We start from the raw sequence: 57,671 nt of genomic DNA, 5'->3' as shown, positions 1-57,671 counted from the left end.
GCCTCGCCGACCTTCAGTTCGGTGATCGCGGTGGCGACGTCGACACCGGGATTGGCGCGGAACGTCTCGGCGGCGGATCGCACCGCCGCCTGGTCGCGCGGCGTGAAGGCGCGCAACGCGTGCTGGACGCGATTGCCGAGCTGGCCGGCGACGGTGTCGGGGATGTCGATCGGGTTCTGCGTGATGAAATACACGCCGACCCCCTTCGACCGGATCAGCCGCACGACCTGTTCGATCTTGTCGAGCAGCGCCTTGGGCGCCTCGTCGAACAGCAGATGCGCCTCGTCGAAGAAAAAGACGAGGCGCGGTTTGTCGGGATCGCCCACTTCGGGCAGATGCTCGAACAACTCGCTCATCAGCCACAGCAGGAAGGTGCTGTACAGCTTGGGCGCGGCCATCAGCCGGTCGGCGGCAAGCACGTTGACGATGCCGCGGCCACGATCGTCGGTGTGGATGAAATCGTCCATCTCCAGCGCGGGTTCGCCGAAGAAATGCTCGCCGCCCTGCGTGCGCAGCTGCAGCAGCGACCGCTGGATCGCGCCGATCGACTGTTTCGACACGTTGCCGTAGGTCGTCGTCAGCTCGTCCGCCCGCGTCGCGCAATGCGCCAGCATCGCCTGCAGATCGTCCAGGTCGATCAGCAGCAACCCCTCCTTGTCGGCGACGTGGAAGGCGATCGTCATCACGCCTTCCTGCACCTCGTTGAGGTCCATCAGACGCGACAGCAGCAACGGCCCCATCTCGCTGACCGTGGTGCGGATCGGATGGCCCTGCTCGCCGTAGAGGTCCCAGAATTGCACGGGATTGTCGGCATAGACCCAATCGGTATTGCCGATCTCCGCGGCGCGCGCGGCGAAGGCGGTGTGCGTCTTGGCGGTCGGCGATCCGGCCATGGCGAGACCGGACAGGTCACCCTTCACATCGGCGACGAAGCTCGGCACGCCGGCCCGCGAAAAGCCTTCGATGATACCCTGCAACGTCACCGTCTTGCCGGTGCCGGTCGCGCCGGCGATCAGGCCGTGGCGGTTCGCGCGCTTGAGGTCGAGTATCTGCGGCCTGCCGCCATCGGCGCCCACGCTGGCGCCGATGAAGATGCCGCCGTCAACATTGGCGCCCATGTCCGCTCCTTCGTGATCGGTTGCGAAGCCTAGCGCGCGGACCCCGCAAAAGGAAAGGGCCGCCGCTCCGGGAAGCGACGACCCTTCGTGTCTGTCGTTCGGCGCCAGGCGCTTACTTGATCTTGACCGGAATGAACGCCGGATTGCCACGACCGCGCTGGACGAGCAGCAGCACCTGCGGACGCCCCGCCGCCTTCGCCTGCGCCACGGCGCGCGCATAGTCCGCGGCGGTCCGCACCGGCACACCGTTGACCGCGGTGATGACGTCGGCACGCTTTAGCTTGCCCGCCGCATCGCTCGATGAATCGACGGTCGCGATCACGACACCCTGCACCGCGCTGTCGACCCCGATCGCGCGGGCGATGCCCGGCGTCAGCGGCTGGACGGTCAGGCCCAGCGGCGCGCTGCTCGACTGCGGCACCGACGAAGTGTCGTCGTCGCCATCGTCGCCACCCTGGCCCGCATTCGGGCCGAAGCCGCCGCTGTCGTCCTGGCCCTGCAACTGCGCCTGCAGCGCCTCTTCGGTCGGACGGGTCGCGACGGCGATGTTCACCGTCGTCGGCTGGCCGCCGCGCAACACCTCGAACCGGGCGGTCGCACCCGGCTTCAGGTTCGACACCAGATAGGTCAGCGACTGTTCGCGCGTCACCTGCTGGCCGTCGATCTTGGTCACCACGTCACCGGGGCGCAGGCCGCCCTTCGCCGCGGGTCCCGCCGGTTCGACCCGGGCGATCAGCTCGCCTGCGTTCTTGGGGATGCCGAGCGCCGCCGCCGCATCGTCGTCCACCGCACCGCCGATCGTGACGCCGATGTAGCCGCGGCTGATCTTGCCGCCCTTCATGAACGTCTCGATGATCGGCTTGGCGGTGGCTGCCGGAATGGCGAAGCCGATGCCGATGTTGCCGCCCGACTGGCTGAAGATCTGGCTGTTGACGCCGATCACATTGCCGTTGAGGTCGAACATCGGGCCACCGGAATTGCCCTGGTTGATCGACGCGTCGGTCTGGATGAACCGGTCATAGGCACCGCCCTGGCCGGTGACGCGGTTGATCGCCGACACGATGCCCGCGGTGACGGTGCCGCCCAGGCCGAACGGCTCGCCGATCGCCACGACCCAGTCGCCGACGCGGGCCTTGGCGGAATCGCCCCACTTCACGAACGGCAGGCCCGCCGCATCGATCTTCAGCAGCGCCAGGTCGGATGCCGTGTCCTGCCCGATGACCTTGGCGGTATATTCCTTGTTGTTGGACAGCGTCACGGTGATCGAATTGACCGTCGCGCCGCGCGCGCCCGGGCTGATGACGTGCGCGTTGGTGACGACATAGCCGTCCGGCGAAATCAGGAATCCCGACCCCAGCGACGCGCCCTCGCGCTTCACCGGTGCACCGCCCTGCCCGCCGCCCATGCCGCCGAACAATTCGCCGAACGGCGTGCCGGAGAATGGATTTGCCGGCTGCTGCTGGACGATCGTCTGCTTGGTCGAGATGTTGACGACCGCCGGCTGCAGCTTCGCCACCATGTCGGCAAAGCTCATCGGCGCTCCGGAACGGGGAACGGCCGCCTGGATGGCACCTGGTTCGTTCTGCGCCTGCTGGGCGTTGCTCGGCTGGAGCGCCAGCGTGGCGGTCGCGCCGCCGAGGAGGAGCGCACTGGTGATGGCGTATGCGTAACGCACTAGGGGAGATTCCTCTCGTTTGGGTCGTTCAGAATTGGTGCCTTAGTGGACCCAAACGCCTGAACGCCGCTTGAATGTTCATGCGCGTGAAAGTTGGGGTGCGATCGTCGCCGATCAACGCCCCCGCCCTTCGAACTCGCGCAGGTAACTGTTGTTGGGCGACAGAATGATCGACGTCGCCCCCGAAGGTGCCGGGCCGCCATCCGCGCCGAAGGTATGGCGATAGGACTGCATGGCACGATAGAAATCGTAGAAGTCGGCATCCTTGGTGAAGCTTTGCGCATAGATGCGCGCCGATGCGGCATCCGCCTCGCCGCGGATGATCTGCGCGTCCTTCTGTCCCTGCGCCCGGATCGTAATCGCCTGCTGCTGCCGCGCCGTCGCCATCCGCGCGAGCGCGCGGTCGAGCGGGCTGCCGTCGGGCAGGTCGGCATGCTTGATCCGCACGTCGACGATCTGCACGCCATATTGGGTGGCGAGCCGCTGAAGGCGCGTCTGGATATTGTCCATCACCTCGTCCCGCTCCGGGCTGAGCAGCGTGGCGAAGGGCTGGTTGCCCAGCTCGTTGCGGATCGAACTGCCCAGCAGCGGGCGCAGCGCCTCGGTGATCGCCGTCTCGGTCTGCGACGTGCTGCCGGTGGCGTTCACCGCCTTCAGCGGATCGATGATGCGAAAGCGGGCATAGGCATCGACCTCTAGCCGCAACTGGTCGGACGACAGCACCTGCTGGTTGTCATAGTCGACGTCCAGCACGCGCTTGTTAAGCCACACCAGCCGATCGATGAACGGGATGCGCAGGATCGGCCCCGCGCCGGTGCGGCCGAACTGCTCGTTCGGTTTCCACGCGTTGACGGTGCGCACCGGCTGTTCGAACCGCAGGACCACCGCCTGCTGCGTCTCGGGGACGATGGTGACCGTCGCCGCCAGCAGGATGACGAAGATCAGCGCGGCGAGGCCGAGCGCGATCGGATGACGCCACAGGCCGCTCACTGGCCGCCTCCCGTCGTGGTCGTGGTGGTGGGTTGGGCGGGTTGCGCCGGTTCGGCCGCGGCGGCATCCGGGATGCGGCGCGCATTGCCCATCGGCAGGTACGGCACCACGCCGCTCGGTTCCACGATGGTCTTGTCGGACTTGGCCAGCACGGCCTCCATGGTCTCGTAATACATGCGGCGGCGCGTCACCTCGGGGGCTAGCCTGTACTGCTCGTACACCTTGTCGAACTGCGATGCCTCGCCCTCCGCCCGGGCGACGACCTGCTTGGCATAGGATTGCGCCTGGTTGCGTACGCCCTGCGCATCCTGCTGCGCGGCGGTGACGTCCTTGAACGCGTCGTTGACGCGGGCGGGCGGATCGGCCTGCTTGATGCCGACGCCGACGACGACGATGCCCGACTTGTAATCGTCCAGCACCTTCTGCATCCGCTCCTGCACCTGGTTCTCGATCGTCGCGCGCCCCGGCCCCAGCGCCGAATCGAGGCTGACGTTGGCGACGACCTCGCGCATCACGCTTTCCGCCGTCGCGCGTACCGTGTCGCGCGGCTTGTCGATCTGGAACACGTAGTTCTGCGGGCTCGAGATTTTCCAGCGCACCGCATAGGCGAGGTCGATGATGTTCTGGTCGCTGGTCAGCATCAGGTTTTCCGAACCGCTCTCCGGAAAATTCTCGATGCGGATATTCTGGACGTCGACCTTCACGACATTGGCGATCGGCGCGGGCATCGTCATCGCGATGCCGGGATCGAGCGTGCCCGAATACCGGCCCAGATAGGTGACGACGCCGCGTTCCTGCGGCGCGATCGGATGGATCGAGGTGTACAGCACCCAGACCAGCAGGATGATGCCCGCGCCGATCAGCCACAGCGCCCGCGCATTGGGCGCGCCGGGCAAGCCGTTCAGCGGTCCGCCCCCGCCGCCGTTGCCGCCGCCCCGCGCCTTCTTCAGGAACTCGTCGAGCGCCGTCGGCTTGGCACCGGGCTTGCGGCCGCCGGGCGGCAGCGACCACGGATTGCGCGGGCCGCCGCCATCGGGTTCGTCGCCCTGGCCCCAGGGGCCCTTCGGCGTTTCGGCGGCGAGAATGGGAGGGCGCCCTTTGCGGCCCGGCAGGATCGTCATCCCCCTCTTATAGGAAGGCGCTCGCGGAAAAACAGTGCCAAGCCGCCGCCCCGCGCCTATCTGGCCCTGCATGACACAAGACGTAACGATCGCGGCGGTCCGCGCCGTCGCCGGCGACCGCGCCACGCTCCGCTTCGAGGGCGCGCGCGCCGGCATCGTGCTGGATGCGACCGGCCTGTCCGGCCGCGACCGCGACGCGCTGGAGGATGCGGTCCGCACCGCCGCGACGAACGCATGGACGGGCGAGGTCCGCGTCGTCGTCACCGCCGAACGCATCGCCCGCCGGCTGATCGCGGTCGCCAGCGGCAAGGGCGGCGTCGGCAAGTCGACGCTCGCCGCCAACCTCGCCATCGCGCTCAAGGCCCGCGGCCGCCGTGTCGGCCTGGTCGACGCGGACATCTACGGCCCGTCGCAGCCGCGGCTGATGGCGGCGGAGGACCAGCGCCCGACCGCGAAGGACAAGGTGCTCGATCCCGTCCCCACCCCCTATGGCGTGCCGATGCTGTCGATGGGGCAGCTGATCGAGCCGGGCAAGGCGATCGCCTGGCGCGGGCCGATGGCGGCGGGCGCGCTGACGCAGCTGGTCGAGGCGGACTGGGGCGCCACGGATACGCTGGTGCTCGACCTGCCGCCGGGGACGGGCGATGTCCAGCTGACCATGATCCAGAAGCACAAGCCGGCGGGCGCCGTCATCGTCTCGACGCCGCAGGACCTGGCGCTGATCGATGCGACCCGCGCGATCGACCTGTTCGACAAGGCCGGCATCCCGGTGATCGGGCTGGTCGAGAACATGGCCGGCTACGTCTGTCCGCATTGCGGCGAGGTGTCCGACCCGTTCGGCAACGGCGGTGCGGAGGCGACGGCGGCGCGGCTCGGCCTGCCCTTCCTCGGCCGCGTGCCGCTCGCGATCGGCATCCGCACCGCGTCGGACGCGGGCGAGCCGCCGGCGGCGGGGAACGGGGCCGATGCCGCCGCGTTCCATGCCATCGCCGCCCGCATCGATGCCTGGCTGGAGCAACGCTGAAGGAGACGCCCGTGCCGCTGACCGCCGACGACGACATCAGGGCGCTGCTGGAGGGCGCGCGGACGATCGCGCTGGTCGGCGCCTCCGACCGGCCCGACCGCCCGTCCTACCGGGTGATGGCGACGTTGCAGCGCCACGGCTATCGCGTGATCCCGGTCAATCCGCAGATCACCGGCGAACACGTCCACGGCGAATTCGTCTTCCGCGATCTCGACCAGCTGGGCGATCCGATCGACATCGTCGACATCTTCCGCCGCTCCGATGCCGCCGGCGCGGTGGTCGATCAGGCGATCGCCATCGGGGCGAAAGCGGTGTGGATGCAATTGGGCGTGGTCGATCCCGCGGCGGCGGCGCGGGCCGAGGCGGCGGGGCTGCAGGTCGTGATGGACCGCTGCCCCGCGATCGAGATTCCCCGATTGGGCGTCGCGCCGATCGCCGCTTGATCTTCCGTCCGGTTCGGCGGACACTCCATCGGTCCGCCTTCGGGAGTGCCGCCTATGCTCGCGCTGCTGTTGTTGATGTCCCCCGCCGTCGGCGACGATGTCGCCCGCTTCCGCCTGCCCTCGCCGAAGCCGGCATTGCGCTGTATCACCGGGGCCTGCGCACCGAAACGGCGGCGGGAGGATTATCGCATCCCCGACGAGCCCGATCCGCTGGCGCAGACGTCCAAGGACCGCGCCTTCGCCGCCGACGGCACGAAATGTTCGGTGGTCGGCGACAAGCGCTGCCCGGTCCGCGGCCGGACGATCTTCACGACGGATTTCAGCGAATGATTGCGCTGGCGCTGCTGGTGCTCGCCGCGTCGGACGATGTGGCGACGCTGCTCAAGACGTCGGGCGCCATGATCGCGGGCGAACGCTGCACGATCAATCCCAACGCCACCGACATCACCGTCTGCGGGCGGCGCCAGGCCGATCGCTTCCGCGTCCCGTTCATCGTCCACGACGCCGGCGACCCCCGGCATGAGGCGGTCGCGGTGGAGCGCGACCGCCTGTTGCACCGGACCAATCCGGTGTCCGACCTCAGCCCCTTCCTGGTCGGCGGCGGCATGGCCGGCGTGACGGTCAGCAGCAGGACCGGCGTCGGCGGCATCGCCGACCGGAAGCTGGCACCGTGATCGGCCTCGTCCTGGCGCTGCAAGTCGCTGCCCTGCCCCTGCCCGCTGCCACCCCTTTGCCCGCCGCCCAGGACACACCCGCTCCGGTGGAGACGCGGACCGACGGCAGCCAGTCGTGGTCGATCCTGTCCTGTCCCTCGCGCGCGCAGGCCGGCGAGATCGTCGTGTGCGGGAAAAAGGACCAGAATGCGTTCGAAGGTCCGCCCGCAGGGCGCGGCGCCAATCGCGAGATGTCGGGCGCGACGGCGCTGGCGCTCCGGAGCACGCCCTGCGCCGCACGCGTCGGCGGCTGTCAGGTCGGCTTCAACGTCCTCGGGCCGCCGACGATGCTGGTCCGCGCCGTCCAGAAACTCGTCAACCCGAACGCGGATTGTTGCGAGGCCGGCGATGCCACCAACCCGCTGTCGCTGGTGCGTGATGCCGCCAGAGGCGTAAAGGGCGCGTTCGCCGGCAAGGTGGACAAATCGAACCGCATCCCGATCCCGCTGGACGATCCCGCCCCCGCCGGTTCGATCGTACCGGCCCCCGCCCCGTAGCCGATCCTGCCGCGCCTGCCGCCAAGGTTACGCCGGACGCATTCCCGCAGCTGCACAATTGCGGAGGAATAAAGGGAAGGCGCATCGCACCCCGTACGGCCGGTGCCTCTCGGTCCATGGGTCGAACGCCTCCGGCAAGCGCCGCACGCAAGTCCCGCGTCCCCCGGTTCCCCACGATCGATGCATCGCAGATGTCTCCGGCGCCTGCACGCCCACCGGTCCCCGGCGAAGGCCGGGCTCGGTTGGCACACCCGATCGCGCGCCATAACGACCGCCTTATCCGAAACCCACCGACGCGCGCGGGTGCGTCCACCCCGATCCGGTCACTCCAGGATGTGCATCCACAGCGGCTGGCCGGCGAGGCTTTGCGATCCGCGCAGCTTCTCCAGCGCCTGCGCCACCGCGCGTTCCGGCCCTTCGTGCGTCACGATCGCGACGATCACGCCGCCATCGGCAGCGACGCCGCGCTGGATCAGGCTTTCGATCGATACGCCCGCGTCCCGCATCGCTGCCGCGATTTCGGCGAGCACGCCGACCTTGTCCTGCACGGTGAAGCGCAGATACGCGCGCCCCCGCCGCTCGCCGCTGTCGGCCGTGGGCGCCGCCACCAGCGCCGCCGCCGGCATGGCATAGGGCGGCCCGAATTCGCCGCGTGCGATATCGATCAGGTCCGCGACCACCGCGCTCGCCGTCGGGCCATCGCCGGCGCCGGCGCCCTGAAAGAACAACCGGCCGACGAAATTGCCCTCGGCCACCACCGCGTTGAGCGATCCCGTCACATGTGCCAGCGGGTGGTCGATCGGCACCAGATGGGGGTGCACGCGCTGGAACAGCCCCCCTGCACCCTCTTCGGCCACGCCGACCAGTCGCACCTTGTACCCCAGCGCCGCCGCCTCGGCGATGTCCGCGGCGATGACGTGGCGCACGCCCGTGGCGGACACGTCGGCGAATGCCGGCCGCGTGCCGAACGCGATGCTGGCCAGGATCGACAATTTGTGCGCGGCATCGACGCCGTCGATATCGAAACTGGGATCGGCTTCGGCATAGCCCAGCGCCTGCGCCTCGGCGAGCACCTCGGCAAAGCCACGACCCTCCGCCTCCATCTTGGACAGGATGAAATTGCAGGTGCCGTTGAGAATGCCGTACACGCGGCTGATCGCATTGGCCGCGGCACCTTCGCGCAGGCCCTTGATGACCGGAATGCCGCCCGCGACCGCGGCCTCGAATTTCAGCGGCACGCGGGCCTCCTCCGCCGCCTGCGCCAGTTCCAGACCGTGATGCGCCAGCATCGCCTTGTTGGCGGTGACGAAACCCTTGCCCGCCGCCAGCGTGGCGCGGGCAAGCGTCAACGCCGGCCCGTCCGATCCGCCGATCAGTTCGACCACCACATCGGCACCGTCGTGCGTGGCGAGTTCGCGCGTATCGTCGACCCAGGCATAGCGCGACAGGTCGATGCCGCGATCCTTCGACCGGTCGCGGGCCGATACGGCGACCACCTCAATCGGGCGCCCCGCCCGGCGGGTGATGAGATCGCGGTTGGCATCCAGCAGGCGGATGACGCCGCCGCCGACGGTGCCCAGTCCGGCGAGCGCGACGCGTAATGGTGTGTTGGTATCCATGGCCGCCGCCTAGCGGAAAGCCGCGCCGGATGTCGAGCCGGCGCAGCTTTGTTTCGTGGCGATCGTGCGTCGATGACATACAGAACGATGATCTTGCGCACCGCGACGGCCCGCCCCCCCACGATCGGCGATCGCCGTCGCTCCATCCCCCGGACGAACGATCGGGGGGCAGCCCATTGCCCCCCGCCCCATTGCCCCTCGCCCCATTGCCCCTCGCCCCATTGCCCCTCGCCCCATTGCCCCTCGCCACTGCGACGTGCACAACGCAGCGCAATTCCCTCAGCCGAAAAGCGCATCGATCCATGGCCACCGTCCCCGCCCAGCCGTCTCCGGTTGCCGAACTGACCGTTCGCGGCGTCCTGCTGGGCGGGCTCATCACGTTGCTGTTCACCGCGGCGAACGTCTATCTGGGATTGAAGGTCGGGCTGACGTTCGCGACCTCGATCCCCGCGGCGGTCATCTCGATGGCGATCCTGCGCTACCTGCCCGGCGCGACGATCCTCGAAAACAACATCGTGCAGACCGTCGCATCGGCGGCGGGAACGCTGGCGGCGATCATCTTCGTGCTGCCCGGGCTGGTGATGATCGGCTGGTGGCAGGGCTTCCCCTATCTGCTGACCGCCGGCATCACGATGACCGGCGGTATCCTCGGCGTCATGTTCTCGGTACCGTTGCGCCGCGCGCTGGTGGTCGACACCGATCTGCCCTTTCCCGAAGGGCGCGCCGCCGCCGAAGTGCTGATGGTCGGCGCCGGTAGCCGCGCGGGCGAAGCGGAAAGCGGCAAGGGGCTGCGATTGATCGTCGTCAACGCCCTCGTCTCGGCCGGTTTCGCGGTGTTGACGCAGACCCGGCTGGTCGTGGCGGAGGCGGCGCAGTTCTTTCGCGTCGGCGCCGGTGCGACCGGCATTTCGGGCGGGCTGTCGTTCGCCTTGATCGGCGCGGGCCATCTGGTCGGCCTGTCGGTCGGACTGGCGATGCTCGCCGGCGTCGTCATCGGCTGGTGGATCGCGTTGCCGATCCTGACCGGCCTGTCGCCCGCCGCGGCCGGCGTCGGCATCGAAGCCTGGGTCGGCGGCGTGTTCCGGACCGACGTGCGCTTTCTCGGTGCCGGCGTGATCGGCGTCGCGGCGATCTGGACCCTTCTCAAGATCATCGGTCCGGTGCTGGCCGGCATCCGTTCGTCGATCGCGGCCAGCGCCGCCAAGCGCAGCGGCACCGTCCTCGAACTCGGCGAACGCGACCTGTCGATCCGCATCGTCGTCGCGGTCAGCCTCGCGACGCTGATCCCGATCGCGGGGCTGTTGTGGTCGGTGATCGCCGGTGGTCCGTTACAGGGTTCGGCGGTCGTGCTCATCGTCGGTGCGCTGGTGTTCGTGCTCGTCCTCGGCCTCGTGATCGCCGCGGTGTGCGGCTATATGGCGGGCCTGATCGGCGCATCGAACAGCCCGGTGTCGGGGATCGGCATCCTCTCGGTCCTCGCCGCCAGCCTGATGCTGGTCGGCCTGTTCGGGCGCGGCGCCGGGCCGGAAACGACGCAGGCCTTGATCGCCTATGCGCTGATCGTCACCGGCATCGTGTTCGGCGTCGCCACCATTTCGAACGACAATCTGCAGGATCTCAAGACCGGGCAACTCGTCGGCGCGACACCGTGGAAACAGCAGGTCGCGCTGATCTTCGGCGTGATCTTCGGCAGCCTGGTGGTGCCGCCGGTGCTCGAACTGCTCGCGACGACGCTAGGCTTCCAGGGTGCGCCCGGCGCCGGTCCGAACGCGCTCGCCGCGCCGCAGGCGGCGCTGATCTCGGCGCTTGCGAAGGGGGTGCTGGGCGGCGATCTCAACTGGGCGATGATCGGCTATGGCGCGCTGATCGGCGTGGCGGTGATCGTACTCGACGAACTGCTCGGCCGGACGGGCAAGCTACGACTGCCGCCGCTCGGCATCGGTCTCGGCGTCTACCTGCCGATGGCGGTGACGTTGCCGGTGGTCGTCGGCGCGGTGATCGGCGCGCTCTACGATCGCTGGGCGGAACGCAAGCCCGACGTCGAATTCGCCAAGCGGATGGGCGTGCTCACCGCGACCGGCATGATCGTCGGCGAAAGCCTGTGGGGCGTCGCCTTCGCGATCATCGTCTATCTCACCAATTCGGACGCCCCGCTGGCAATCGCGCCGGACGGGTTCGAACCGGTGGCGCTGATCGGCGGGACGGTGGCGTTCCTGGCGCTGATCGCCGGTTTGTATCGCTACACCCGGCGATCAGTCGGCTAAAAAAACGCGACGAACCGTTGATCGCACAGGGAACGCTGTGGCCGGTTCGCCGTTATCCCCTCCGAACCCGGTGATCGCCCTGCCCTCCCCCCCCGGCCGGCGATTGCCGGGTTTGCCGTATGCGTAACATGGAATTCCTCGTGACATCGTCACCCCACCAGCATCGCGACCGTCTGGCGTCCGTCAGCAGGACGCTGCAATCCGTGCTGCCGGTTCCGACCGATACCTACATCACCGAAGACATTCCGCTGCTGCTGACCAAGCTGTCGCAGATCCCGGCTGCCAAGGACCGCACCGACCCGCGCTGAGCGTCACCCGGTTGCCCCGACGACCGTCGGGCTCGGGTATCGCGATCGATGCCGGCAGAGTGCATCATCGATGCCACGCTCCGCGGGACCGCCGACGACAGGATGCCGCGAGAGGCTGACGGGCGACGCCCCCAATGTAACGCTCACCGCGGCCGGCAAGCCTAGATCGCCCGACGCGCACATCCGCGCGAAAGGGCGTTCATGGGAATGACCCGAATGGCGGCGCGCCTTTGGCCCCAGCTCACGCCGTCGCGGCAAGCAGTACGGAACGCCCCGTCCGCAAGATCGACCCTCGCTGCAAGGACGCCAGCGGCGGGGCCACCGGGCACCAACCGCTCACATCATCGCGGCGAGCAGGTCCTTGATCTTCACGAACGCAAATCCGACCGAACTGTCGGCGATGCCGTACGGCAGGAACAGCGTGTCGCCATGCTTGATCGCGCCGCAGCTGTAGACGACGTTCGGCACATAGCCTTCGCGGTCCTGGTCCTTCGCCGCCAGGATCGGCTCGCGCGTCCGCCCCAGCACCTTGGATGGATCGTCCTTGTCCAGCAGCGCCGCGCCGATCGAATATTTGCGCATCGCGCCGACGCCATGCGTCAACAGCAGCCAGCCCTCGTCCAGCTCGATGGGCGGTCCGCAATTGCCGATCTGCACCAATTCCCACGGATAGAGCGGCGCCAGGATCTTCTCGCCCTCGTCCCAATGGTCGATGCGATCCGACTTCAGCAGGAATAGATTCTCACCGTCCTGCCGGCCGATCATCATATATTGCCCGCCGACCTTGCGCGGGAACAGGCCCATGCCCTTGTTGCGCGCCGCCGAACCCGACATCGGCACCAGGTCGAACGCGCGGAAATCGCGGGTCCGCATCAGTTCGGACTGGATCACCGACCCGTTATAGGCGGTGTAGGTGCCGATCCATTCGTAGCTGCCGTCCTCGTGCCGGAAATGTACGATGCGTAGATCCTCCAGGCCCTTCGACTGCGCCTGCGTGATCGGGAAGATCACGGTGCCGGACAGCGTCGAATCGCGATGTCGCCAGACGGTCACCGGCCCCTCCGGCATCTCGTCCTCGCCTTCGCCGATGACGTCGGTCGCGGTGGCGAAGGGGGGTTCGGGCGCCAGCTTCAGCTCGTTGCCCTCGGTGATGATCCCCTCGCGGAACGCGACGGACGAGATATGCCCCTCGCCCACCGACCGCAGGCTCATCAGGATGCGCATCGACCCCTCGGGCATGCCGGTCTGGTCGAAATGCGGCACCGCGCTGGGGTTCATCAGCGCGGCGGCGGCATAGCTGTATTCGTGGCAGAAATACGCCCCGATCAGCTGCCGCTTCTCATCGCCGATATCGCGCCCGTCGAGGCCCAGCAGGTCCTCGATCTCGTCGTAGCGGGTCATGAACACGCGCCGGGTCTGCCAGTGGCGCGCCTCGAAATCCTTCAGCACCGTCTCGAGCTGTTCGCGCGCGTCCTCGCCCGACATCTCGAGCACTTCGCCGACGAGGCGCTCGGTCCGGTTGGGTGCGCCGCCCTTGCCGCCCCACGCGATGTGGAACGGCCGGACGACCACGCGGGACGGATCGGCATGCAGCCGCAAGCGGTGGGTAAACAGGTCCATCGCGGTTCGTAGCCTCGCCGGTCGGTGTCAGACGCCGCCGGCGCCCGATGGATCAGGCGACGACGCGCGCCGTCCCTGCCACGCCTTGGACCGATTTTGAAACCCCCGAAATCGCACAACTGGCCAGTTGCAGGGCCAAAATGGACTCGGCGCCCTGATTGCGGTTCAGACCGGTCGGCATCAGGCCGTCGAAACAGCCCCCGTCGAGCGGACTGGCGAGCGGCAGGTCGAGGTCGTTCTGGCCGAGGTACCAGCCATAGGCCCGCTCCGCCTCCGCCACCCAGCGCAGATCGTCGGTCGCGCGGAACGCCGCCAGACACGCATCCACCGTCGCCTGCGCCTCCAGCGGCTGCTGGTCAAACTGCAATGGCTCGGCATAGGGCCGGTGGAAGCTCTCGGTCCCGACCGCGCGAAAGCGACCCTCGGGCGAGGTTTGCTTGGCGACGATCCAGTCCAGCGTCTCGAGGCCGCACGCGACCAGATCCTGGCGACCCAGCGCCTGTCCGGCAACGATCAGCGCCTGCGGCAGGCGCGAATTGTCATAGGCCAGCACGATCTCGAACCACTGCCATTCCGGCCGCCGCGCGGCATCCAGCAACGCGATCTGGTCGTCGGGGAAGCGTTCCAGGATCGAGCGCGCCAGTTCATGCCCCGGCGATGCCTCCAGCATCGCGGCCGCACCCAACATCGCGAAGGATTGCGCGCGCAGCGATCCCAGGTCGAGGCCCAGGCTCGCGGTTGCATCGAACATCGCCCGTGCCCAGTCGCGATGCTTGGGGTCCTTGCCGTCGCGCGCGGTGACGCCCAGCGCCCAGATCGCGCGGCCGTTCGAATCCTCCGAGCCAACGTCCTCGCACCAGGTCCGGTCGAAGTTCATGAAGTTGCGGAACCGCCGCTCGTCCGGGTTCCACGCATATTGCACGAACGAGGCATAGATCGTCGTCCACTTGTCGCGCTCGACCGGATCGAGGTCGTCCATCGCGCTCATCAGCATGAGCGCGCGGGCATTGTCGTCGATGCAATAGCCATGGCGGCGATCGGGCACCGAATAGATCGAATGCTGGAGCATGCCGGTCGCATCGCTCATCCGCTCGACCGCCGCAAAGTCCGGCTTAAGCGCCTTCATCGCCTGCGGTGCCTGGGCCAGCCGGCGCGGCCGTCCGGCGACGGCGACCTCGGTTTCGTGCAGCGTCGCCTCGGCCAGCCGCGGCCAGATCATCGTGCGGCCACGGTCGTATGCCCGCTGCGCCAGCCGGGTGCGATCGCGCGCCGACGACAGCAGCCGGTCGATCTCGCGCGCAAACGCGGCGACATCCTTGAAATCGACCAGCACGCCATGGCCGTCCGCCAAGATCTCGGTCGCATGCACGTACGGGGTCGAGATCACCGCCTTGCCCACGCCGATCGCATAGGACAAGGTGCCGGACGTGATCTGCGCTGGGTTCAGATAGGGCGTCGCATAGATGTCCGCCGCCTGCAGATAGTTGATCAGCTCGTCATGCTCGACGAACCCGTCGATGAACGCCACGTTGTCGCCGACGCCCAACTGCGCGGCCAGCGCCTTCAGCCGGTCGCGATACGCCTCGCCCTCATGCGCGACGAGGTTCGGATGCGTCGCGCCAAGCACGACGTAGAGGAGGTTCGGGTGCCGCTCCGCCACCGCGGGCAGCGCCTCGATCATCGTCTCGATGCCCTTGTTCGGGCGAGCAGGCCGAACGTCAGCACGACATCGCGCCCCTGCCAGCCGAATTGCGGCTTCAGCGTCTCGGGGTCGACGAACGACCGGTCGGGCACGCCGTGCGGGATCATCGCGACCTGCCGCGGATTGGCGCCGTAGACGCGGCGCAGGATATCGCGCCCGCGTTCGGCCATCACCACCACCTTGGCGGCACGACGCAACAGGCCCTCCAGGACCCGGCGTTCGTCGGCGTTCGGCTTTTCCAGCACCGTGTGCAGCGTCACGATCACCGGCAACGTCGTGCGATCGAGCAGCGCCAGCAGATGCTCGCCGGCCGGGCCGCCATAGATGCCATATTCGTGCTGCACCCAGATCGCCTGCGCGCCGCTCGATTCGATCGTGCGGGCGGTCGACAGGTACGCGCTCAATTCGTGCTGGGGGATCGCACCGACCACGGCCGACGGATAATCGTAACGGCCGGGGTGATCGTCCATGGCATAGACGTCGACGCGCAGGTCCGGGAAGCGATCGCGCATCGCCTGATAGACGTCGGTGGTAAAGGTCGCGAGGCCACATTGACGCGGCAGGAAGTTTCCGATCAGCGCCAGATGGTTGATCGCTTCGCCGCTTGTCGCAGTCGTGCCCATGCCCGTTCCTCTTCTGGTGCAATACGAGTGGCCGAGCCACAACCTTGCATTCAGATGAACACGCAACGGCTGGAAAGGTTGCAGAGATGTTGCACTGCAACCAGACCATCATCCTGATTTCGCTCAACCTCGCCCGCGATACGGTGCAACGCCCTGATCGGGCAGCCACAGGTCGGCCGGCGGCGCGGACGATTGCCAGAACACGTCGATCGGAATGCCCCCGCGCGGATACCAGTAACCGCCGATCCGCAGCCAGCGCGGCGCCATTTCGTCGAACAGGCGCTGCCCGATACCGACGGTGCAATCCTCGTGGAAACCTGCGTGATTGCGGAATGCACCCAGGAACAGCTTGAGCGACTTCGACTCGACGATCGTCTCGCCGGGCACGTAGTCGATCACCAGATGCGCGAAGTCGGGCTGGCCGGTGACCGGGCAAAGCGAGGTGAATTCCGGCACCGCGAACCGCACCAGATAGGTCGATCCGACGCGCGGATTGGGAACATAATCGAGCACCGCCTCTTCCGGAGAGGCGGGCAATTGGCTGGACTGGCCGAGGTGCATAGGGGTCATGCCCGCCATGTAGGATGCCAGAGGCCCGATGAAAACGCTCGTTCCCATTCTCGGCGACCAACTCACCATGACCCTGTCGTCGTTGCGGGACACGGACCCCGCCGACGCCATCGTCCTGATGATGGAGGTGGCGGAAGAAACCACCTACGTGCGCCACCACAAGCAGAAGATCGCCTACATCTTCGCTGCGATGCGGCATCATGCCCGCGCGCTGGCGGATGCCGGGTGGCAGGTCGACTACGTGCGCCTCGACGATCCCGACAACGCCGGCAGTTTCACCGGAGAGATTGCCCGCGCCGTCGAACGGCACGCCCCCGACCGGATCGTCGTGACGGAGGCAGGCGAATGGCGCGTCGCCGCCATGCTGGACAGCTGGGAAACGATCTTCGGCCTGCCGGTCGACATTCGCGCCGACGATCGGTTCCTGTGCAGCCATGCCGAATTCGACGCCTGGGCGAGCGGACGCAAACAGCTCGTCATGGAATTCTTCTATCGCGACATGCGCCGCAAGACCGGCTTGCTGATGGACGGCAAGAAGCCGGTCGGCGACCGCTGGAACTTCGACAAGGACAACCGGAAACCAGCGAAGAACGACCTGTTCATGCCCCGCCCCCATGCCTTTGCGCCCGATCGGGTCACGAAAGACGTGCTGGCGCTCGTCGCCGATCGCTTCGCCGATCACCCCGGCAGCCTCGACGGCTTCGACTATGCGGTGACCGCCGCCGATGCGGAACGACAGGCGGCGTATTTCCTCGAACACGCGCTGCCGCAGTTCGGCGACTATGAAGATGCGATGCTCACCGGCGAACGCCACCTGTGGCATTCGATCCTGTCGCCCTACATCAATTCCGGCCTGCTCGATCCCATCGACCTGTGCCGCCGGGCAGAGGCGGAATATCGCGCCGGTCGCGCACCCCTCAATTCGGTCGAGGGGTATATCCGCCAGATCATCGGCTGGCGCGAATATATGCGCGGCATCTACTGGCGCGAGGGGCCCGATTACGTCTCGCGCAACTTCCTCGACCATCACCGCAAGCTCCCCGGCTGGTACTGGACCGGCGACACCGACATGCATTGCCTGAAGGAGGCGATCGGCCAGACGCTCGCCACCGCGCATGCCCATCATATTCAGCGGCTGATGGTCACCGGCAATTTCGCGCTGCTGATCGGCGCCGATCCGGCCGAGGTCCATCGCTGGTATCTCGAAGTCTATATCGACGCCTACGAATGGGTCGAATTGCCCAACACATTGGGCATGAGCCAGTTCGGCGACGGCGGCCTGCTCGGATCGAAGCCCTACATATCGTCCGGCGCCTATATCGATCGGATGAGCGACTATTGCGGGCATTGCCGCTACGACGTGAAGCAGCGCGTCGGCAAGGATGCCTGCCCCTTCAACGCGCTCTATTGGGATTTCCTGGCGCGCCACCAGGACAAGCTCGGCAACAACCCCCGGCTCCGCATGCCATATAGTACGTGGGCGAAGCAATCTGCGCAATCACGCAACGAAACACTCTCCCAATCCGCAATATTCTTGCAGAGCCTCGACACGGCGGCGGATGACGGCTATTGATGCCGACGGGCACTCCTCCCCAGCGTAGCCCGACGTTGAACGTATACGTGAATGGAGAGAGTGATGGACGCGTTGGTGACCACCGAATGGCTGGCCGGTGAACTCGGTGCAAGCGACCTGAGGATCGTCGATGCGACATATGTCGATGCGGCCCTGGGACGCGACGCGGCGGCGGATTACGAACGGGCGCATATCCCCGGCGCGGTGTTCATGAACCTCGGCGAATTGCGCGATACCGACAGCGACCTGCCGATGATGCTGCCGACCGCGGAGAAATTCGCCAGTCGGATGCAAAGCCTCGGCCTCGGCGATGGCAGCCGCATCGTCCTCTACGACAATTCGCCCTGGCACACCGCCGCCCGCGCATGGTGGATGCTCCGTACCTTCGGCGCGCACGATGTCGCGATCCTCGACGGCGGTCTCGCCAAATGGCAGGCCGAGGGGCGCGAGACGGCCAGCGGCAAGGAACAGCTGCGCCATCGCCACTTCACCGTCTGGGCCGACGACAAGACCGTGCGCACGCTCGATCAGATGAAGGCGAACGTCGACAGCGGCGCCGAACAGGTGCTCGACGCCCGCTCCGCCGCCCGCTTCACCGGTGAAGAGCCCGATCCGCGCCCCGCTACGCACGCCGGCCATATCCCGGGATCGAAGAACCTGCCGTACACCGGGATCTTCAACGACGACGGCACGTGGAAACAGGGCGCAGCGCTGAAGGCTGCGTTCGAAGGCGCCGGCATCGATCTCGACAGGCCGATCGCGCTGACCTGCGGTTCGGGCATCACCGCATCGACGCTGGCCTTCGGTCTGCACTTGCTGGGCAAGGGCTCCGCGCTCTACGACGGCAGCTGGTCGGAATGGGGAGCGGACCGCTCGACGCCCAAGGCCATGGGAGCCAGGGAAACCGTTGACGGATAACGCCGACACCGACCGCACGCACACCGACGATACCCTGGGCGACGCCACCCGCGTCGTCCAGGCTGGCCGCCGCCGGGAATGGACCGGCGGCATCGTCAACCCGCCGGTCTGGCGCGCATCGACGATCCTGTACGACAGCATCGCCGACCTGCGCGCCAATGCCGGCCGCGATACCCACCACCGCCTCTATTACGGCCGCCGCGGCACGCCGACGCAATGGAGCCTCGCCGACGCGCTGACCTCGCTGGAGCCGGGGGCGGAGGCGACGTTCCTCTACCCCTCGGGGGTGGCCGCGATCGCGGCGGCGTTGCTGTCGGTGCTGTCGCCCGGCGACGAATTGCTGCTCGTCGACAGCGCCTATGATCCGACCCGCGGCCAGGCGATGCAGTTGCTCCGGCGCTTCGGCATTACCACGCGCTTCTACGATCCCCTGATCGGCGCGGGGATAGCGGATCTCATCGGTCCGGCGACCAGGGCGATCTTCATGGAAAGCCCCGGCAGCCTGACGTTCGAGGTGCAGGACGTGCCCGCGATCGTCGCCGTCGCCAGGGCGCACGGGCTGGTGACCCTGCTCGACAATACCTGGGCGACGCCGCTGTTCTTCCCCGCGATCGAACGGGGCGTCGATCTCACCATCCTGGCCGCGACAAAATACGTCGTCGGTCATTCCGACGTCATGCTCGGTTCGGTCACCGCCGCACCCGGCCATTTCGCCCGGCTGCGCGACATGAGCTTCCAGCTCGGGCAGGTCGCCTCGCCCGACGACAGCTGGCTCGCCAGCCGCGGTCTGCGCACGATGGCGGTGCGCCTCGCCCAGCATCAGCGCAGCGCGCTGACGATCGCCCGCTGGCTGCAGGACCGGCCAGAGGTTGCGACCGTGCTCCACCCCGCTCTGCCATCCTGCCCCGGCCACGACGTGTGGGCGCGCGACTTCAAGGGGTCGAGCGGGCTGTTCTCGTTCGTGTTGCAGGGCGGCGACGAAGCGGCTCGCGCGGCGCTGATCGACCGCCTCGACCTGTTCGGCATCGGCTATAGCTGGGGCGGCTTCGAAAGCCTCGCCATCCCCGCCGATCCCGCCCGCATCCGCACCGCCGCGCCGCGCGACTATGCCGGGCCGATGGTGCGCCTGCAGATCGGGCTGGAGGATCCCGCCGACCTCATCGCCGACCTCGACCGCGGCCTCGCCGCATTCGCGGACGCGCGCGCGTGAACACGTTGCGCGGCTGGTGGCTCGTCACCGGCCTGCCGCTGCCGACCCGACCGGACGCGATGGAAGCCGCCGCGGCGGGCGGGCTGGTGCTGCTCTGCCTCGCGCTCGGCGTGCTGGCGGGCCGTACGATCGGCCCGCGGCTCGCCGCCGCGTGGAAGGCGCATGTCGCCAACCATGCCGAAGGGCTCGGGCCGCGCATGTGCCTGATCGTCCGCCATGGCAGCTGTGCGCTCGCCCTCGCCATCCTGGCGAACGCGCATGGCTGGCATCCGCTCGCCGGCATGCCGATCGGGCTGGCGCTGGGCGCGGCGACGGCGCTGTTCATGCATCAGCTGCTGCGCGGTCTCGGCATTCCCCGCTGGGCATCGTGGCTGGTCGCCGCGATCCTGTTCGTCGGGCTGTTCAGCCGGTCGGTCGGCGGGTTGCAGCCGATCAGCGACACGCTCGACCTCGTCGGCTTCAACGTCGGCTCACGCCGCTTCTCGCTGCTGGCGCTGGTGACGATCCTGATCGTGTCGGTGTCGCTGATCGCGCTGGTGCGCCTTGCCAACCGGATCATCGGCCATGCCATCGGCCGCTCGCACGGGCTGGATGCGACGCAGAAGCTGCTCGGGCAAAAGATCGCGGCGATCGGCGTCGTCATCGCCGCCTTCTTCGTCGGCATCGACCTGCTCGGCATCGACCTTACCGCCTTTGCGGTGTTCTCCGGCGCGTTCGGCCTTGCCGTCGGCTTCGGGTTGCAAAAGACGATCGGCAATCTGATCGCGGGCATCATCCTGCTGATGGACCGGTCGATCAAGCCCGGCGACGTGATCGTCGTCGGCGACAGCTTCGGCTGGGTCAACAAGATCGGCGTCCGCGCCGTCTCGGTGCTGACCCGCGACGGAAAAGAACATTTGATCCCCAACGAAAACCTGATGACCCAGGAGGTCGAGAACTGGTCCTTCACCAACCGCAACGTCCGCGTCCGAATCGCGGTCGGGGTGGCGTATGAGAGTGACCTGCGGCTGGCGCAGGAGCTGATGCTGAAGGCGGCCACCGACTCGCCACGGGTGCTCAACAGCCCAAAGCCCAACGTCTGGCTGACGTCCTATGGCGACTACGCTGTCGAGCACGAAATCCTGGCGTGGATCAGTGACCCGGAAAGCGGCGTCGGCAACGTCCGCTCGGACGTGCTCAATCGCCTGTGGTGGCTGTTCAAGGAACACGGCATCGTGGTGCCGGTGCCGCGGCAAGAAATCTATATCCGCAGTCGACGAGAAGACTGACGCCCCCGTCATCCCGGAATCGGTCCGGGATGACGGCTATCCACCACTTATTTCGTCGTCGAGGCGCGCGCGTCCTGGCCATCGCCCTCCGGCGCCGCGACGATATCGCGCGTCGTCGCACCCTTGTCGACGACGTTGGTCGAGGGATCGCCGACCGACGAACGGATTCCGGCATCGGCGGTGTCGCCGCCGGCCTGCGCGACGACGCCGTTCTCGGCCGCCGAACGCTGCGTATTGCCCCCGAACAGCGCATCCAGCGTCTGGGCGGTGTTTGCATTATCCTGCGGGCGGGCGGCACCCGGCTGCGGCGGGACCAGCGAATAATCGGGCGGGATCACCAGCGGCGCCTGCCGCGCCACGGCGAATTCATCGGGCCGCGCCCGGTCATAGCCACGCTTGCCGCAGCCCGAGAGGAGAACGACGCAGGCGAGGCCGGCGAGAATCGGAACTGACTTACGCATGGGGATTCTCCGAGGAAACATCGCGCTTGTCGCGCATCAGGAGCGCGCGGACAAGCAGCACCAGCACGCCGAGGGTAATCGCCGCATCGGCGACGTTGAAGACGAGAAACGGACGCCAGTCACCAAGGTGCAGGTCGGCGAAATCGACGACATAGCCGAACCGCACGCGATCGACGATATTGCCCAATGCACCGCCCAGGATCGCACCCAACGCCATCCGGTCGGCGCGATTGGGTTCGCGCGTCATCCATACCGCGACCGCCACCGCGATCGCACCGGTCATCGCCACCAGCGCCCAACGCATCGTGTTGCTGTCGGCGTGCAGCAACCCCAGCGAGATGCCGTGATTGGCGACGAACCGGAGGTTGAAGAACGGCGTGACCACCCGCTCGGCAGTCAGCTCGTTGAGCTGCAGCACGTCGGTGACGGCGAACTTCGACGCCTGATCGATGACGAACAGGATCGCGGCGGTGACGAGGCCCGCGACGGGGGGGTTACGCATGGCCGGCCGCGCCTTCGCCGACCACCTGTGCGCATCGGTCGCACAGCATACCGTCCGCCTGCACCTCGGGCAGATGCCGCCAGCAGCGTCCGCATTTCAGGTAATCGGTGCGGGCGACCACCACATCTTCGCCCTTGCCGACGTGCGCCACGATAAACGTCTCCGCCAGAGCCTCGGCGGACAACGGCAGTTCAGGCACCGTCACGTCGGCTTCCAGGCTCGATCGCACCGTCTTCTCGCGGCGCAACGGCTCGATCGCTTCGGTCACCGTGGCACGCAGCCTGCGTACGTCCGCCCAATCGGTGCCGAGCGGCTCGTCGCCGGGCAGTGCGGGGAGTTCGGGCCATTCCAGGAAATGCACCGATCCGTCCTCGCTCGGGAAGCGTGCCTGCCAGACCTCTTCGGCAGTGAAGCACAGGATCGGCGCCGCGTACCGCACCAGGGCATGGAACAGCGTGTCGAGCACCGTCCGGTACGCGCGCCGCTTCGGATCGGCCGCCGCGTCGCAGTAAAGCGAATCCTTCCGGATATCGAAGAAGAACGCCGACAGGTCTTCATTGGCGAAATCGGTCAGGCGGCGCAGGTAGCGGTTGAGCTCATAGCCATCCGCCGCCTCGCGCAGGTCCATATCGAGCTGGCCGAGCAGCGTCAGCACGTAGCGTTCCAGTTCGGGCATCGCCTCCACCTCGACCCGCTCGCTCTCGTCGAAGCCGTCGAGCGCGCCAAGCAGGTAGCGGAAGGTGTTGCGCAGCTTGCGATAGCCGTCGCTGGCGGTGCCAAGCACTTCCTTGCCGATCCGCACGTCGTCGAAATAGTCCGTCGATGCCACCCACATGCGCAGGATGTCGGCACCGCTCTCGCCGATCACCTTCAGCGGATCGACGACATTGCCGAGGCTCTTGGACATCTTGCGCCCCTGCCCGTCGAGCGCAAAACCATGGGTCAGCACTGCATCATACGGCGCGCGCCCACGCGTGCCGCAGCTTTCGAGCAACGACGATTGGAACCAGCCGCGATGCTGGTCGCTGCCCTCCAGGTACAGGTTGGCGCGGACGTCTGCGCCATAGCGTGCTTCGACGGTGAAGACGTGCGTCGAGCCGCTGTCGAACCAGACATCGAGGATGTCGTTCTGCGGCTCATAATCCGCGAGGGCATGGTCGGAACCGAGCAGCGCCTGATGATCCGCGGTGAACCACGCATCCGCACCACCGTCGCGGAAGGCGGCGATGATGCGCGCGTTGACCGCGGGGTCGTTCAGATACTCGCCGCTCACGCGGTCGACATAGAGCGCGATCGGCACGCCCCAGGCACGCTGCCGGCTGATGACCCAGTCGGGCCGCCCCTCGACCATCGATCGGATGCGGTTGCGGCTGCGCTCGGGCACCCAGCGGGTGTGCTCGATCGCGTCGAGCGCCGTCTCGCGCAGGGTTGCGCCATTGCTCGCAGCGCCTTCGCCGCCGTTCAGGATCGGACGATCCATCGGGATGAACCATTGCGGCGTCGCGCGGAAGATCACCTTCGCCTTCGACCGCCACGAATGGGGGTAGCTGTGGGCGAAATCGTCGGTCGCCGACAGCAAGGCGCCCGCGGCGCGCAGGTCGGTGCAGATCGGGCCGTCGGCACTCACGAACTTCTTGTTGATGACGCTGCCCTGCCCGCCAAGCCAGCCCCAGTCGCTGCGATACATGCCGGCGCCGTCGACGGCGAACACCGGATCGATGCCGTGCGCCTTGCACAGCAGGAAATCGTCCTCGCCATGGTCCGGCGCCATATGGACGAGGCCCGTACCCGCATCGCGCGTCACGAACTCGCCCGGCAGGAACGGGCGCGGCCGCGCGAAGAATCCGCCGAGCGCATGCATCGGATGGTGCGCGGTGGCGCCTTCCAGCGCGGCCCCCTTCACCAACGCCACGAATTCTTCCATTTTGATGCCGGTGCGCTTGCTGAACGCACCCATCAGATTCTCTTCGACGAGATAGCGTTTTCCGCCGCAGCCGAAGAGCACGTAATCGAGCGTAGGATTGAACGCGAGCGCCTGGTTGACCGGAATCGTCCAGGGCGTGGTCGTCCAGATCACCGCGATTGCGCCCACCAGGATCTCCGCTTCGGGTGCGGTGGCGATCTCGAACCCGACGTCGATCTGGGTCGAGACGATGTCTTCATATTCGACCTCCGCCTCGGCCAGCGCGGTCTTCTCGACGGGCGACCACATCACCGGCTTGGCGCCGCGATACAGCTGGCCGGACTCGGCGAACTTGAGAAGCTCGCCGACGATCGTCGCCTCTGCGTCGTAGTTCATCGTCAGATAGGGGTCGGCCCAGTCGCCCATGACGCCCAGCCGCTGGAACTGGTCGCGCTGCACGCCTACCCAGCGGTCGGCATAGGCGCGGCATTCGGCGCGAAACTGCGCGACCGGCACCTCGTCCTTGTTCTGCTTCTTGGCGCGATACGCTTCCTCGACCTTCCACTCGATCGGCAGGCCGTGACAATCCCAGCCGGGGACGTATGGCGCATCCTTGCCCATCAGCGACTGGCTGCGAACGATGATGTCCTTCAGCACCTTGTTCATCGCATGGCCCATGTGGATGTCGCCATTGGCGTAGGGTGGGCCATCGTGCAGGACGAACCGCTCGCGTCCGGCGCGCTGCTCGCGCAACCGATCATAGACGCCGATCTTCGCCCAGCGCTCCAGGATCGCCGGCTCCTTGGCGGCGAGGCCCGCCTTCATCGGAAAATCGGTCTTCGGCAGGAAGACGGTGTCGCGCCAGTCCTTGGGAGCGTTGGCGGCGGTATCGGGGGCGTCGGTCATAGGTGGTGCGGCATTAGCGCGGGTTGACCGCCACGTCATGCGTAGATTGTCGGCCTCACGCCCGACCGATCAGGCGGGTCGCCGCATCCGGCGGACCGCCCCGATCGCACCGCTCCACAGCAACGTCTCCAGCCCGGCATAGCCCAGGCCCAGGTGTGGCGGCCGGGCTGCCAGGATGTCACGCAAGCCGACCTGACCCGATCGCAGGCCGGCACGACCGATCCGCGCCCAGCGCCGCGCCGTCTCCCAGCGGATCAGCTTGCGTCCCTCCGCATCGGGCCGGACGTGCTCCAGAAACGCCGCCTGCAATGTCGCGATGCCGTTGCCGAGGCGTATCAGCGTCAGACGGTCGGGTACCGGCTCGCCCCCCATATTGTGCCGCACCAGCAACGGCGCGATCGCAGCCGCCTCCGCCTCGCCGAGCACCGCGGCATGCGCTTCCGCCAGCACCCGCGTCGCGCTGGCCTGCATGGTCGCGATAAAGCGCTTCGACACGCCGCCAGCGTGCTGACGATACAGCAACAGCGGTTCGTCCAGTCGTGCAAGTCTGCCAAGCCGGGCGATGCGGTGGTAGAGGTCGAAATCCTCCGCATAGATCAGCTCGGGCCGGCTGAACGGATCCAGCGAGCGCGCAGCGTCGGTACGCATCATCACCGTCGACCAGACGATCGGATTCTCGATCCAGGTCAACCATGCGATCAAGTCCGGGGTGGTGAGCGGCGCATATTGCATCGACGACACCCGTCCGTCGCGCAATTGCCGGGCCTGCGATCCGACCAGCACGACATCGCGATGCCCCTCCAGATAGGCGACCTGCCGCGCCAGTCGATCGGGCAGGCACAGGTCGTCCTGATCCAGGCCAGCGACGTAGCGCCCGCGCACCGCGGCGATCCCCGCATTGCGTGCGAGCACCGGGCCGCCGTTCTCGGCCCGCTCGATCAGGCGAACGCGCGGATCGGGCCAGGCGCGGACGAGCGCGCGCGTATCGTCCGTCGAACCATCGTCGATCACGATGGCCTCCCACTCCCGCAACGTCTGCCGCCCGAGCGACTCCAGCGTTTCGCCGATGAAGGCGACGCCATTGTAGCTGGGAACGACGACGGAGACGACGGGATCGGTCACGCCGCCGCCCGGACGTCCGCCGGCATCGCATCGGGCTGTCCGAGCCCTAGCAACTGGTCGACGATCATCTGGCCGACGTCGTTCTGCCACAGCCACAGCCCGTTGGCCTGTCCGCGAAAGCTCGCCTCGCCGCCCATCCGTCCCCACGGCACGAATCCCGCGGACAGGCCGATGCCATATGCGCCCGGTACCGGCCGGTCGGCGGCATCGAGGATGCGGCAATGCCGGTCCACCATCGGCCGTCCTTCGTGATGCGCCAGCGCCAGCGGCGCGCCGTCGACATCGAACAACGGCATCGCCCGCGGTCGATAGCCGAGCGCGCCCACCACCAGATCGGCGCCGGCGACGATGCGCCTCGCCGCCGCATCGCCGTCGCCGGCGATCCGGTGCAACGCCACGCGTGGATCGGGCGTCCGGCCGCCGAGCGACAGCATCCGCACCACCAGTTCGCGCGATTCCAGCCGCAACCCGGCGAGGCGCAACACGAAGCCGCTGACAGGACAAATGTCGTTCTCGTCGAAATCGTGGAAGCCGTCGGCATGCGCCGCCGCGATCGTCGGGTAGAAGGGCTTCAGCGGCTGTCGATGCAGGATGGTCACCGCCCCCGCACCGAACGCGAAGCCGGGCTGGCTCTTCAGCAGCAGCACCGCCGCCGCGATCGCGCTGGTCGACGCCCCGATGATGGCAACCCTGGGCGATGCGTGGCCGTGCAGCCGTTCGCGCACCTGCTCGACACCGCCCAGCCGCAGCAAGGCGTCGGACCGCATCAGCCGCTTGCCGGCCAGCGTGCCCAGCGGAACCCCCGCCACCCGCTTCGCCGCGACCTGTTCGTCGGTCTGGTAGCCGCCGGTGGCAACCACCACGTTGCGCGACACCAACGTCCGCGTCGCGCCGGCAGCATCCCTCACCGTCGTCATCCAGCCGCCGTCGGCCGTGCGGCGGGCGCCGATCGCGTCATGCCCGGTCAGCACCTCGCCGCCATGCGCCGCCACGATGTCCGCCAGCCGGTCCGCCGTCACCGACAGCAGCGGCGCCGTGTCGGTCAGCGGCGCTCCCAGTTCGGCGACGTAGCGCTGCATCAATTGCCCGGCCGGGTGATGCTCCAGCGCCGCCAGCTCGGGATGCGGATTGTTCCTAACCGCCGACAGGAACGTCTCCGCCGTGGTATCCGACCGGATGGCATAATGACCAAGCTCGCCAGCGCCCATCCGCGGCCGCCGTTCGACGATCGCAAGGCCGGCTTCGACCAGAGGAACCAGCTTGTTCTGCTTACTGGCCGAGGTCAGCATCGCGGTACCGGCGGGTCCGCCGCCGATCACCACCGTCCCCATCATCTCGCGCGTCGCGATCATCCTCGCCGCTCCTACCCGCAGCATGGCGCTGTCCGCCACCCGTTCGATCGCCCGCACCAGCCGCTCCGCGATGACCGGCACATCGGCCGGCGTCATCGCATCGGTGATGGGCAGGCTCAACATCCGTGCGCCGATCGCGTCGGCGACCGGTGTCGGTTCCACCTCGGCGATGGCCTGGAACAGCGGCTGTTGGCCGATGTGCGGACTGAAATACTGCCCGACGCCCACGCCGTCTTCGGTCAGCGCTGCCGCGATCGCCGCCCGATGCGGTGCCAGTCCCTCGGGCAGCAACACCGGCATGAACTGCGTCGCCTGCCGCCGTCCGTGCCGCCGCTGCACCGCAAAGGCGGGCAGTGCGTCGCGATAGGCCGCGTCGATCGCCGCGCGATGATCGCAGACCGCATCGATGTCGGCGAGCTTGGCGCGGGCCATCAGCGCGATCACTTCGGGCAGCTTGGCGTTGATGCCGGGCAGCGTCGCGCTGCGCCCCGCTTCGAACCCGAAGTTGATCATGCTGCGCAACTGGTGGATCAATCCGTGGTCGACGCTGTGGATCAGCCCGCCTTCCGCGACCGAAAACGTCTTGGTCGCATGCATCGAATAGACGATCGCGAAGGGCGCACCGGTGCCGAACCCGCGTCCGTCGTCATCGAGCGTCCCCAGCGACGCCGCCGCATCGACGACCACGCCGACCTGATAATGCTTGGCCAACCATGCATAGCGATCGAGATCGATCGCCGTGCCGAACGTCGCATAAGGAACGATCACCCCGATGCGTCCGGCATGGCGTGCAAGCAGCGCTTCTTCCTGCCGGGGGTCGGCTGCCCAGGTCTCGGCATCGACGTCGCAGATCAGGGGGGTGAGGCCAGCCCAGATCGCGGCCTGCGCCGTCGCGGCGAAGGTCAGCGCCGGCATCAATGCCAGCGTGCCCGGCTTCGGATACAGTCCCGCCGCCTGGCGGATCGCCACCATCAGGCCCAGCGTCGCATTCGACACCGCCAGGCTGGCACCCGTGCCGCCGAACAGGCGATCGGTGATCTCGGCCTCGAACGCCTGCACCTCCGGCCCGTTGTTGCTGAACACGCCCGAAGCCTCGATCCGGTGCAGCCCCGCGGTCAAGGCGCTCAGTCGCGGAGGATTGGGCGCGATCAGCGGAAATTCCATGGGCCAAGCGTCCTGCAAGTCGATCCGCCCGCCTAACGCCGCGCCCCTAAGAACCGGTTAGCGCCGCCACGCCAGCAACATTGCGCAACACTATTGACTGCCTTCGCAACCATTGCCATGGCAACCATATGCCGTTCTACTCCGATTCGAACTTCCATCCCGACATGTCGATCGGCTATCTGATCCGCCGTTCGGAACAGCTCGGCACGGCCGCGCTCGAACCGGTTTTCGCGGCGCACGATATCAGCAAGACCCAGTGGAGCGCGCTCGTCGCCCTGCATTTCGACCGCGCGTCGACCTGTGCGGAGATTGCGCGCGACCTTGGCCATGACAAGGGCGCGACGACGCGGCTGGTCGACACGCTGGAGGAACGTGGCTGGGTGACGCGCGCGCGCGGACGGCGACCGCCGGTTGGTTCGTGTCACCCTGACGTCATCGGGCGGCGCCATTGCCATCAAGGTCCGCGACGCCGTCATCGACGTATGGAACGACTGGCTGGACGGGTGGAACGCACAAGACGTCAACGACCTGATCCGCCTCCTCGGCCAACTTCGCGACACCATGCAACAGACCTTCGACGAAAGCGCCCCCGCGTGACCCTCGCCAAACCCCTTCTGCTGGTCCCGCTGCTTGCGTCGACCATCCTCGCCGCCTGTTCCGTCCCGCACGATCCCCCTGCGGTCACCGCGATTCCGCCCGCGACGCTCGGCCTGACCGGCCCCGCCGCGCCGGCCATCGCCGACACCTGGTGGACCGGGTTCGGCGATCCACAGCTGGACCGGCTGGTCGCCGATTCCACGGCCGGCAATCCCACGCTCGACGCGGCACTCGCCCGCGTGGCGCAGGCGCAGGCGGTGCTGTCCAGTCGCCGCGCCGACGACGGGCCCGACGTGACCATCGACGGATCGGCGCAGGTCGCCCGCCTGTCCGGCCGCTACACCATCCCGCCGCCTTATGCCGGCACCGTCCGCTTCGTCGGCCAGGCGCAGGCGAACCTCAACTGGAACCTCGACCTGTTCGGTCGGCAAAAGGCCGCGATCGAGGGGGCACGCGCCTCGACCAGGGCCGCGGCGCTCGACCTCGCTGCCGCCCGCCTCGCCATCGCCGGCTCGGTGGTGCAGACCTATATCGATCTCGCCCGCGCCGAGGCGGAAGCGACGATCGCCCGCCGAACCATCGCCACGCGCGAGGATTCGCTGCGACTGGTGAACATCCGCATCCGCAACCGCCTGGCCAGCAATCTGCAGGCCGTGGCGGCGCAGACCTTGCTGTCGCAGGCGCGCACGGCGTTGGTCCGGGCGGACGGCAGCCGCGCACTCGCCACCAATGCCCTCGCCGCGCTGGCGGGTCGTGGACCGGATTATGCGGCGGCGATCCGCCCGGCGACGCTGGCGTTCGATGCCGCCCTGCCGGTGCCGGCGCAGGTGCCCGCCGACCTGCTCGCCCGCCGTCCGGACATCGCCGCCGGCCTCGCCCGCATCGATGCCGCCGCGGCCGGGCGTCAGGTGGCAAGGCGCGCTTTCTATCCCAACGTCAATCTCGCCGCCCTCGCGGGCTTTCAGGCCGTCGGCCTCGGCAACCTCCTCAGCCTCGATGCCGGCACGGTCGGTGCCGGCCCGGCGATCCACCTGCCGCTGTTCGACAACGGCCGGCTCAAGGCGGACCTTGCCGGCGCCACGGCCGCGCTCGACCTCGCTACCGCGGATTACAACGGGCGCGTCGTCGGCGCGATACGCGAAGCGGCGGATGCGATCGCGCTGGTCGGCAACCTTGCCCAGCAACGTGCACGCACCGCAGAGGTCGTGCGCGGCTTCGGCGAAACCAACCGCCTCAACGCGATCCGCGTCTCGAGCGGCCTCGATAGCAAGCTCGATCTCGTCGACAACGACGTCCGGCTACTCGACGCCGAACTCACCCAGGCCAATCTCGCTGCCGAAGCGGCCCGCCAGCGCGTCGCGCTGGTGCTGGCGCTCGGCGGCGGCTTCATTCCGCAGGAACCCCGCCGATGACCGATACGCATCCTTCCGCGTCGCCCGACCAGCCCAGGGATGACGCTGACTCCCAATCCCAGCCCCAGCCCCAGCCCCAGCCTGCCCGCGAGGGCGGCAAACCGCGCACCCGCCGCCGCGCGTTTCTGATCCTGGGCGTCGTCATCGCCATCGCGGCGATCGTCTGGGCGGTATTCCACTTCCTGCTGGCCAAGCCGGAACAGGAAACCGACGATGCCTATGTCGCCGGCGACGTCGTCGCGATCACCGCGCGCGATCCGGGTCAGATCACCGCCATCCATGCCGACAATACCCAGACGGTGAAGGCCGGCGCGCCGCTGCTCGACCTCGATCCGGCGACCGCCGACGTCGCGCTCGCGTCGGCGGAAGCGGAACTCGCCCGCGCCGTCCGCGCCACCCGCGCCGACATCAGCAAGGTGTCGGAAAGCGGCGCTGCCGTCGTCCAGGCGCGCGCGCAGCTCTCCGCCGCCATGGCCGACTATGCCCGTCGTCAGGGCGCTGCGGCACAAGGCGCGATCTCCGGCGAGGAACTCGCGCATGCCGCCGACGCGGTGAAGGTCGCGCGCGCCAACCTGAACCTCGCGACCAGCCAGCAGGCCCAGTCGCGCTCGGCGGTGCAGGGAACCGACACCAGCACCAATCCCGCCGTGCTGGCCGCCGCCGCCGCCTATCGCCGCGCGGCGATCACCCGCAGTCATATGCACATCGTCGCACCGATCGACGGCGTCGTCGCGCAGCGCACGGTACAGATCGGCCAGCAGGTCGCACCCGGCACCCCGCTTATGGCCGTCGTGCCGCTCGACAAGGTGTGGGTCGATGCGAACTTCCGCGAAACGCAGCTCAAGGACCTGCGCATCGGTCAGCCGGCGACGATCACCGCCGACATGTACGGCGGCGACCTGGTGTTCCACGGTCGCGTCATCGGCGTCGGTGCCGGCTCGGGCAACGCCTTCGCCCTGCTGCCGCCGCAGAACGCCAGCGGCAACTGGATCAAGATCGTTCAGCGCGTGCCGGTGCGGATCGCCCTCGACCCGCGCGAATTGAACCGCAATCCGCTGCGCGTCGGCCTGTCGGTCAATGCCACCGTCGATACCGCGGATCTCAACGGCACGCGCCTCGGTCGCGCGGCATCGCAGGCCTATGGCCGCAAGCCCACCGACGGCAGCGACCCCGCGGTCGAAGCCCGCATCCGCCAGATCATCGCCGCCAACCGCTGATGACGTCGCGCTTGTCCTCACCCTCCACCACCTGTGGCGCCTCTTCCGCACCCGTCCGGGACGGGAAGGCACTCCGCACGGCGCCGCCATGTGTTCGGGGTGAGGACGATGCGACAAACGAGGGTCGTTGCTGATGCCCGCCCAACCCGCCCCCCTTACCGGCGGCCGCCTCGCGCTGATCGCCCTCGCGCTGGCGCTCGGCACGTTCATGATGGTGCTGGACACCACGATCGCCAACGTGTCGCTGACGACGATCGCCGGCAATCTCGGCGTGTCGAGCGACAATTCGACGTGGATCATCACCGCCTTCGCGGTGGCGAACGGCGTCGCGGTGCCGCTGACCGGCTGGCTGATGGGCCGGTTCGGCGTGGTGCGCACCTTTTGCACCGCCGTGGCGCTGTTCACGCTCTCCTCGTTCCTGTGCGGCATCGCGTGGAGCCTGCAATCGCTGATCGTCTTCCGCATCATCCAGGGTGCCGTCTCCGGCCCGATGATGCCGGGCAGCCAGGCGTTGCTGATCTCCGTCTTTCCCTCTGACAAACGCAGCACCGCATTGGGCGTCTGGTCGATCACCACGCTGGTCGGCCCGGTGATGGGCCCCATCCTCGGCGGCTACATCAGCGACAATTACCATTGGAGCTGGATCTTCCTCATCAACGTCCCCTTCGGCATCTTCGTCACATTGGTCTGCTGGCGGGGGCTGAAGACGCGTGAGACGCCGACGCGCAAGCTGCCGATCGACACCGTCGGGCTGGGGCTGCTCGTGGTGTGGGTCGGCGCGCTCCAGATCATGCTGGACCTCGGCAAGAACGCCGACTGGTTTCAGGACACGGCGATCTGCGTGCTGGCGGCGGTCGCCGCGATCGGCTTCATCGCCTGGGTGATCTGGGAACTGACCGATGCCAATCCCGCGGTCGATCTGACCCTGTTCAAAAGCCGCAATTTCGCGATCGGCAACATCGCCTTCTGCCTGGGCTACGCCGTGTTCTTCGCCAACATCCTGATCCTGCCGCTCTGGCTCCAGACCCAGCTCGGCTATACCGCGACCTGGGCAGGCATCATCGCCGCGCCCAGCGGCATGGTCGCGGTGGTGCTGTCGCCATTCGCCGCGCGCATGTCGGGAAAGATCGACGCGCGCATCCTCGCCACGATCGCCTTCGCCGCCTTCGCGCTCTCCTATTACATGCGCTCGGGCTACACGACCTCGGCCAGTTCGTGGGATTTCATGCTGCCGCTGCTGGTACAGGGCGTCGCGATGAGCGTCTTCTTCTTGTCGATGCTCACTATCTCGCTCGACGGCATTCCGCCCGAACGGCTGCCGTCCGCCACCGGCATCTCCAACTTCGCGCGCATCGTCGCCGGGTCTTTCGCGGCCTCGATCATCACCACCGCCTGGGACCGGCGCGAGGCACTGCACCAGAGCCGGCTGGCCGAAGCGGTGGGCCAGGGCATGCCGTTTCAGATGGCTACGGAAACGCTGCAACGCATGGGTGCGACTTCGACGCAGGCGGCCGGGGCGATCACCCGCCAGATGGTCGGCCAGGCCTATCTGCTCGCGTCGACCGACCTGTTCCGCGTCTCCGCGTGGCTGTGCGTCGCGCTGATCGCCATCACCTGGTTCACCCGCCGGCCCAAGGGCGGTCACGGACCGGTCGCCGCGGACTGATCCGGCGGGAGCCTCATTTTTTCACCAGAGTCGGGCCAGCCCATCACGCGTGATGGGCGTCGGTTGACCCATGCGGCGTCCTTGCCTACCTCTTGGCGACATGACCGCTCCCACCATCCTCCTGGTAGAGGACGATCCCGCTCTTCGCACCCTGACCACCCGCGCGTTGCAGGAGAACGGCTACCTCGTCCGCCCCGCCTCCGCCGCGCCCGAAATGTGGCTGGCGCTGGAGGCAGGCCCCGTCGACCTCATCCTGCTCGACATCATGCTGCCCGGTACCAGCGGCATCGATCTCTGCCGCACCCTGCGCCAGAAGAGCGAGGTTCCGATCATCTTCATCAGCGCAAAGGGCAGCGAAACCGACCGTGTCGTCGGACTCGAACTCGGCGCCGACGATTACATCGCCAAACCCTTCGGCACCCGCGAACTGATCGCCCGTATCCGTGCCGTCCTGCGCCGCGGCTCGCTGGAGCGCAGCCCCGGCGAGCGCGAGGAAGGGGTGCTGACGTTCGACGGCTGGCAGGTGACCTTGCCGCGCCGCGAACTGACCTCGCCAACCGGCGCCGTCGTCGACCTGACCGGTGCGGAGTTCGACCTGCTCGTCAGCCTCGCCGAACACGCCGGCCGCGTCATCGCGCGCGAACGGCTGATCGAACTGTCCCGCACCCGGCTGGGCGATAGTTCGGACCGGAGCATCGACGTGCTCATCAGCCGACTGCGCCGCAAATTGTCGAGCGCCGGCAAGGATGCGCCGATCATCACCGTCCGCGGCGTCGGCTACATGCTCAACACCGAGGTGTCGCGCCGTTGAGGCGACGCGTTGTCACTGGGGATCGCGGCAGCGCGGCGATCGGTATCCGGTCGGCGTGAAGCAGCTGCTGCGCCCCTCGATCGGCATCATCGGCCAGATCGTCGCCATCCTGTTGCTGACCATGGTCATCGAATTCGGCGTCAGCACGCTCCTCTACGAACGCGCCAGCCAGTTCGCCGTCCGCGACGATGAGGCGCGGCGACTGGCCGAACACCTCGTCATCGCCCGCCGGCTGATCGCGGAACAACCGGTGTCGCGCCGCGACGATATGGCGGAGGACCTCACCACCGAACGCTACGCGCTGCACTGGCAGCAGGACCTGCCGGCCCCGCCGCCGATCGCGCCTGCGCTGGATGGCATGCGGCACCAGGTCGTCGAGTGGGAACCGTCGCTCGCCACCACCGACCTGCGGCTGAAGCTCACCAGTCCGGGGCGCAGTTCCGTCGTCACCGGCGGGCTGCAACTGCCCGATGGCAGCTGGCTGTACTTCCGCACGCTCGAACCGCTGCACAACCTCAATCTCGCCGCCGAGCGCATCCTGCTGGCGTTGATCCCGGCGCTGGGACTGATGATCCTGGGTGGATTGCTGATCCGGCGCGCGCTGCGCCCGATGCGCCAGCTCGCCGCCGCCGCGGACAGTTTCGGCGATACCGAGCACGATCCGATTTCCGAAGCCGGCCCGCGCGAGGTGCGCCATGTCGTCGTCGCGTTCAACCGCATGGCGGCACGCATCCAGCGGCTGATCGCCGACCGGACGCAGGCGCTTGCCGCCGTCGGCCACGACCTGCGCACGCCACTGGCGCGCCTGCGCCTGCGCGCCGATGGCGTCGACGACGCCGCCACCCGCACCGCGATCCAGCGCGATATCGGCGAGATGGAAGCGATGGTCACCTCGCTGCTCGCCTTCCTCGGCGGCGACAGCGATCCCGAGACGCCGGTGCTGACCGACATCGCCGTATTGTGCGCGACATTGATCGACGACGTCGAGGATCGCGACCTGCCCGGCACCTATCACGGCCCTGCCCATTGCGAGGTGACCGTCCGTCCGGTGGCGCTGAAACGGGCGCTCGCCAACCTGGTCGAGAATGCGCTGCATTACGCCGGCAACGTCGCGATCCGGCTGGACAGCACCGGCAACGGCGTGACGCTGCATGTCGAGGATGATGGCGCCGGCATTCCGGAGGACCAGCTGCGCCGCGTCCTCGAACCGTTCGTCCGCCTCGACACGGCGCGCCCGCGCGACACGATCGGGTTCGGCCTGGGCCTGCCGATCGTGGCCCGCATCGTCGAGACGGAGGGCGGCACGCTCACGCTCGCCAACCGGCCCCAGGGCGGGCTGCGCGCCACCATCGGCCTGCCGCTCTGATCGCTGTCGCGAGCAACAAATTAAAACGGTTCCGCGGCCGGACAGCAAAATCGCTCCTGTAGATACCGTGCCTGATGCGACCCCTGTCGCACGATGGAGTATCGCACCGTGAACGAGTTGCTCGGACGCGTCGTCAGTTTCGGCAAGACCGTCTACACCGGCCAGCAGGAACTCTATTCGACACTCGCCAAGGGCCAGAGCCCCAAGGCGCTGATGATCTCCTGCGCCGATTCCCGCATCGTGCCGGAACAGATCATGCAGGCGCAGCCCGGCGACCTGTTCGTCTGTCGCAACGCCGGCAACATCGTACCGCCTTACGCGCTGCAGACCGGCGGCGTGTCCGCGACGGTGGAATATGCCGTCGCGGTACTCGGCGTGCAGGACATCATCGTCTGCGGTCACTCCGACTGCGGCGCGATGAAGGGACTGGCCGGCGATCCCGCTGCGCTGGCATCGGTGCCGACCGTGGCCAACTGGCTGAAGCATGGCGCCGCCGCGCGGCAGATCGTCGACCAGACGTATCCCGAATTGACCGAGCCCGAGCGGATCCGTGCGCTCAGCCTCGAGAATGTCGTCGCCCAACTCGCCCACCTGCGCACGCATCCGTCGGTCGCGGCCGGGATCGCGCAGGGCAAGATTTCGCTGCATGGCTGGTTCGTCGACATCCACGATGGCTCCGTCCTGGCGCTCGATGGCATGACCGGGCGGTTCCGGCCGCTCAACGAGGGTGACGAATTTCCGGTCGCGCTGCCCGCCGGTCCGCGTCAGGCGTCCGATGTCGCATTCGCCATGGCGGCCGAGTGATGGCCATGCCGGGCGCCTTCAAATTGCCGTCGATGCCGGTCGTCACCCGCGATCTCACCGCGTCGATCGTCGTCTTCCTCGTCGCCATGCCGCTCTGCATGGGCATCGCTGTGGCCTCCGGCGTCCCCCCGGAAAAGGGCCTGATCACCGGCATCATCGGCGGTATCGTCGTTGGCATGCTCGCCGGGTCGCCGCTGCAGGTCAGTGGGCCCGCCGCCGGGCTGGCGGTCGTCGTGTTCGAACTCGTCCGCGATCAGGGCCTGTCCGCGCTCGGCCCGATCCTCATCCTCGCCGGCCTGATCCAGGTCGTCGCCGGCATCGCCCGCCTCGGCGGCTGGTTCCGCGCGATCAGTCCCGCGGTCGTGCATGGCATGCTCGCGGGCATCGGCGTGCTGATCGTCGTCGGCCAGTTCCATGTCCTGTTCGACGCCAAGCCACTGCCCAGCGGTCTCCAGAACCTGGCCGCCGCCCCCGGCCGCCTGCTCGGCCTTTCGGTCGACACGATCGCCGCGGCCGAGCTCGCCTTTGCCATCGGCATGCTGACCATCATCGCGATGCTCGGCTGGGAAAAGCTGCGTCCCGCCTCGATGAAGCTGGTTCCCGGCGCGCTCGTCGGCGTGCTCGCCGGCACCTTCGCCGCTTTGGCGTTCGGTCTCGACGTCGCCCGCGTCAACGTGCCGCAGTCGATCGCCTCCGCGGTCACGCTGCCCGGTACCGAGGTCTTCGCCAAGTGGATGGACCCGGCGATCATCACCGCCGCGCTCGCCATCGCCTTTATCGCCAGCGCCGAAACCCTGCTGTCCGCAGCGGCGGTGGATCGCATGCACGATGGCGTCCGTACCGACTACAACAAGGAATTGCGCGCGCAGGGCGTCGGCAACCTGCTGTGCGGCCTGGCCGGCGCGCTGCCGATGACCGGCGTCATCGTCCGCTCGTCCGCCAACGTTCAGGCCGGTGCGACCACGCGGATGTCGACGATATTCCATGGCATATGGATCCTCGGCTTCGTCGCGCTGCTCCCCTGGCTGTTGCGCGAAATCCCGATGGCGGCACTCGGTGCGATCCTGGTCGTAACCGGCTGGCGTCTCGTGAGCCTCAGCCATGCCCGCCACCTGCTGTCGCATTACGGCCCGCTGCCCGCCCTCATCTGGCTGGCGACCCTGGTCACCGTCGTCGCCGCTGATTTGTTGACCGGCGTGCTGGTCGGCATCGGCCTGTCGATGCTCGAACTGGTCCCGCACCTGCGCCGTCTCGGCCTCAACGTGTCCGAGGGGCAATTCGCCGGCGCGCATGCGATCAACCTGTCGGGTTCGGCGACCTTCGTCTCCCTGCCCAAGCTGTCGGACACGCTGGAACGGGCACCCGCCGGACAGGCCGTGCGTCTGGACGTCACCGACCTGTCGACGGTTGACCATACGTGCGCCGAACTCATCAAGGACTGGTTCCAGCGCCGCCGCGCCGCCGGCGATGCGGTGGAATTGTTCGGGGCGCGTGGCAAGACTGCCGCACTCGCCCATTGATCCTCGCCCAGCAATGTTTCGTTACATAAAAGCGACTTTTTGGCCATAATGCTGCGATAGCGAATAGGCGTTCGGGATTGATCGGTGCCCCTCCAACCGGAGCGAGCGCGCCGGCGGCCCGGACGCAGGAGGGACCCTCCAACCGTTTGAAAGGGGTCCCATGAAGTATCTCAGCCTGGCCGCGGCATCGCTCGCAGCCCTCGTAGCCGTTCCGGCCGCCGCGCAGGAAACGGCACCGCCGAAGGCGGTCACCGTCACCGGCAGCGTCGGTATCGTTTCCGACTATCGCTTTCGCGGCGTATCGCAGAGCGACAGGCAACTTGCCGTGCAGGGCGGCCTTACCATCGCGCACGAAAGCGGCCTCTATATCGGCACCTGGGGTTCGAACCTCGCCGGCTGGGGAACGTTCGGCGGCGCCAATATGGAGCTCGACCTTATCGCGGGCTACAAGCTTCCGGTCGGCGGCGGCACGCTCGATATCGGCGCGACCTGGTACATGTATCCGGGCGGCTTCGACAACACCGACTTCATCGAACCCTATGCCAAGCTGTCCGGCACGCTCGGCCCGGTCGGCCTGACCGCAGGCGTCGCCTACGCGCCCAAGCAGGAAGCGCTCGGCGCATGGTACGCCAACGGCACCGCCGCGGCGAACGGCGTCTACACCAACCCCGGCGACAAGAACGACAATCTCTACGTCTGGGGCGACATCAGCAGCGCGGTGCCGAACACCGGCCTGACGCTGAAGGCACACCTCGGCTATTCGAAGGGTAATGACGGACTCGGCCCGTTCGCGACCAGCGTCGCGCCGACCGGCGAATATGCCGACTGGCTGCTCGGCGCCGACTATGCGATCGCCGGCACGCCGCTGACCGTCGGTGTCGCCTATACCGACACCGACATCAGCAAGCGTGAATCGGCCTATCTCCAGCCAAGCTTCAGCAAGGGGCAGGACGGCACCGGCACGATTGCCGGCGCGACCGTCCTCGCCAGCCTGACCGCGGCCTTTTGATGGTCGCGGCTCCCCGCTCAGGGCGGGGATGAACCGCTGACGATGGCGACGGGGGCAGGACCTGTGCCTGCCTCCCGCCCGTCCAACGGAACCACCGCCCGCCGCCAGCGCTAACGTCCCCATGCACGATGCGCTGATCTTCACCCCCGACAATGTCGACCTGACCCGCTCGCCGCTCCGTCGCGGGATCGCGGAGCCGACCTTCGTGCTCGGCGCATTCAATCCCGGCTTCACCCGCCTGCCCAGTGGCAATTTGCTGCTGATGGTCCGCATCGCAGAGGCCTTGTCCGAACCCGTCCATGGCGATCACGTCCATGCGATCCGCTGGACCCCTGCCGGCTACGTGCTCGACGCATGGCCCCTTGCGCAGGTCGACATGACAGACCCGCGCCAGTTCGAGCTGAAGGGCAGCCGCCATCGCATCCTCGCGCTCACCTCGCTGTCATGGCTGCTGCCCGTCGAGCTCGATCCCGCCGGCGAGACGATCGTCGCGGTCCATTACGACGCCGCGATCGAGCCCGTCGCCGGCTATCAATGCTATGGCGTCGAGGATGCGCGCATCACCCGGATCGGCGACATCTGGTACATGACCACCTGCTCGGTCGGCGCCGAACGCCATTGCACCACGCTGCACACCTCGCACGATGGCCTGCACTACCGACTGGAAGGGATCGTCCTCGACCATCAAAACAAGGACATGATCCTGTTCGAAGGGCTGGTGGACGGCAAGTTCATGGCGCTGACCCGCCCGCTGGGTGAAGTCTATTTCGCCTATCCGCCCGACAGCCCCTATGTCGGTGGCCCGTCGATCAATTTCGCGCAAAGTCCCGATGCGCTCCACTGGAAACCGCTCGACGCGCCGGGCCTTCGCGCGCGCAAGGCGTCCAGCTCGGCGATGAAGATCGGCGGCGGCACACAGCCGATCCTGACAAGCGAAGGCTGGCTGATGATCTACCACGGGGTCGAGGCGCGTGAGAGCGTCGGCATCTACCGAAGCTTCTGGGCATTGCTCGATCGCGACGATCCCGCGCATATCCTGCGGGTCGAGGATGACGTACCGCTGCTACAGGCGAACCCCGCGCTCACCACGCCGATCGCGCACCAGATGTATCTGCCCACCCCCGTCGTGTTCTCCACGGGCCTCGTCGATACCGGTGACGACTATCTGGTCGCCAGCGGAGAAGCCGACCTCGCCTGCCGCATGACCCGCCTGCCGAAAGCGCTGTTCGCATGACGCAATGGTGGAAATCGGGCACGATCTATCAGGTCTATCCGCGCTCGTTCCAGGACAGCGACGGCGACGGCATCGGCGACCTCAAGGGGATCGAGGCGCGGCTCGACCATCTCGTCGCGCTCGGCATGGACGCCCTGTGGATCTCCCCGATCTTCCCTTCGCCGATGCGCGACTTCGGCTACGACGTCGCCGATTATTGCGGTATTGACCCGCGCTTCGGCACCCTTGCCGATTTCGACAACCTGCTTGCCGCCGCGCACGCCCGCGGGCTGAAACTGCTGCTCGATTTCGTCCCCAATCACAGCTCGACCGACCATCCATGGTTCCGCGAAAGCGCCTCGTCGCGCGACAATCCGAAGCGCGACTGGTACATCTGGCGCGATCCCGCCGCCGATGGCGGCCCGCCCAACAACTGGATCAGCGACTTCGGCGGCTCCGCTTGGGAATATGACGCCCACACCGGCCAATATTACTACCACGCCTTCCTGAAGGAACAGGCAGACCTCAACTGGCGCAACCCGGATGTGCGGGCCGCGATGATGGACGTGCTGCGCTTCTGGTTCGACCGCGGCGTCGATGGCTTCCGCATCGATGTGCTGTGGCACATGGTCAAGCACGCCGACTTTCCCGACAATCCGGCCAACCCCGACTATCTGCCTACCATGGGAGAGATGCACGCCGTCCTCCAGCGCCACTCCACCGACCAGCCCGAGGTGCACGATATCGCCGCGCAGATGCGCACGATTGCCGATGGTTACGACGGCGACCGGGTGCTGATCGGTGAGATCTACCTGCCCGTCGAACGGCTGATGCGATATTACGGCCTCGCCGCGCCTGAGGTGCACCTGCCCTTCAATTTCCAGCTGATCGACGCGCCGTGGCATGCCCGCCAGCTCGCGCAGCTGATTACGGATTACGAGGCTGCCCTGCCCCCCGGCGGCTGGCCCAATTGGGTGCTCGGCAACCATGATCGTCCCCGCATCGCCAGCCGCGTCGGGGAAGCGCAGGCGCGGATCGCCGCCATGCTGCTGCTGACCCTGCGCGGCACGCCCACCATCTATTACGGCGACGAGATCGGGCTTGCCGACGTCGCCATTCCGGCCGATCGCGTGGCGGACCCGCGCGAATTGCGCGAACCCGGCCTCGGCCTCGGCCGCGATCCCGTCCGTACGCCGATGCCGTGGAACGACAGCCCGCACGCCGGCTTCTCCACGGCCGAACCCTGGCTGCCCCTCAACCCCGACTGGCCCGTTCGCAACGTCGCCGCGCAGAACGCCATGCTCGCGCTGTACCGCACGTTGCTCAACCTGCGCCGCAAGCATGCCGCGCTGGCCATCGGCGGCTTCCGGATGATCGACGCGCAGGGCGACGTCCTCGCCTACGAACGCACCCATGGCGACGAACGCATCGTCGTGGCGCTCAATCTCGGCACGACTGAGCAGCCGTTCGCCTTTCCCGTGGGGCAGGTGCTGCTGTCGACGCTGTCGCACCCGGCGCCGCCGGGCTTGCTCCGCGCGAACGAGGGTATCGTCCTGCTGGCGGACGGCTGAACGGATGTATTGGTTTGAACGGCACGATCCACCGGTCGACCTTTCATCGCGAACCGCCTAGGCCGTCCTCATGAAGATCGCGATGCTAGCCCCCATTTCCTGGCGCACCCCGCCGCGCCACTATGGCCCGTGGGAACTCGTCACCAGCCTGCTCACCGAGGCGCTGGTGAAGCGCGGTATCGACGTGACCTTGTTCGCGACGCAGGACAGCCTGACCGCCGGCACGCTCGCCGCCGTCGTCCCCGCGCCCTATTCCGAAGACCCGACTATCGACGCGAAAGTCTGGGAATTCCGTCATCTCGCGAATCTCTTCCACCGCGCGGGAGAATTCGACCTCATACACAACCAAGCCGACTTCCCCGCCCATGCTTTCGCCCACCTCGTCGATACGCCGATGGTCACCACCATCCACGGCTTCTCGTCCGATCGCATCCTGCCGATGTACCAGCCCTATCAGGACCGGGTGCACTATGTCGCGATCAGCGACGCGGATCGCTCGCCCAGCCTCCGCTATGCCGCAACCATCCACCACGGCATCGTCCTCGACGCGTTCCCCTTCGACGCGGCGGGCAACGACGACCTGCTGTTTTTTGGCCGCATGCACCCCGACAAGGGCGCCGCCGAAGCCATCGCCGTCGCCCGGGCGACCGGTCGCCGCCTCGCGATGTACGGCATCGTGCAGGATCAGGGCTATTACGAACGCAGCGTGCGGCCGCATCTCGGCGATCGCATTGTTCATCCGGGCGCGGTCGGCGGCGAAGATCGCACCCGCGCACTGGGACAGGCGGCCGCCCTGCTCCACCTCATCAGTTTCGACGAACCCTTCGGCCTGTCGGTGATCGAGGCGATGGCCTGCGGCACGCCGGTGATCGCGATCAACCGCGGCTCGATGCCCGAACTGATCGAACATGGCGTCACCGGTTTCCTGGTGAACAGCGTCGACGATGCGATCGCCGCCGTCGCCCGCCTGCCCGAGATAGACCGCGCGGCCTGCCGCGCCGCCGTCGCCGACCGCTTCAGCGTCGAGCGGATGGCGGACGATTATATCGCGCTCTACCGCCAGATCCTGGGCGCCTAGCCGGCGTCGCCGTCCCGCCGCGGCGCAGGGTGAGTGAGAGCAATACCCCCGCAACATACGCTGCTGACCGCGCACCGGTTTTGCCCTTATAGGACAGCGATGTTCGTCCGGCTGCGCCGTTTCCTGTCCGAAGAAAAATGGGACTTTCTGCCCCATGAGATCCCGGCCATCCCCGGTTCTCCGGGGGCGGTCGAGCATCGGACGCACCACCGCATCGCCTATGGCGTCATCGCGGTGCTGCTCGGCCTGACCGGCGGCTTCGGCAATGCGTTGATCTCGGCGAACACGTACACCTTACAAGGTGCACTCGGCCTCGATCCGGCGGAGATCGCATGGCTGCCCACGGTCTATGTGATGACCAACGTCAGCATCAATCTGCTGCTCATCAAGTTCCGCGCGCAATACGGCCTCCGACCGTTCGCGATGATATTCCTCAGCATCTACGCCGCGCTCACCTTCGGCCATCTGTTCGTCCGCGGCTTCGACACCGCCATCCTCGTGCGTGCCGCCAGCGGCATGGCGGGTGCCGCGGTCAGCAGCCTGTGCCTCTATTACATGATGCAGGCGCTGCCGCTGAAATGGCGGCTGAAGGCAGTGGTGGTCGGCATCGGCGTGCCCCAATGCGCGACGCCGCTCGCTCGATTGTTTTCGCCGGATCTGCTCGCCATGTCCCAATGGCGCACGCTCTACCTGTTCGAACTCGGGCTCGCCCTGCTCAGCCTCGCTGCCGTCGCCTTCCTCCGCCTGCCGCCGACGACGCGTGCCAAGGCGTTCGAACGGCTCGACTTCGTCACCTTCGTCCTGTTCGCCGGGGCGATGGCGCTGTTCGCCGCGGTGCTCGGGCTGGGGCGGATCGTCTGGTGGACCAACGCCGCCTGGATCGGCTGGGCGCTGATCGCCGCCATCCCGATGCTCGGTGCCGCGCTGTATATCGAACATCACCGCGTCAATCCGCTGCTCAACACGCGCTGGCTGGGCAGTGCCGACATCGTCCGCTTCACGATCGTCACGATCATGGCCCGCATCGTCCTGTCCGAACAGACCTACGCCGCGGTCGGGCTGCTCACTGTCCTGGGCCAGAACAACGACCAGTTGGTCTCCTTCTTCTCGATTATCTTCCTCGCCTCGGTCGCCGGGGTCGTGCTCAGCGCGGTGACGCTCGACGTCAACCGGCTGTCACACCCGATCATGCTCGCGATCGGCCTCGTCGCGATCGCCGCTTTCTTCGACAGCCACGCGACCAGCTTAACGCGCGCACCGCAGATGTACGGGACCCAGGCGCTGATCGCCTTCGCCGCCACCTACTTTCTCGGCCCTGCGCTGCTGTTCGGGATGACCCGCGCGCTGCAACAGGGATCGGGGCACATCATCAGCTTCGTCGCGCTGTTCGGCATGATCAATTCGATCGGCGGCCTCGCCGGCACGGCGCTGCTCGGCAGCTATCAGGTGATCCGCGAAAAGGCGAACAGCGCCGCGCTGGTTCAGGCCATCGACCCTACCGACCCGATCGTCGCGCAACGGTTGCAGGCCGGCGGTGCCGCCGTGTCGCGCGTGGTCGGCGATCCTGCGTTACGCAGCGCGGAGGGCGGCGCGATCCTGTCGCAGACCGCCACGCGGGAAGCGAACGTGCTCGCCTATGACGACGTCTTCCGCCTGATCGCGGTGCTGGCCGCGCTCACCTTCTGCTACCTGCTGTTCCTGATGATCCGGCGTGCGCGCCGCGAACGTCGTGCCGCCCTTGCCGGAAACACGCCATGACCGACAGTCGCAACCCCGTCGATCCCACGCCCGCCACCGAAGAAGCCCGCGCGGAGGTCCAGCCCGTCGCCGCGCCGACGGCGGTGGCCCCGCCCAGCGCGCCTGCCGGCTCGGGCTGGCGGCCGCAGCCGCCCAGCCGCACCGCGCTGATCGTCATCGTCCTGCTCGCGCTGGGCGGCGTGCTCGCGGTCCTCGCGGCGTGGCGGCTGCCGCCCTTCGCCAGCGCCAACCAGACGACCGACAACGCTTATGTCCGCGGCCGCACGACGGTGATCGCGCCGCAGGTGTCGGGATATGTCACGCAGGTCTACGTTCGCGACTTCGCCGACGTGAAGGCCGGCCAGCCGCTCGTCCAGATCGACGATCGCATCTATCGCCAGCGCGTCGACCAGGCGAGCGCGCAGGTCGATGCGCAGGCGGCGACGCTCGCCAACGCACAGCAGTCCGAAAGCAGCCGGACCGCCAGCCTCGCCGCGCAAACCGCCGCCGTCGCCAATGCCGAAGCACAGCTGATGCGCGCGCAGGCGGACATGAACCGCGTCAACGACCTCGTCACCGACGGTTCGGTGTCCTTGCGCGAACGCGATCAGACGCTCGCCGCGCTGCGTCAGGCGCAGGCCGCAGTGCAACAAGCCCGTGCCGCACGTGAGATCGCGCGGCAGGATATCCGTACCGTGCAGGTCGGTCGCGGTGGCCAGCGCGCCGGTGTCTCGGGCGCCGAAGCCGCCCGCCGCCTGGCGCAAATCGATCTCGCCAACACCGTCATTCGCGCGCCCGAGGGCGGTCGGCTGAGCGAAGTGGGCGTCCGCGTCGGCCAATATGTCACCGCCGGGTCGCAGTTGATGTTCCTCGTTCCACCCGAAACCTGGGTCATCGCCAATTTCAAGGAAGCGCAGACCGCACGCATGGCCGTCGGCCAGTCCGCCAGCTTCACCGTCGATGGCCTCGCCAATGCGCGCCTGCTCGGCCATGTCGAACGCATCAGCCCCGCGGCGGGATCGGAATTCGCCGTGCTGAAGGCCGACAACGCCACCGGCAATTTCACCAAGGTTCCCCAAAGGATCGCCGTGCGCATCCGCATCAATCCGGGCCAGCCGCTCGCGCAACGCCTGCGCCCCGGCATGTCGGTCCAGGCCCGCGTCGACACCGCCAACGGGCCGGTGGTGCAGTGATCGCCTCGCCACCCCGCCACTTGGGCTGCGGCACTCGCAATAATCCGGGACGCAAATCAGCTTGCTCGATCATGTCGCCCTTCCGCCTGCCGTGGAGGACTATACTTTGGCGTGGTCTTCGGCGCAGCGCATGCGGTGCGATGCTATGTGCCGCCCTCGCCGGCTGCATCGGCCCCCGCCCCGCACCACCCGCGACCAGCGCCGTCGTCCCGCCGCCACAGTGGCGCACGGCGCTCGGCGCCGGGCAGCCGGTTCGCGCCGACTGGTGGAACGCGTTCGGCGACCCGGTCCTCACCGATCTGGTTGCACGGGCGCTCGCGAACAACGTCGACCTCGCCGCCGCCGCATCGCGCATCGACGAATCGCGCGCCGCCGCGCGGCTGGCGCAGGCCCAGCGTACGCCCACGCTGGGCGGCAACCTGCCCGGCACCACCGGCCAGACCGTCAGTCCGTTCGGTACCCCCAGCGATGCCTTCGGCGCGCAGCCGGCGATCACCGCCAGCTACGATCTCGACCTGTTCGGTCGCCTTCGCCAGGCGTCCCGAGCGGCGCAGGCGCAATTGCTCGCCAGCGAAGGCGCCCGCGACACCGTTCGCTTGGCCATCGCCGGCAGTGTCGCGAGCGGCTACATCGCGTTGCGCGCGCTCGACCAGCGGCTCGCCGTCGCGCAACAGACGCTCGCCGCCCGGACAGAAGCGTTGCGCATCGCACGCCGCCGGGCCGAGGCGGGCTATACCTCCAACCTCGAACTGCGCCAGGCAGAGGCGGAATATCGCGCCACCCAGCAACTCGTCCCTGCGGCGCAGCTGGCGATCAGCCGTCAGGAAAACGCCCTCAGCCTGCTGCTCGGCACCAGCCCCGGCCCGATATCGCGTGGCCTGCCCCTCGACCGGCTGCTGGCGCCCGCAATCCCCGACGGATTGCCCGCGGACCTGTTGCGTCGACGCCCCGACCTGTTCCAGGCTGAACAGACGCTGGTCGCCACCGACCGCACGCTCGACAGCGCGCGCGCCGCGATGCTCCCCAATCTGGCGCTTACCGGATCGGCCGGGGTCGTCCTCTCCACCGCACTCGCCAATCCGATCGGCGTCTTTTCGATCGGCGCCAGCATCCTCTCGCCGATCTTCGATGGCGGCCGGCTGCGCGCGCAAAGCGACATCGCCGCCGCTCGCCGCGACCAGGCCGCCTTCGCCTATCGACGTACCGCCCTGACCGCGTTCCAGGAGGTCGACAACGCGCTTGCTGGCGTCCAGCGCTCCGCACAGCAGGCGACTGCGCTGGGCCTGCAGGTCGACGCTCTCGCAGGCGCACTGCGGAACGCCAGCAACCGCTATCGCGCCGGCTATACGTCTTATATCGAACAGCTCGACGCGCAGCGCGGCTTGCTCACCGCGGAACTCGCGCTCGTGCAGGCCCGCGCCGACCGGGCCACCGCCTATGTCGCGCTGTATCAGGCGATGGGCGGCGGCTGGAACCGGGAGGACATAGCCGCGACCAGTCGCTGATCCCGCCCGATGGACGCGGCTCTGCCCGGTCGACGCGGCTCGGTTCGTCGCGCCCACAGGATCGCTCCGCGTTGCGGATCGTTGCCGGATCAGCATAGGAGTATGTCATGCCGACCGATCAGCCCAACAATGCACCCGACGAGCTTATGCCGCGCGATCACGATACCGCTGCGCGTGTGCTGCATGACGAAACGCTCGACACGCAGACGGGCGGCGGCGGCCTTGGACCACGTTCGGCGGTGACCGGCAAGGGCCAGCACGGCACCGCGCCCAATGCGCCGATCGACACCGGTCTGCCGGCGGAAGACGCTGCCGGCGAAGCCCGCCGCCGAGCGACCGATCCGGTCTGAGCCCCACTTACAGAGACGATTTGCCACCGATGGCCGATGAAGACCTGCAAATCTCCGGTGCGATCAGCGTCGGCAGTTGGGATTGGGACGTCGTGGCCGACCGGGTCACCGCCGACCCCGCCTTTGCCCATCTGTACGGCGTCGACCCGTCCGCCGCCCGCGCGGGTGCCCCGATCCGGCATTTCTTCGCCGCGATGCACCCGGATGACGCAAGACGAGTGCAGGCAGAAATCGCCCACGCCCTTGAAACCGGCGAGCCGTTCGAAAGCGACTATCGCTTGTACCAGCCCGACGGACGTGCCCGCTGGGTCGCCGCCCGCGGGCGGGCGATGCTCGACGCTACGGGTCGTGCGGTCCGTTTCCCGGGCATCAGCTTCGACATCGATGCGCGAAAATCGGCAGAGCTTCGCCTGCAGGCGCTCGTCCAGCTTAACGATGCGCTGCGCGCCACCGGCGATCCCGCCGACGTCGCCTATGCCGCGGTCGAAATCCTCGGTCGCCTGCTCGATGTCAGCCGCTGCGGCTACGGCACTATCGATCCTGAGGCGGAGACGATCGTCACCGAACGCCCGTGGTGTGCGCCGGGCATCGATCCCCTGCCTTCGATCCTCCATTTCCGCGATTACGGCTCGTACATCGAGGACCTGAAACGCGGTGATACGGTCGCGATCGGCAATGCCTATACCGATCCCCGCACCCGCGACACGGCAGAGGGGCTGAAGGGCCTCGCGGCGCTGTCGTTCATCAACATGCCGGTCACCGAACAGGGCGGATTCGTCGCGCTGCTCTATCTCAACAACGCTGTTCCGCGGCCGTGGCTGCCCGAAGAGGTCGCCTTCGTCCGCGACATCGCAGAGCGCGTCCGCGATGCGGTCGAACGGCGCAGGGTCGAACAGGAACTCAGCGTCCTGACCGCCAGCCTCGAACAGCAGGTCGAGGCGCGCACCCGCGAATTGATGGTCGCCGAGGCGCACCTTCGCCAGGCGCAGAAGATGGAAGCGGTCGGCCAGCTGACCGGTGGACTGGCTCACGATTTCAACAACATGCTGACCGGCATCTCGGGCGCGATCGAAATGATGCAGGTCCGCATCCGGCAAGGGCGGATCGGCGAGCTTGAGCGCTATTCCACCGCCGCGCTAGGCGCGGCCCGACGCGCCGCGGCGCTCACCCACCGGCTGCTGGCGTTTTCGCGCCGTCAGACGCTCGATCCCAAGCCGACCGACATCAACCGCCTGATCGACGGCCTGCGCGATCTGATCCAGCGCACCGTGGGACCCGGCGTCGAAGTTGAGACGGTCGGTGCCGGCGGATTGTGGCCGGCGATGGTCGATCCGAACCAGCTTGAAAATGCGCTGCTCAACCTTTGCATCAACGCGCGCGACGCGATGCCCGACGGCGGCCATATCACGATCGAAACCGCCAACCGCTGGCTCGACGAGCGCAGCGCCAAGGAACGCGATCTCGAACCCGGCCAGTACCTTTCGCTCTGCGTCACCGACACCGGCACCGGCATGACGCCCGACGTGCAGGCGCGCGCATTCGACCCCTTCTACACCACCAAGCCGATGGGCGAGGGCACGGGTCTGGGTCTATCGATGATCTATGGCTTCGCGCGCCAGTCGGGTGGCCAGGTGCGCATCTATTCCGAACTCGGCCAGGGCACGACGATGTGCATCTACCTGCCACGTCATTATGGCGATGCCGAGGATGATGCCGCCCCCACGACCACCACGCTGCCGGTCGCGGCAGAGGGGCACCATTCGGTGATGGTCGTCGATGACGAACCGACGATCCGCATGCTGGTGGTCGAAATCCTCGAAGAGATGGGCCACACCGTGCTGGAGGCGGGCGACGGCGCCGGCGCGATGCGGCTGCTCGGCACCGGCGCGCAGGTCGACCTGCTCATCACCGACGTCGGCCTGCCCGGCCAGATGAACGGCCGTCAGGTCGCCGATGCGGCGATGGCGCTGCTGCCGGACCTGAAGGTGCTGTTCATCACCGGCTATGCGGAAAACGCGGTGATCGGCAACGGCCCACTTGCCCCCAATATGGCGCTGGTCACCAAGCCGTTCGCGATGGACGTCATCGCCGACCGCGTTCGCGCCATTCTGGAGGGGTAGCGGCCCTCCCCGCCAAGAAGACGGCGGAACCGCATGGCGTAGGGCGATTGCCGGTACGGCGCTAGCGGCTTCCGGCGACTGGCGATTGTTCACCGCTAGGTGCCGGATAACGCTCAGTCGCCCGCCATCGCCAATAACCGCTCCGCCTCGGCAAGGTGCAATCGCTCCACCATCGCCCCGCCCAGCCGGATCGCACCCTTGCCCGCCGCGTCGGGCGCGGCGAAGGCCGCCACGACACCGCGTGCCCATGCCAGTTCCGCCTCCGACGGCCCGAACGCCGCATGTGCCGCGGCGATCTGGGCCGGATGGATCAACGTCTTGCCATCGAACCCCAGCATGGCGCCTTGTGCGCATTCGGCCGCCAGCCGCGGCTCGTCGCCGATCGCGTTGCACACGCCGTCCAGCGCCACCAGTCCCGCGGAGCGGGCAGCGATCACCACCTGCACCAGCGCCGGCACCAGCGGATCGCGCGCCTCCCCCGGCCGGCATCGCATGTCCTTGGCAAGGTCGTTGGTCCCCGCGATCAACAGTTCCAGCCCCGCCCCCGCCGCAACGATCTCGGCCAGCCGCAGAATCGCCCCGCACGTCTCGATCATCGCCCAGACCGGTGGACCGTCCGCACCCAATATCCCGCGCACCGCCATCAGGTCGGCGGCCGACGCCACCTTCGGCACCACCACCGCGTCGACCCCCGGCGCAGCCGCCAGCACCGCCGCGTCCTCGCGACCCCATGGCGTATCGAGCGCATTGATCCGTACGGCGCAAAGCCGATCGCCGAACCCCTCGCCCGCCGCCGACACCGCCGCGTCCCGCGCCGCCGCCTTCACCTCGGGCGCGACCGCATCCTCCATATCCAGAATGACCGCATCGCAGGCCAGCCCCCGCGCCTTCGCCATCGCCCGCGGGTTGGAGGCGGGCATGAACAACACGCTGCGACATTTGCGGATTTTCCGGGTCATGCGTCCTTCTATCAGGCGCTCACCAGCCGGGCGAGGTCGATCAGCGTCCGCGGCATCGCCGCGCCGGGCGGTGTGGCGATATAGCGCGACACCCATTCCGGCCCGTATTTCGCCTTGAAGGCACGCAATCCGGCAAAACCGTACAAACGCTCGCCATTGGCATACATCGCATGCCCCAGCCGCGCCCATAGCGGCGCCAGCCGACCGCTCGGCATGCCCGACAGCGGCGCCATCCCTAGGTTGAACCGATCGTAGCCCGCATCGCGCGCCCATTCGATCAACCGCACCATCATCATCTCCATCGTACCATAGGGTGCATCCGGGCGGTGGCGCATCAGGTCCACCGACGTTTCCTCGCCATCGCCGGATACCCAGATGTTGGCGAAGGCGACGATCCGCCCTTCCACCCGCACCAACGCGATCGGGAAGCGCGTCAGATAGTCCGGGTCGAACGCGCCCAGGCTGAACCGTTTCTCGCGTCCCGCCTTGTCTGCCAGCCACACTGCCGACACCTCGGCCAGCTCGCCCATCAACGCCGGCACCACCGCCGCCGACTCGACCGAGAACACGGCCCCCGCCGCCTCGGTCCGTCGCACTGCGTGGCGCAGCGACTTTCCACGCGGCCCCGCCATGGAAAACAGGGCGGTAGCGACATGCGCCTCCTCGCCATATTTGATCGCCTGTAATCCCAGCTCGACGAACAACGGCAGCATCCGCTCGCTCGCCTGATAGAAGCACAGCCGACCCGCTCGCGCATCGCAGGCCCGGCGGATGCTCCACACCAATTCGCTCCACGCCGCTGCCGGGCCGACCGGATCGCCCATCACCACCCAGCTGCGGCCCTGCACCCGGTACATCAGGAACGCATCGCCCGCCGCCGACACGACGAAGCTCTTGTCGCCGGTGAACGCCAGCGCCGTGTCGGTGCGCGACGCGTGCGCCGCCGCCGCCGCGATCACATCTTCGGGTGGCAAAGCATCGGGCAGCGACCGCGTCGCACTGGCGGTCAGCAGCTGCCACGCCGACGCCGCGGTCAACAGCACCCCGGCGGCGAAACTCGCGCGCAGGAATCGCGGCGCATTGGCGTCGAACGCGAACCGCCACCACAATTCGTCGCTGTAGGGCGTGCGCTTGTAGGCGAAGAATCCCGCCCAGATGCTCAGCCCCACCGCCGCCGCCGCCGCGACCAGCCACGGCCAGCGCGGCCGATCGGTCAGGATACCGCCCTCGCGATAGAAGCTCGCACGGCAGTATTGCAGCACGCCGGCGACGATCAGCTGCAACAGCGCCTCTTCGTAATCCAGGCCCTTCATCAGCGAAAACAGCGCGCCGCACATCAGCAACACCCGCGCCGCCGCCCAGCCGGACCGCAGCCGCGCGGTCAGCGCGGGGGCCACCAGCAGCATCGCGGTGCCGATCAGGCTGCCCGCCATGTGCGACCCTTCGATGAAGGGCAGCGGCACCAGATCCTGCAGGTCGGCCAGCCGCCCCTTCACGCCCGGCAGCGCGCCGGAGACCAGCATCACGAGCCCGGCGACGAACACCAGCACGGTCACCGCGCTCGGCGCCAGCAATTGCCCGGCGCGATCGACATAGGACAGGCCGCGCCGGATCGGATGGCGCAGCCGCCACCCCTCGGCCACCGCGATGCCGATCGCCGCGATCAGCAGCGGCAACAGATAATAGATCAGCCGATACAGCAGCAATCCCGCGAACAGCGCCGGCCGGTCGCCCGGCACCGTCGCCAGCACCACCGTCTCGAACACGCCCAGCCCGCCCGGTACGTGCAGCAGCAGCGCGACCACCACCGCCACGGCATAGGCGACGACGAAGGCGGGGAACGCCGCGATCGTGCCGTGCGGCGTCAACACGAACAGCGCCGCCGACGCCGCACTCAGGTCGGCAAGCGACAGTGCGCCCAGCGCTGCCATCTGCCGCAAGCTGGGCAGCGCGATACGCAGCCGCCCCCAGCCGAGCGATTCGCGCCCGCTCGCCCGCACGATCGGCAACACCGCCAGTGCCGCGATCAGCGCCGCGCCCATTGCCCGTGCCGCCGCCGGCCCCAGCGTCACCGGCCCCAGCGCGATGCCGTCGCTCAGGATCAACCCGATGCCGCCCGCACCGGCCACGCCCGCCCAGAACGCCATGGCGCAGATCGCCGCGACCTGCGCGATCTCGCCGAACGCCAGGCCCGCGGCCCCATACAGCCGCAACCGCGCCGATCCGCCGGTAATCAGCGACAGGCCCAGGTTGTGGCTCAACGTATAGCTGGTGAACGATCCCGCCGCGGCGATCCGCCATGGCAGCGGCCGGCCGACGCCGCGAAGCGCCACCCAGTCGAGGCCGGTCAGCAGCAGGTAACTGATCGCGGTCAGCCCCAGCGCCGCCGCGATCCGGCCGTCCGGCACCGCATGCAATGCGGTTCGCACATCGCTCAGGTGCACTTCGCGCAACACTAGCCGCAACGCTTCGAACCCGATCGCCGCGACGATCAGGACCGCAGCGACGGTCAGGCTACGGCGATGCCGCGTCGCCAGCGCGATACCCGCATCCAGGCGCATGCGCGTCACGCCACCCGGTGCCACACCTGCGATTTGCACAGGAAGCCGCCGACGAGGCAGCCCGAGATGCTCAGCGTCCCCGCAGACGTCTGGCGGATGCGCGAGGAAAAGCTGCGCCCCATGTCGGGCACATAGACCCGCCCCGCCCAGCTGCCCCGCCCCTCGGGACGATAGCCCTGCAGCAACTGCGTCCCGACCAGACCGGCGATCCCGGCATCACGCGCATCGGCCTGCGCCTGCGGGCTCGCCCAGACGATCTGCCCGCACAGCGATCCGTCCGCGCATGGCCCGGTCTGCACCGCCAGCGTCCCCTTGGGGTTGCTCCAGCGGCCGATCACGGCGTCGGGGCGCTGCGTCGCCATCGCTTCCGTCGTCGTCAGGCCCAGCGCCACCATGGTCATCATCGCCGCCCACGCGGCCATCCATTTCGTCATCATACTCTCCCCCATCCCTTTTATCAGGTCGCGAACGCCTCGGGCGCCGCGCGCCGTATCGCCTCCATGATATGACCGAACAACGCAGCACGATCCGCGTTCAGGAAATGCCCGCCCGGCATGCCGATCGACCGCAGATTGCCGAGGTGAACGTGCGGACACACGCTGTCCGTCTCGGCCACGCCATAGATGCAGGTCACCGGCGTCCAGGTCAGCTGGCGCAGCGTCCCGGCGCCATCGCTGTCGGGCGTATTGCGATAGGCGATGCCGGTCGGGTCCGCACGAAAGAATACCGACGTTCCGGGCACCACCAGCACCACGCCGGCGACATGCGTGCGCAGGTCGGCCGGCAATGCCGCCAGCCCGGTCTGCACGATATCGGCGCCATAGGATTGCCCGATCAGCATCAACCGGTCCGCCTGTGTGTCCACCAGCGCCCGGCGTACGCCGTTCGCGACGATCGCGTCGATCTCCGCGCGATTCTGCCGCATGCGAAACGCGGTCGGTGAATTGATTCCCACCACCGCGATGCCATGCGCCGCCAGCCCCTGCGCGGTATACGGGGCCGGGCCGAAGTGGAGCCCCATGTCGCCCGACACGTACAGCACGCCGATCGGCCGCTTGGCGCCCCGAGCGGCGAACAGCCGGACGGCATCGCGATCGAAGAAGCCGGCCACCGCGGCGATGCCGACCAGCGCCAGCAGCACGCACGCCGCGCCCCCGCCGATCCAGAAGCGTCCTCGCGATGTCCCCGGTGCGCTCAAGCCCATGCGTATCCAATGCACCCGTCCTGCTATCCCCGGCATGGCGGCGACATGAACTTTTCGTCACCCGATCGGTCCCCCGTTACCGTACTGTCGCCGTACCTACCCCGTACCGTCGGCGGCACGGCGATTATTCCCGGTTGCGCCCGCCGACGCTTCCGTCATGATATCGCTATCGATCCCGCCCACGGGGTCGCGCCGGGGAGGGTGAATGATCGACGCGCAGCTCACGCGGATCGCCGACGATCCGAGATACCGCCGGCTCATCCGCGCGCGCGGCCGTTTTGGCTGGATATTGTCGGGCATCATGTTCGCCGCCTATTTCGGCTTCGTGCTGCTGATCGCCTTCGACAAGAGCTTCCTTGCCCGGCCGATCGTCGCGGGCGGCGTCACCTCGCTCGGCATCCTGATCGGCTTCGCGCTGATCGTGCTCGCGATCCTGCTCACATGGCTCTACGTGGCGCGCGCCAATCGCGATTACGACGCCGCACTCGCGGCACTCGTCGCGGACCATCGCGCGTGATCCGCTGGCTGCTGACGCTCCCGCTCCTTTTGCTCGCGCCCCCTGCGTTCGCCGACGCCATCGCGGGCGAAACGCGGCAACAGCCGACCAACTGGACCGCGATCGCGATGTTCGCCGCCTTCGCCCTGCTGACGCTCGGCATCACCCGCTGGGCGGCCCGGCGCACGCGCACGGTCGCCGATTTCTACACCGCCGGCGGCGGCATCACCGGTTTCCAGAACGGCCTCGCCATCGCCGGCGACTATATGTCGGCGGCCAGCTTCCTCGGCATCTCGGCGCAGATCTTTAACGACGGCTATGACGGCCTGATCTACGCGATCGGCTTCCTCGTCGGCTGGCCGATCATCCTGTTCCTGATGGCCGAAAGGCTGCGCAATCTCGGCAAGTTCACCTTCGCCGATGTCGCCTCGTTCCGCTTCGCACAGACGCCGGTGCGCAGCTTCGCCGCTACCAGCACCCTCGTCGTCGTCCTCTTCTACCTGATCGCGCAGATGGTCGGCGCCGGCCAGCTAATTAAATTGCTGTTCGGGCTACGCTACGAATATGCGGTCGGCATCGTCGGCGTCCTGATGACGCTCTATGTCCTGTTCGGCGGCATGACCGCGACCACCTGGGTGCAGATCATCAAGGCCGTGCTGCTGCTCGGCTCGGCGACCTTCATGGCGCTGATGGTGCTCGCCCAGTTCGGCTTCTCGCCAGAGGCCCTGTTCGCCCGCGCGGTGCAGGTGAAGACGGGCCTCGCCGCCGCCGCCGGCCTGTCGCCTGCCGATGCTGCGGTGCACGGCGCATCGATCATGGCGCCGGGCAATTTCATCAAGGACCCCGTCTCGGCGATATCGTTCGGCATGGCGCTGATGTTCGGCACCGCCGGCCTGCCGCACATCCTGATGCGCTTCTTCACCGTACCCGATGCCAAGGCGGCGCGTACCTCGGTGCTGTGGGCGACGGGATGGATCGGCTATTTCTACTTGCTCACCTTCATCATCGGCTTCGGCGCGATCGTGCTGGTCGCGACCGACGCCAGCTATGCCGACGGGGCCGGCGGGCTGATCGGCGGCGGCAACATGGCCGCAATCCACTTGGCGCATGCGGTCGGCGGCAACCTGTTCCTCGGCTTCATCTCCGCGGTCGCCTTCGCCACCATCCTAGCAGTGGTCGCCGGCCTGACGTTGTCGGGCGCATCCGCGGTCAGCCACGATCTCTACGCCACCGTCTTTCGCAAGGGGCAAGCCGACAGCGCCGCCGAATTGCGCGTGTCGCGCCGCACGGTGCTGGCGCTCGCGGCAGCGGCGATCCTGCTCGGCATCGTGTTCGAAAAGCAGAACGTCGCCTTCATGGTCAGCCTCGCCTTCGCGATCGCCGCGTCGGGCAATTTCCCCGTGCTGATCCTGTCGCTGCTGTGGAAGGGCTGCACCACCCGCGGCGTGGTGGCTGGCGGTACGCTCGGACTGGTGCTGGCGGTGGTGCTGACGATCCTGTCGCCAGCGGTATGGGTCACGATCCTCGGCCACCCGGCCGCCATCTTCCCGTATTCGTCCCCGGCGATCGTCTCGATGCCGCTGGCGTTCCTGACGATCTGGCTCGTCTCGATCCTCGACCGATCGCCGCGCGCCGCCGTCGATCACGCCGGCTATGCCGCCCAGCGCATCCGCGCCGAAACCGGCATCGGCGCCGAGGGGGCATCGGCGCACTGACCAAACTCTCCGCCATCCCGGCTACCACCGGGATGGCGGGAGACGATCACACTTCAGTTCGGCAGCGCGTAAGCGATCACATGATCGCCCAGCTTCGTCCCCAGCGATCCGTGTCCGCCGGCCACCACCACCACGAACTGCCGCCCGCTTGCCGCGGATCGATACGTCATCGGCGTCGCCTGCCCACCGGCGGGCAATCGCGCCCGCCACAGCACCTTGCCCGTCCGCGTGTCATAGGCGCGCACGTAATTGTCGATCGCCGCCGCCATGAACGCGACACCGCCCGCGGTGGTGATCGGCCCGCCGAGCGATGGCACGCCCAGCTTGAAGGGAATCGGCAGGATCGTCTCGTCCCGGATCGTGCCGTTCTTGTGCTCCCACACCTTCTTGCCCGTGGTCAGGTCGATCCCCGCGACATAGCCCCAGGGTGGCTGCTGGCAGGGCAGGCCGGCGAATGACAAAAACGGGTTCATGTCGACCGCAAAGGGCGCACCCGTATTGGGGTTGTAGCCGGACTCGTCCGACCCGTGCCGGTCGGAACCGCCCGCCGGCCCACGCTCGCCCGCACCGCCCGTGTCGTTCGCGCGCGGCACCAGCCGGTCGACGAACGCCACGTAATTGGGATGGGCGAACGCCACCTGCCGGACAGGGTCGATCGAGATGCCGCCCCAGTCCATCACTCCGAAGTTACCGGGGAACACCAGCGATCCCTTCAGCGACGGCGGCGTGAACGGCCCCTTGTAATCGAGCGACCTGAACCGGATGCGGCACCACAATTGGTCGATCATCGTCGCGCCCCACATGTCTCGTTCGCGGGCCGGCGCCGGCATCAGCGAAATCGCGCTGAACGGCTGCGTCGGCGACGTCCGGTCGCCCGGCGCAGCACCCGCGGGAACCGGCC

The 57,671-nt window shown here is 67.8% G+C and carries 47 protein-coding genes and 2 pseudogenes (2 of these 49 cut by a window edge); 31 read left to right on the top strand and 18 right to left on the bottom strand.

Features of this window, described 5'->3' with window-relative positions; translation table 11 throughout:
• The 4 genes from GTH33_RS07860 to hflK form a co-directional block, all read right to left on the bottom strand.
• On the bottom strand, nucleotides 1-1,118 hold the 5' portion of the coding sequence (locus GTH33_RS07860) for a helicase HerA-like domain-containing protein (RefSeq protein ID WP_163957945.1). The gene continues 547 nt to the left of window position 1, outside the view; the window shows 1,118 of its 1,665 coding nt (coding positions 1-1,118); it begins with the start codon at nucleotides 1,116-1,118; the stop codon falls past the left edge of the window.
• Nucleotides 1,119-1,230: 112 nt separating this feature from the next.
• Nucleotides 1,231-2,793 carry a Do family serine endopeptidase gene (locus GTH33_RS07855; protein ID WP_163957944.1) on the bottom strand — a complete coding sequence of 521 codons (1,563 nt, stop codon included), beginning with the start codon at nucleotides 2,791-2,793 and terminating at the stop codon, nucleotides 1,231-1,233.
• A 114-nt stretch (nucleotides 2,794-2,907) separates the two neighbouring features.
• Complete coding sequence (hflC, locus tag GTH33_RS07850) at nucleotides 2,908-3,783, bottom strand: protease modulator HflC (RefSeq protein WP_212592684.1); 876 nt, start codon at nucleotides 3,781-3,783, stop codon at nucleotides 2,908-2,910.
• Entirely contained in the window at nucleotides 3,780-4,904 is a 1,125-nt protein-coding gene (hflK, locus tag GTH33_RS07845) for an FtsH protease activity modulator HflK (protein ID WP_163957943.1), read from the bottom strand. The genes hflC and hflK overlap by 4 nt, the downstream gene beginning before the upstream one ends.
• Nucleotides 4,905-4,974: 70 nt before the next feature.
• Here hflK and GTH33_RS07840 point away from each other — a divergent pair, with 70 nt between their 5' ends.
• Genes GTH33_RS07840 through GTH33_RS07820 form a run of 5 tightly spaced genes read left to right on the top strand, consistent with a single transcriptional unit; the run spans nucleotide 4,975 to nucleotide 7,581 of the window.
• Complete coding sequence (locus tag GTH33_RS07840; RefSeq protein ID WP_163957942.1) at nucleotides 4,975-5,928, top strand: Mrp/NBP35 family ATP-binding protein; 954 nt, start codon at nucleotides 4,975-4,977, stop codon at nucleotides 5,926-5,928.
• Nucleotides 5,929-5,939: 11 nt separating this feature from the next.
• Nucleotides 5,940-6,371 carry a CoA-binding protein gene (locus GTH33_RS07835; RefSeq protein ID WP_163957941.1) on the top strand — a complete coding sequence of 144 codons (432 nt, stop codon included), beginning with the start codon at nucleotides 5,940-5,942 and terminating at the stop codon, nucleotides 6,369-6,371.
• Nucleotides 6,372-6,425: 54 nt separating this feature from the next.
• Nucleotides 6,426-6,701, top strand: a complete 276-nt coding sequence (locus GTH33_RS07830; protein ID WP_163957940.1) for a hypothetical protein — start codon at nucleotides 6,426-6,428, stop codon at nucleotides 6,699-6,701.
• Nucleotides 6,698-7,045, top strand: a complete 348-nt coding sequence (locus GTH33_RS07825) for a hypothetical protein (RefSeq protein ID WP_163957939.1) — start codon at nucleotides 6,698-6,700, stop codon at nucleotides 7,043-7,045. The genes GTH33_RS07830 and GTH33_RS07825 overlap by 4 nt, the downstream gene beginning before the upstream one ends.
• Nucleotides 7,042-7,581: a hypothetical protein gene (locus GTH33_RS07820; protein WP_163957938.1), complete on the top strand. Its 540-nt coding sequence runs from the start codon at nucleotides 7,042-7,044 to the stop codon at nucleotides 7,579-7,581. The genes GTH33_RS07825 and GTH33_RS07820 overlap by 4 nt, the downstream gene beginning before the upstream one ends.
• Before the next feature lie 323 nt (nucleotides 7,582-7,904).
• Here the strand turns inward: GTH33_RS07820 and GTH33_RS07815 are convergent, their stop codons facing one another.
• Nucleotides 7,905-9,200 (bottom strand): homoserine dehydrogenase, encoded by a 1,296-nt coding sequence (locus GTH33_RS07815; protein WP_163957937.1) that lies wholly within the window; start codon nucleotides 9,198-9,200, stop codon nucleotides 7,905-7,907.
• 302 nt (nucleotides 9,201-9,502) lie between these two features.
• Here GTH33_RS07815 and GTH33_RS07810 point away from each other — a divergent pair, with 302 nt between their 5' ends.
• Both GTH33_RS07810 and GTH33_RS07805 read left to right on the top strand, forming a co-directional pair.
• On the top strand, nucleotides 9,503-11,464 hold the full coding sequence (locus tag GTH33_RS07810; protein WP_163957936.1) for an OPT family oligopeptide transporter: 1,962 nt from the start codon (nucleotides 9,503-9,505) through the stop codon (nucleotides 11,462-11,464).
• A 128-nt stretch (nucleotides 11,465-11,592) separates the two neighbouring features.
• Nucleotides 11,593-11,772 (top strand): hypothetical protein, encoded by a 180-nt coding sequence (locus tag GTH33_RS07805; RefSeq protein ID WP_163956796.1) that lies wholly within the window; start codon nucleotides 11,593-11,595, stop codon nucleotides 11,770-11,772.
• Between the two features lie 336 nt (nucleotides 11,773-12,108).
• On the opposite strand, the gene GTH33_RS07800 is transcribed toward GTH33_RS07805, so the two are convergent.
• The 3 genes and pseudogenes from GTH33_RS07800 to queF form a co-directional block, all read right to left on the bottom strand.
• Nucleotides 12,109-13,392, bottom strand: coding sequence for a glycoside hydrolase family 130 protein (locus tag GTH33_RS07800; protein WP_163957935.1), 1,284 nt, complete (start codon nucleotides 13,390-13,392; stop codon nucleotides 12,109-12,111).
• 52 nt (nucleotides 13,393-13,444) lie between these two features.
• Nucleotides 13,445-15,717: pseudogene (locus GTH33_RS07795) on the bottom strand (glycosyltransferase family 4 protein).
• A gap of 123 nt (nucleotides 15,718-15,840) precedes the next feature.
• Nucleotides 15,841-16,287 (bottom strand): preQ(1) synthase, encoded by a 447-nt coding sequence (gene queF, locus GTH33_RS07790; protein WP_163957934.1) that lies wholly within the window; start codon nucleotides 16,285-16,287, stop codon nucleotides 15,841-15,843.
• Between the two features lie 28 nt (nucleotides 16,288-16,315).
• On the opposite strand from queF, the gene GTH33_RS07785 reads away from it, so the two are divergent.
• The 4 genes from GTH33_RS07785 to GTH33_RS07770 all read left to right on the top strand — a co-directional run bounded on the left by GTH33_RS07785 (nucleotide 16,316) and on the right by GTH33_RS07770 (nucleotide 21,256).
• Nucleotides 16,316-17,860, top strand: coding sequence for a cryptochrome/photolyase family protein (locus GTH33_RS07785; protein ID WP_163957933.1), 1,545 nt, complete (start codon nucleotides 16,316-16,318; stop codon nucleotides 17,858-17,860).
• A 63-nt stretch (nucleotides 17,861-17,923) separates the two neighbouring features.
• Nucleotides 17,924-18,778: a sulfurtransferase gene (locus GTH33_RS07780; RefSeq protein WP_163957932.1), complete on the top strand. Its 855-nt coding sequence runs from the start codon at nucleotides 17,924-17,926 to the stop codon at nucleotides 18,776-18,778.
• Between the two features lie 34 nt (nucleotides 18,779-18,812).
• Nucleotides 18,813-19,988, top strand: coding sequence for a cystathionine beta-lyase (gene metC, locus GTH33_RS07775; protein ID WP_420853553.1), 1,176 nt, complete (start codon nucleotides 18,813-18,815; stop codon nucleotides 19,986-19,988).
• Nucleotides 19,989-20,047: 59 nt separating this feature from the next.
• Nucleotides 20,048-21,256: a mechanosensitive ion channel family protein gene (locus tag GTH33_RS07770; protein WP_163959732.1), complete on the top strand. Its 1,209-nt coding sequence runs from the start codon at nucleotides 20,048-20,050 to the stop codon at nucleotides 21,254-21,256.
• Between the two features lie 47 nt (nucleotides 21,257-21,303).
• On the opposite strand, the gene GTH33_RS07765 is transcribed toward GTH33_RS07770, so the two are convergent.
• The 5 genes from GTH33_RS07765 to GTH33_RS07745 all read right to left on the bottom strand — a co-directional run bounded on the left by GTH33_RS07765 (nucleotide 21,304) and on the right by GTH33_RS07745 (nucleotide 28,666).
• On the bottom strand, nucleotides 21,304-21,717 hold the full coding sequence (locus GTH33_RS07765) for a DUF3035 domain-containing protein (RefSeq protein WP_163957930.1): 414 nt from the start codon (nucleotides 21,715-21,717) through the stop codon (nucleotides 21,304-21,306).
• The gene (gene lspA / locus GTH33_RS07760; protein ID WP_163957929.1) at nucleotides 21,710-22,219 is read right to left on the bottom strand and encodes a signal peptidase II; all 510 of its coding nucleotides are present in this window, start codon (nucleotides 22,217-22,219) and stop codon (nucleotides 21,710-21,712) included. The genes GTH33_RS07765 and lspA overlap by 8 nt, the downstream gene beginning before the upstream one ends.
• Nucleotides 22,212-25,028 carry an isoleucine--tRNA ligase gene (ileS, locus tag GTH33_RS07755; protein ID WP_163957928.1) on the bottom strand — a complete coding sequence of 939 codons (2,817 nt, stop codon included), beginning with the start codon at nucleotides 25,026-25,028 and terminating at the stop codon, nucleotides 22,212-22,214. The genes lspA and ileS overlap by 8 nt, the downstream gene beginning before the upstream one ends.
• A gap of 69 nt (nucleotides 25,029-25,097) precedes the next feature.
• Nucleotides 25,098-26,150 carry a glycosyltransferase family 2 protein gene (locus tag GTH33_RS07750; RefSeq protein WP_163957927.1) on the bottom strand — a complete coding sequence of 351 codons (1,053 nt, stop codon included), beginning with the start codon at nucleotides 26,148-26,150 and terminating at the stop codon, nucleotides 25,098-25,100.
• Nucleotides 26,147-28,666 (bottom strand): DegT/DnrJ/EryC1/StrS family aminotransferase, encoded by a 2,520-nt coding sequence (locus tag GTH33_RS07745; protein WP_163957926.1) that lies wholly within the window; start codon nucleotides 28,664-28,666, stop codon nucleotides 26,147-26,149. Before GTH33_RS07745 ends, GTH33_RS07750 begins: the two co-directional genes overlap by 4 nt.
• Before the next feature lie 128 nt (nucleotides 28,667-28,794).
• On the opposite strand from GTH33_RS07745, the pseudogene GTH33_RS18155 reads away from it, so the two are divergent.
• The 18 genes and pseudogenes from GTH33_RS18155 to GTH33_RS07660 all read left to right on the top strand — a co-directional run.
• Nucleotides 28,795-29,007: pseudogene (locus GTH33_RS18155) on the top strand (MarR family transcriptional regulator); the annotation flags it as partial.
• Between the two features lie 70 nt (nucleotides 29,008-29,077).
• Nucleotides 29,078-29,263 (top strand): hypothetical protein, encoded by a 186-nt coding sequence (locus tag GTH33_RS18150; protein ID WP_249055090.1) that lies wholly within the window; start codon nucleotides 29,078-29,080, stop codon nucleotides 29,261-29,263.
• Nucleotides 29,260-30,675, top strand: coding sequence for an efflux transporter outer membrane subunit (locus GTH33_RS07735; protein WP_249055073.1), 1,416 nt, complete (start codon nucleotides 29,260-29,262; stop codon nucleotides 30,673-30,675). The genes GTH33_RS18150 and GTH33_RS07735 overlap by 4 nt, the downstream gene beginning before the upstream one ends.
• Nucleotides 30,672-31,892, top strand: coding sequence for an HlyD/EmrA/EmrK family protein (locus GTH33_RS07730; RefSeq protein ID WP_163957924.1), 1,221 nt, complete (start codon nucleotides 30,672-30,674; stop codon nucleotides 31,890-31,892). The genes GTH33_RS07735 and GTH33_RS07730 overlap by 4 nt, the downstream gene beginning before the upstream one ends.
• A gap of 133 nt (nucleotides 31,893-32,025) precedes the next feature.
• The gene (locus GTH33_RS07725; protein ID WP_163957923.1) at nucleotides 32,026-33,558 is read left to right on the top strand and encodes a DHA2 family efflux MFS transporter permease subunit; all 1,533 of its coding nucleotides are present in this window, start codon (nucleotides 32,026-32,028) and stop codon (nucleotides 33,556-33,558) included.
• A gap of 100 nt (nucleotides 33,559-33,658) precedes the next feature.
• Nucleotides 33,659-34,369 (top strand): response regulator, encoded by a 711-nt coding sequence (locus tag GTH33_RS07720; protein WP_163957922.1) that lies wholly within the window; start codon nucleotides 33,659-33,661, stop codon nucleotides 34,367-34,369.
• A 55-nt stretch (nucleotides 34,370-34,424) separates the two neighbouring features.
• Nucleotides 34,425-35,735, top strand: coding sequence for an ATP-binding protein (locus tag GTH33_RS07715; protein WP_163957921.1), 1,311 nt, complete (start codon nucleotides 34,425-34,427; stop codon nucleotides 35,733-35,735).
• Between the two features lie 108 nt (nucleotides 35,736-35,843).
• Complete coding sequence (locus GTH33_RS07710) at nucleotides 35,844-36,539, top strand: carbonic anhydrase (RefSeq protein WP_163957920.1); 696 nt, start codon at nucleotides 35,844-35,846, stop codon at nucleotides 36,537-36,539.
• A 5-nt stretch (nucleotides 36,540-36,544) separates the two neighbouring features.
• Nucleotides 36,545-38,059 carry a SulP family inorganic anion transporter gene (locus tag GTH33_RS07705; protein ID WP_163959730.1) on the top strand — a complete coding sequence of 505 codons (1,515 nt, stop codon included), beginning with the start codon at nucleotides 36,545-36,547 and terminating at the stop codon, nucleotides 38,057-38,059.
• 160 nt (nucleotides 38,060-38,219) lie between these two features.
• On the top strand, nucleotides 38,220-39,068 hold the full coding sequence (locus GTH33_RS07700; protein WP_163957919.1) for a TorF family putative porin: 849 nt from the start codon (nucleotides 38,220-38,222) through the stop codon (nucleotides 39,066-39,068).
• Nucleotides 39,069-39,189: 121 nt separating this feature from the next.
• Nucleotides 39,190-40,302, top strand: a complete 1,113-nt coding sequence (locus GTH33_RS07695) for a glycoside hydrolase family 130 protein (protein ID WP_163957918.1) — start codon at nucleotides 39,190-39,192, stop codon at nucleotides 40,300-40,302.
• Entirely contained in the window at nucleotides 40,299-41,852 is a 1,554-nt protein-coding gene (locus tag GTH33_RS07690) for an alpha-amylase family glycosyl hydrolase (RefSeq protein ID WP_163957917.1), read from the top strand. The genes GTH33_RS07695 and GTH33_RS07690 overlap by 4 nt, the downstream gene beginning before the upstream one ends.
• A 70-nt stretch (nucleotides 41,853-41,922) precedes the next feature.
• The gene (locus GTH33_RS07685) at nucleotides 41,923-42,930 is read left to right on the top strand and encodes a glycosyltransferase family 4 protein (protein WP_163957916.1); all 1,008 of its coding nucleotides are present in this window, start codon (nucleotides 41,923-41,925) and stop codon (nucleotides 42,928-42,930) included.
• Nucleotides 42,931-43,029: 99 nt separating this feature from the next.
• Nucleotides 43,030-44,688 (top strand): efflux MFS transporter permease, encoded by a 1,659-nt coding sequence (locus GTH33_RS07680; protein ID WP_163957915.1) that lies wholly within the window; start codon nucleotides 43,030-43,032, stop codon nucleotides 44,686-44,688.
• Nucleotides 44,685-45,860: an HlyD family secretion protein gene (locus GTH33_RS07675; RefSeq protein ID WP_163957914.1), complete on the top strand. Its 1,176-nt coding sequence runs from the start codon at nucleotides 44,685-44,687 to the stop codon at nucleotides 45,858-45,860. The genes GTH33_RS07680 and GTH33_RS07675 overlap by 4 nt, the downstream gene beginning before the upstream one ends.
• Before the next feature lie 140 nt (nucleotides 45,861-46,000).
• Nucleotides 46,001-47,365 carry an efflux transporter outer membrane subunit gene (locus tag GTH33_RS07670; protein WP_163957913.1) on the top strand — a complete coding sequence of 455 codons (1,365 nt, stop codon included), beginning with the start codon at nucleotides 46,001-46,003 and terminating at the stop codon, nucleotides 47,363-47,365.
• Nucleotides 47,366-47,472: 107 nt separating this feature from the next.
• Nucleotides 47,473-47,715, top strand: coding sequence for a hypothetical protein (locus GTH33_RS07665; RefSeq protein ID WP_163957912.1), 243 nt, complete (start codon nucleotides 47,473-47,475; stop codon nucleotides 47,713-47,715).
• 29 nt (nucleotides 47,716-47,744) lie between these two features.
• Entirely contained in the window at nucleotides 47,745-49,835 is a 2,091-nt protein-coding gene (locus tag GTH33_RS07660) for an ATP-binding protein (protein ID WP_163957911.1), read from the top strand.
• A 113-nt stretch (nucleotides 49,836-49,948) separates the two neighbouring features.
• Here the strand turns inward: GTH33_RS07660 and GTH33_RS07655 are convergent, their stop codons facing one another.
• Genes GTH33_RS07655 through GTH33_RS07640 form a run of 4 tightly spaced genes read right to left on the bottom strand, consistent with a single transcriptional unit; the run spans nucleotide 49,949 to nucleotide 54,553 of the window.
• On the bottom strand, nucleotides 49,949-50,794 hold the full coding sequence (locus tag GTH33_RS07655; RefSeq protein WP_163957910.1) for an HpcH/HpaI aldolase/citrate lyase family protein: 846 nt from the start codon (nucleotides 50,792-50,794) through the stop codon (nucleotides 49,949-49,951).
• Nucleotides 50,795-50,805: 11 nt separating this feature from the next.
• A complete protein-coding gene (gene mprF / locus GTH33_RS07650; protein WP_163957909.1) occupies nucleotides 50,806-53,355 on the bottom strand; it encodes a bifunctional lysylphosphatidylglycerol flippase/synthetase MprF in 2,550 nt (849 codons plus the stop codon).
• A 5-nt stretch (nucleotides 53,356-53,360) separates the two neighbouring features.
• Complete coding sequence (locus tag GTH33_RS07645; RefSeq protein ID WP_249055041.1) at nucleotides 53,361-53,792, bottom strand: DUF2147 domain-containing protein; 432 nt, start codon at nucleotides 53,790-53,792, stop codon at nucleotides 53,361-53,363.
• Nucleotides 53,793-53,812: 20 nt separating this feature from the next.
• Nucleotides 53,813-54,553, bottom strand: a complete 741-nt coding sequence (locus tag GTH33_RS07640; protein ID WP_249055040.1) for a virulence factor — start codon at nucleotides 54,551-54,553, stop codon at nucleotides 53,813-53,815.
• 211 nt (nucleotides 54,554-54,764) lie between these two features.
• Between GTH33_RS07640 and GTH33_RS07635 the strand changes: the two genes are divergently transcribed.
• Both GTH33_RS07635 and GTH33_RS07630 read left to right on the top strand, forming a co-directional pair.
• Nucleotides 54,765-55,076, top strand: coding sequence for a DUF485 domain-containing protein (locus GTH33_RS07635; RefSeq protein ID WP_163957907.1), 312 nt, complete (start codon nucleotides 54,765-54,767; stop codon nucleotides 55,074-55,076).
• Nucleotides 55,073-56,770 carry a cation acetate symporter gene (locus GTH33_RS07630; RefSeq protein ID WP_163957906.1) on the top strand — a complete coding sequence of 566 codons (1,698 nt, stop codon included), beginning with the start codon at nucleotides 55,073-55,075 and terminating at the stop codon, nucleotides 56,768-56,770. The genes GTH33_RS07635 and GTH33_RS07630 overlap by 4 nt, the downstream gene beginning before the upstream one ends.
• Nucleotides 56,771-56,823: 53 nt before the next feature.
• On the opposite strand, the gene GTH33_RS07625 is transcribed toward GTH33_RS07630, so the two are convergent.
• Nucleotides 56,824-57,671, bottom strand: the 3' portion of a protein-coding gene (locus GTH33_RS07625; RefSeq protein ID WP_163957905.1) for a membrane-bound PQQ-dependent dehydrogenase, glucose/quinate/shikimate family. 1,540 nt of this gene lie beyond the right edge of the window; only the last 848 of its 2,388 coding nucleotides appear in the window; the start codon falls outside the window, past its right edge — the gene reads right to left on this strand; it ends in the stop codon at nucleotides 56,824-56,826.

The sequence above is a fragment of the Sphingomonas insulae genome (genome assembly GCF_010450875.1).
GTDB classification, from domain to species: domain Bacteria; phylum Pseudomonadota; class Alphaproteobacteria; order Sphingomonadales; family Sphingomonadaceae; genus Sphingomonas; species Sphingomonas insulae.
This window is presented reverse-complemented; position numbering and strand designations above follow the sequence as displayed.

Coding starts and splice junctions, on each gene's coding strand:
- GTH33_RS07695 (WP_163957918.1), top strand. CDS start 39,190: ATGCACGATGCGCTGATCTTCACCCCCGACAATGTCGACCTGACCCGC.
- GTH33_RS07825 (WP_163957939.1), top strand. CDS start 6,698: ATGATTGCGCTGGCGCTGCTGGTGCTCGCCGCGTCGGACGATGTGGCG.
- queF (WP_163957934.1), bottom strand. CDS start 16,287: ATGACCCCTATGCACCTCGGCCAGTCCAGCCAATTGCCCGCCTCTCCG.
- GTH33_RS07705 (WP_163959730.1), top strand. CDS start 36,545: ATGCCGGGCGCCTTCAAATTGCCGTCGATGCCGGTCGTCACCCGCGAT.
- hflK (WP_163957943.1), bottom strand. CDS start 4,904: ATGACGATCCTGCCGGGCCGCAAAGGGCGCCCTCCCATTCTCGCCGCC.
- GTH33_RS07685 (WP_163957916.1), top strand. CDS start 41,923: ATGAAGATCGCGATGCTAGCCCCCATTTCCTGGCGCACCCCGCCGCGC.
- GTH33_RS07720 (WP_163957922.1), top strand. CDS start 33,659: ATGACCGCTCCCACCATCCTCCTGGTAGAGGACGATCCCGCTCTTCGC.
- GTH33_RS07840 (WP_163957942.1), top strand. CDS start 4,975: ATGACACAAGACGTAACGATCGCGGCGGTCCGCGCCGTCGCCGGCGAC.
- GTH33_RS07785 (WP_163957933.1), top strand. CDS start 16,316: ATGAAAACGCTCGTTCCCATTCTCGGCGACCAACTCACCATGACCCTG.
- GTH33_RS07725 (WP_163957923.1), top strand. CDS start 32,026: ATGCCCGCCCAACCCGCCCCCCTTACCGGCGGCCGCCTCGCGCTGATC.
- GTH33_RS07680 (WP_163957915.1), top strand. CDS start 43,030: ATGTTCGTCCGGCTGCGCCGTTTCCTGTCCGAAGAAAAATGGGACTTT.
- GTH33_RS07810 (WP_163957936.1), top strand. CDS start 9,503: ATGGCCACCGTCCCCGCCCAGCCGTCTCCGGTTGCCGAACTGACCGTT.
- GTH33_RS07765 (WP_163957930.1), bottom strand. CDS start 21,717: ATGCGTAAGTCAGTTCCGATTCTCGCCGGCCTCGCCTGCGTCGTTCTC.
- GTH33_RS07805 (WP_163956796.1), top strand. CDS start 11,593: ATGGAATTCCTCGTGACATCGTCACCCCACCAGCATCGCGACCGTCTG.
- GTH33_RS07690 (WP_163957917.1), top strand. CDS start 40,299: ATGACGCAATGGTGGAAATCGGGCACGATCTATCAGGTCTATCCGCGC.
- GTH33_RS07800 (WP_163957935.1), bottom strand. CDS start 13,392: ATGGACCTGTTTACCCACCGCTTGCGGCTGCATGCCGATCCGTCCCGC.
- GTH33_RS07745 (WP_163957926.1), bottom strand. CDS start 28,666: ATGGAATTTCCGCTGATCGCGCCCAATCCTCCGCGACTGAGCGCCTTG.
- GTH33_RS07655 (WP_163957910.1), bottom strand. CDS start 50,794: ATGACCCGGAAAATCCGCAAATGTCGCAGCGTGTTGTTCATGCCCGCC.
- GTH33_RS07780 (WP_163957932.1), top strand. CDS start 17,924: ATGGACGCGTTGGTGACCACCGAATGGCTGGCCGGTGAACTCGGTGCA.
- GTH33_RS07665 (WP_163957912.1), top strand. CDS start 47,473: ATGCCGACCGATCAGCCCAACAATGCACCCGACGAGCTTATGCCGCGC.
- GTH33_RS07700 (WP_163957919.1), top strand. CDS start 38,220: ATGAAGTATCTCAGCCTGGCCGCGGCATCGCTCGCAGCCCTCGTAGCC.
- GTH33_RS07675 (WP_163957914.1), top strand. CDS start 44,685: ATGACCGACAGTCGCAACCCCGTCGATCCCACGCCCGCCACCGAAGAA.
- lspA (WP_163957929.1), bottom strand. CDS start 22,219: ATGCGTAACCCCCCCGTCGCGGGCCTCGTCACCGCCGCGATCCTGTTC.
- ileS (WP_163957928.1), bottom strand. CDS start 25,028: ATGACCGACGCCCCCGATACCGCCGCCAACGCTCCCAAGGACTGGCGC.
- mprF (WP_163957909.1), bottom strand. CDS start 53,355: ATGCGCCTGGATGCGGGTATCGCGCTGGCGACGCGGCATCGCCGTAGC.
- GTH33_RS07670 (WP_163957913.1), top strand. CDS start 46,001: ATGCTATGTGCCGCCCTCGCCGGCTGCATCGGCCCCCGCCCCGCACCA.
- GTH33_RS07660 (WP_163957911.1), top strand. CDS start 47,745: ATGGCCGATGAAGACCTGCAAATCTCCGGTGCGATCAGCGTCGGCAGT.
- GTH33_RS07645 (WP_249055041.1), bottom strand. CDS start 53,792: ATGATGACGAAATGGATGGCCGCGTGGGCGGCGATGATGACCATGGTG.
- GTH33_RS07730 (WP_163957924.1), top strand. CDS start 30,672: ATGACCGATACGCATCCTTCCGCGTCGCCCGACCAGCCCAGGGATGAC.
- GTH33_RS07770 (WP_163959732.1), top strand. CDS start 20,048: ATGGAAGCCGCCGCGGCGGGCGGGCTGGTGCTGCTCTGCCTCGCGCTC.
- GTH33_RS07635 (WP_163957907.1), top strand. CDS start 54,765: ATGATCGACGCGCAGCTCACGCGGATCGCCGACGATCCGAGATACCGC.
- GTH33_RS07815 (WP_163957937.1), bottom strand. CDS start 9,200: ATGGATACCAACACACCATTACGCGTCGCGCTCGCCGGACTGGGCACC.
- GTH33_RS07830 (WP_163957940.1), top strand. CDS start 6,426: ATGCTCGCGCTGCTGTTGTTGATGTCCCCCGCCGTCGGCGACGATGTC.